This is a genomic window from Photorhabdus machadonis, from assembly GCF_052657765.1.
Window position 1 is genome coordinate 57,672 of sequence record NZ_CP199761.1, and the last position, 57,671, is coordinate 115,342.

Here is a 57,671-nt window from a genome sequence, read left to right on the forward strand (position 1 = left end):
TTGGAATTATCCATCAAGAATTAAATCTTATTCCCCAACTGACTATTTCAGAAAATATTTTCTTGGGGGCGTGAATTCGTTAATAAATTTGGTGCCATTGACTGGAAAAAATGTATCAGGAAGCCGATCGCCTTTTGAGAAAGTTGAATTTAAGTTACAGCAGTCACTGGTGGGTAGCTGAACTTTCTATCGGTGATCAGCAAATGATTGAGATTGCTAAAGTGCTGAGTTTTGAATCCAAAGTTATCGTTATGGATGAACCAACTGATGCACTGACTGAGACAGAAACGGCATCATTGTTTAACGTAATACGTGAACTGACATTGCAGGGGTGCGGTATTGTTTATGTCTCTTATCGCTTTACATTATTTCAGTAATAAATCAGGTATCCTGAATCATAAAAAAGAGCAACAGGCAGTCAATGACTTTATCAAGTTATTTAATATCAAAACACCTTCAATGGAACAGACGATAAGTTTGCTTTCTTGAGGTAATCAGCAAAAAGTGGCAATTGCGCGTGGATTAATGACCAGACCAAAAATGCTTATCTTGGATGAGCTGACTCGGGGGGAGATGTCGGTGCAAAAGTAATAGAAATTTATCAACTCATTAATCAGTTCAAAAAAGAGGGTTTGAGTATCATCAGAGGGGATCAAAGCTGTTCAAGGTGGGAAATCAGGCGCGACAATAGTTCAGTGTCCTGACCAAATTGGTATCATTGGTATTCAGACAGCAGATAAGGTGCTGAAAGGCGAAAAAGTTGATGCTGTTATTCCTGTAGAACTGGAGCTGGTTATTAAAAAATAAATCGGTATTACTGTGCTGTTACTAATTGATGGTAGCGGCATAATGGAAAAGGAATAGATTTAATGGGTACAGCAAAACTTGCAGTGCTTGGCAGCATTAATGCTGACCATATTTTGAATCTTGAATTGTTCCCTCGTCCGGGTGAAACGGTGATCGGGAAACAATACCAGATTGCTTTTGGTGGTAAAGGTGCTAATCAGGCGGTAGCAGCAGGTCGCAGTGGTGCTGATATTGCATTTATTGCTTGTGTCGGTGAGGACGATATTGGTCTCCGTATCTGCCAGCAGTTAGCGATGGATAATATTAAAACTTCTGGTATTGAAGTTATTGAAGGGGAAACAACCGGTGTAGCGCTGATTTTCGTTAATCAGCAAGGTGAAAATGTTATTGGTATCAATACGGGGGCTAATGCTGCACTGACACCGGAATATTTCTATCGCTACCAAAATATTATTGAAGAGGCGGATGCATTATTAATGCAACTTGAGTCTCCATTGGAAACTGTACAACTTGCCGCAGAGATAGCTAAACAAAATGATACGAAAGTAATACTTAATCCAGCACCGGCACAAAAATTATCTGATCAATTGCTCTCGCTGGTGGATATCATTACTCCGAATGAAACTGAAGCTGAATACCTGACTGGAATTACAGTAAAAGATGATTCAGGTGCGGAAAAAGCAGCTCAGATATTGCATGATAAAGGTATTGAAACAGTCATTATCACATTGGGTAGCCGTGGCGTATGGTTGAGTGAGAAAGGCCAGAAAGGAGAAATTGTTCCGGGATTTAACGTTAAAGTTGTAGATACTATTGCGGCGGGAGATACTTTTAATGGCGCGTTCGTGACAGCTCTGCTGGAAGGAAAAGCAATGTTATCTGCGGTCCGGTTTGCCCACTCTGCTGCTGCAATAGCGGTAACCCGTCAGGGAGCTCAGCTTTCTGTCCCGTGGCGAAATGAAATTGATGCATTTTTAACTGAACAGGACTGACTGTGGCTACAATGAAAGATGTTGCTCGTTTTGCAGGCGTCTCCACATCAACTGTGTCTCATGTTATTAACAATAACCGTTATGTCAGTGATGGTGTAAAAAAGAAAGTTAATGATGCTATTGAGCAACTAAATTATGCTCCATCGGCGCTTGCACGAAGTCTTAAAATCAAGCAGACCAAAACTATTGGTATGTTGGTAACAACCAGTAATAACCCTTTTTATGCTGAAATTGTAAGAGGGGTTGAAAGAAGCTGTTATGAATGTGGTTACAGCCTTATCTTGTGTAATACAGAAGGTGATGCTAAACGGATGGATTATAGCATGGAAACGTTGTTGCAAAAGCGAGTCGATGGGCTGCTGATCATGTGTACTGAAACCCAGCACAATTGTTGTCATGTTTTACGCCGTTATCCCCCTGTACCGATGGTCATGATGGATTGGTCTCCAATTGATATTGTTAGCGATGTTATTCAGGACAACTCCTTATTGGGAGGAAAGATGGCCACTAATTACCTCATCAGCTGTGGTTTTAAGAAAATAGCCTGTATTGCAGGTCTGCAAGATAAAACGCCTGCTAGCCATCGGTTGGATGGATATAAAAAAGCAATGGAAGATGCTGGCCTTGTTATTCCTGAAGGATATGAAATTTATAGTGATTTTGAATTTTCTGGTGGTTTTGAATCAATGCAAAAATTGCTGCAACATCCAGAACCACCAGACGCTGTTTTTGCTGGCAATGATGCAATGGCTGTTGGCGCTTATCAGGCTCTTTATCAAGCAGGGCTTTCCGTGCCGGATGATATATCTATCATTGGTTATGATGATATCGACCTGGCCCCTTATATGATCCCACCTTTAACAACCATTCATCAGCCAAAAGATGAATTGGGAAAACTGGCTGTTGATACTTTGCTTTATCGGATGGATAACCCCGAGAGTGATCCTAAGTTATTAGTATTAACTCCAACATTGATTGAGCGTAACTCAGTTTCCCGTTCTTAAGTATTCTGTTTCTTATTCTCGATCATATTTTCTCCATCTTCCTTATGTAATAAAAGGAAGGTAGAAGACGAGAGTAAAGTGATTATTCCCACTGTAATAAAAGTGTTGTGGAAGTTATCGACGGTTGTTCCATAAGGTACGGACTCATAGAAACGGAGGATAGCAGCACTCGCTGCAACACCGAAACTAATAGACAACTGCTGAGTTACCGCCAATAAACTATTTCCTGAGCTGGCATTATTATCAGTCAGATCAGCCAGAGTAATGGTATTCATCGAAGTAAATTGAATGGACACTGCCATACCTAGTAAAAATAGTGGGATAACTAAAAGAACAACGGACATTTCTGGTGATTGCAGTGAAAATTGAGAAATCATTAATCCGATGATGAGGGTTATGCTAACCAGAGTTTTACGATAACCGAAACGTGTTAATACATTAGTAACAAAAGATTTAGCTATAACAGAACCGATAGCTGTTGGTGCCATCGCCATCCCGGCAAGGATTGCTGAATAACCAAAACCAACTTGTAGCATCAGAGGCATCAGAAAAGGAATGCACCCAGTTCCCAGGCGCGTAGCAATATTACCGATAATACCGATAGAAAATGTGCGAGTACGGAATAACTTCAGACTGATAAGTGGTTGAGAGTGTTTTCTGGCATGCATCAGATAGCCAAATAATATCATAAAACCGCCGACCATAACTGTGAGAGGTATATAGCCTGGTAACGAACTCTCCCCCAGTAAATCCAAACTAACGGAAACCATGATTAAACTCAGCCCAAAAAGTATGAAACCGAAAAAGTCGAATGAACGCTTTGGCATTGTGAAATTAGGCATATGCTTTTTAGCATAAATAATCCCCAATAAACCAATTGGAATATTGATAATAAATATCCAATGCCAGGTAGCATAAGTGACTAATAATCCACCGAGCATAGGACCAAGAATTGGTCCTACTAATCCTGGCATGGTGACAAAATTCATAACGGGTAAAAGTTCACTGCGTGGGTATGCGCGTAATAAAGCAAGGCGGGCAACTGGCATCATCATTGCCCCACCAATTCCCTGGATTACACGGGAAATAACTAGAAAGGCCAAATTACCTGACAAAGCACAGGCTAGGGAACCTAAAGAAAATAAGGATACGGCAAAAATAAATACCCGGCGGGTACCAAAACGATCTGCTAGCCAGCCACTAACAGGAATGAGCAAAGCAACAGTCAGAGTATAGCTGACAACAGCGGATTGCATTGCCAGAGGCGAGTGTTCGAGGCTTTCAGCAATAGCGGGCAATGCTGTGTTGAGAATTGTTGCATCTAAAGCTTGCATAAAAAAAGCTATTGCAGCAATCCAGGGTAGCCCCGCCATATTACGAGCGGTTTTTACCATTAATCGTCCTGCTGTATTTATCTAACTAATGTTTGATTAGATATTAATCTAACACATTACTATATAAGATCATTCATGCTCTGTTAATAACTTTTGGCAAGTGAAAAGTGCTCTGCGACAGTCACCTTTGATGATTGAATCAACAATTGTTTTATGAGCTTCCAGTTGCACAACTTTGTCGGAAATAATAGTTTCGAAATAGTTCTGATAAACTGGACGAAATAAGTTGACAAAAGAACCTAAAAATGGGTTTCCACAGGATTTATAAATGGTGTGGTGAAACTGGTAATCAATATCTATCCATTTTTCCCGGTTGAAATTGTCTTTTAACAGATACATTTCATCTATTAGTTGTAAAAGCTGCTTCTTTTGTTCTTGTGTGGCATTTTTTGCAGCAAGAAAGCAAGCTTGTGGTTCTATTGCCAATCTCACTATATGGAAGTGTTCAATTACTTGGTTAAGATTATCATGATTCATCCACCACTTTAATAAATCCTGATCAAGGAAATTCCAGTGAATGGTTTGCATGATTCGGGTACCAATACGTGGGCGAGGTAATAGCATACCTTTGGCTGCAAGTATTTTTATCGCCTCGCGAACAGAGGTCCTGCTGACGTCGAACTGTTCAGCGAGTTCTATTTCACCCGGGAGGATGGTTTCAGTTTTATATTCACCAGATAAAATCTGTTGTCCGATTTTTTCAGCTAAAAGATAAGAAAGGTTTTTCTGGGAAGCTTTTCTTTGTTCTTTAAATTGCATAGTAGATTTAAACCTTTTCCCGCATTTATCCATTTATACTACTTTAGTTTGGGAATAATTACTGTCGATGACATCCGTTTTTGTGTAAAAAAAAACCAAAAATACACATTTTGTTGAAAAAAACTGCGATCAAAAGTTTTTTTAAAATAAACGCTTGCCAGCGCCGAAGAACTCCCTATAATGCGCCACCACTGACCGACACAACGCTGACAAAACGTGTGAGGCCAGGCAGAGTAAAGTGAATAAGCGCTTGACTCTGCGGGCGAAAAGCGTAATATACGCAGCCCGGCTGAACGAGAATATCAATTTTTATTTCAGCCTGCTCTTTAACAATTAATCAGACAATCTGTGTGGGCACTCACAAGACCGTATCACAAAAAAATACGTTTTAAAGTCTTGAAGAGTGAACAACAGTGAATTCATTACGAATGAACAGTCAGTTTCTTTGAGCATCAAGCTTTTAATAGAAGAGTTTGATCATGGCTCAGATTGAACGCTGGCGGCAGGCCTAACACATGCAAGTCGGGCGGTAACAGGAAAGTGCGTGCACTTTCGCTGACGAGCGGCGGACGGGTGAGTAATGTCTGGGGATCTGCCCGAGGGCGGGGGATAACCACTGGAAACGGTGGCTAATACCGCATAATGTCGCGAGACCAAAGTGGGGGACCTGAAAAGGCCTCACGCCCACGGATGAACCCAGATGGGATTAGCTAGTCGGTAGGGTAATGGCCTACCGAGGCGACGATCCCTAGCTGGTCTGAGAGGATGACCAGCCACACTGGGACTGAGACACGGCCCAGACTCCTACGGGAGGCAGCAGTGGGGAATATTGCACAATGGGCGCAAGCCTGATGCAGCCATGCCGCGTGTATGAAGAAGGCCTTCGGGTTGTAAAGTACTTTCAGCGGGGAGGAAGGGTATAACCTGAACAGGGTTGTATTTTGACGTTACCCGCAGAAGAAGCACCGGCTAACTCCGTGCCAGCAGCCGCGGTAATACGGAGGGTGCAAGCGTTAATCGGAATGACTGGGCGTAAAGCGCACGCAGGCGGTCAATTAAGTTAGATGTGAAATCCCCGGGCTTAACCTGGGAACGGCATCTAAGACTGGTTGACTGGAGTCTCGTAGAGGGGGGTAGAATTCCATGTGTAGCGGTGAAATGCGTAGAGATGTGGAGGAATACCGGTGGCGAAGGCGGCCCCCTGGACGAAGACTGACGCTCAGGTGCGAAAGCGTGGGGAGCAAACAGGATTAGATACCCTGGTAGTCCACGCTGTAAACGATGTCGATTTGGAGGTTGTTCCCTAGAGGAGTGGCTTCCGGAGCTAACGCGTTAAATCGACCGCCTGGGGAGTACGGCCGCAAGGTTAAAACTCAAATGAATTGACGGGGGCCCGCACAAGCGGTGGAGCATGTGGTTTAATTCGATGCAACGCGAAGAACCTTACCTACTCTTGACATCCTCAGAATTTGCTGGAGACAGCGAAGTGCCTTAGGGAACTGAGAGACAGGTGCTGCATGGCTGTCGTCAGCTCGTGTTGTGAAATGTTGGGTTAAGTCCCGCAACGAGCGCAACCCTTATCCTTTGTTGCCAGCGCGTGATGGCGGGAACTCAAAGGAGACTGCCGGTGATAAACCGGAGGAAGGTGGGGATGACGTCAAGTCATCATGGCCCTTACGAGTAGGGCTACACACGTGCTACAATGGCGGATACAAAGTGAAGCGAGCTTGCGAGAGTGAGCGGAACACATAAAGTCTGTCGTAGTCCGGATTGGAGTCTGCAACTCGACTCCATGAAGTCGGAATCGCTAGTAATCGTAGATCAGAATGCTACGGTGAATACGTTCCCGGGCCTTGTACACACCGCCCGTCACACCATGGGAGTGGGTTGCAAAAGAAGTCGGTAGCTTAACCTAAGGGAGGGCGCTGACCACTTTGTGATTCATGACTGGGGTGAAGTCGTAACAAGGTAACCGTAGGGGAACCTGCGGTTGGATCACCTCCTTACCTGAGATGCAGTTGAGTGCAGTGCTCACACAGATTGTCTGATAAAAGTAGAGCAAGACGCGTCTGCGAAGCCGGCCATTGTGTCCCCTTCGTCTAGAGGCCTAGGACACCGCCCTTTCACGGCGGTAACAGGGGTTCGAATCCCCTAGGGGACGCCACTTGCGGTGATGACGGGTGAAAGCCGTTGTCGTGTTATCGTTAAGCGGATTTGTGATGAAGTCGGCTTACCGATAAAAGCTCTTTAACAATCTGGAACAAGCTGAAAATTGAATACAGTCAATAACCTCCCCGAGGGGTTATTGATGAGTCTCTCAACAATCCGCAAGCCGAGACAGTTTCGGGTTGTGAGGTTAAGCGACTAAGCGTACACGGTGGATGCCTAGGCAGTCAGAGGCGATGAAGGACGTGCTAATCTGCGAAAAGCGTCGGTAAGCTGATATGAAGCGTAATAACCGGCGATGTCCGAATGGGGAAACCCAGTGCAATCCGTTGCACTATCGCTTGATGAATTCATAGTCAAGCGAGGCGAACCGGGGGAACTGAAACATCTCAGTACCCCGAGGAAAAGAAATCAACCGAGATTCCCCCAGTAGCGGCGAGCGAACGGGGAGCAGCCCAGAGTCTGCATCAGTGAAGGGGTGAGTGGAAGCGTCTGGAAAGTCGCACAGTAAAGGGTGAAAGTCCCGTACACTAAACCCTCTTCACTGTGAGCTCAACGAGTAGGGCGGGACACGTGGTATCCTGTCTGAATATGGGGGGACCATCCTCCAAGGCTAAATACTCCTGACTGACCGATAGTGAACCAGTACCGTGAGGGAAAGGCGAAAAGAACCCCGGCGAGGGGAGTGAAACAGAACCTGAAACCGTGTACGTACAAGCAGTGGGAGCCTTCATTTATGGGGGTGACTGCGTACCTTTTGTATAATGGGTCAGCGACTTATATTCTGTAGCAAGGTTAACCGTTTAGGGGAGCCGCAGGGAAACCGAGTCTTAACTGGGCGCATGAGTTGCAGGGTATAGACCCGAAACCCGGTGATCTAGCCATGGGCAGGTTGAAGGTTGGGTAACACTAACTGGAGGACCGAACCGACTAATGTTGAAAAATTAGCGGATGACTTGTGGCTGGGGGTGAAAGGCCAATCAAACCGGGAGATAGCTGGTTCTCCCCGAAAGCTATTTAGGTAGCGCCTCGTGAATTCATCTTCGGGGGTAGAGCACTGTTTCGGCTAGGGGGCCATCCCGGCTTACCAACCCGATGCAAACTGCGAATACCGAAGAATGGTATCACGGGAGACACACGGCGGGTGCTAACGTCCGTCGTGAAGAGGGAAACAACCCAGACCGCCAGCTAAGGTCCCAAAGTCATGGTTAAGTGGGAAACGAGGTGGGAAGGCTCAGACAGCCAGGATGTTGGCTTAGAAGCAGCCATCATTTAAAGAAAGCGTAATAGCTCACTGGTCGAGTCGGCCTGCGCGGAAGATGTAACGGGGCTAAACCATGCACCGAAGCTGCGGCAGCGACACTAAGGTGTCGTTGGGTAGGGGAGCGTTCTGTAAGCCGTCGAAGGTGTGCTGTGAAGCGCGCTGGAGGTATCAGAAGTGCGAATGCTGACATAAGTAACGATAAAGCGGGTGAAAAACCCGCTCGCCGGAAGACCAAGGGTTCCTGTCCAACGTTAATCGGGGCAGGGTGAGTCGACCCCTAAGGCGAGGCTGAAAAGCGTAGTCGATGGGAAACAGGTTAATATTCCTGTACTGAATGTGACTGCGAAGGGGGGACGGAGAAGGCTAGGCCATCCGGGCGACGGTTGTCCCGGTTTAAGCGTGCAGGTGGGCAGGACAGGCAAATCCGTTCTGCTGTAACACTGAGGCGTGATGACGAACCGCTACGGCGGTGAAGTGGTTGATGCCCGGCTTCCAGGAAAAGCCTCTAAGCATCAGGTGACATTGAATCGTACCCCAAACCGACACAGGTGGTCAGGTAGAGAATACTCAGGCGCTTGAGAGAACTCGGGTGAAGGAACTAGGCAAAATGGTGCCGTAACTTCGGGAGAAGGCACGCTGGCAGCAGGTGAAGGAAGAAACATCCGGAGCCGAAGCCAGTCGCAGAGACCAGCTGGCTGCAACTGTTTATTAAAAACACAGCACTGTGCAAACACGAAAGTGGACGTATACGGTGTGACGCCTGCCCGGTGCTGGAAGGTTAATTGATGGGGTTAGCGCGTAAGCACGACGCTCTTGATAGAAGCCCCAGTAAACGGCGGCCGTAACTATAACGGTCCTAAGGTAGCGAAATTCCTTGTCGGGTAAGTTCCGACCTGCACGAATGGCGTAATGATGGCCAGGCTGTCTCCACCCGAGACTCAGTGAAATTGAACTCGCTGTGAAGATGCAGTGTACCCGCGGCAAGACGGAAAGACCCCGTGAACCTTTACTATAGCTTGACACTGAACATGGAGCCTTGATGTGTAGGATAGGTGGGAGGCCAGGAAGTGTGGACGCCAGTCTGCATGGAGCCATCCTTGAAATACCACCCTTGAATGTTCGATGTTCTCACCCAGTTCCGTGATCCGGAACGGGGACAGTGTCTGGTGGGTAGTTTGACTGGGGCGGTCTCCTCCCAAAGCGTAACGGAGGAGCACGAAGGTTGGCTAATCACGGTCGGACATCGTGAGGTTAGTGCAAAGGCATAAGCCAGCTTGACTGCGAGAGTGACAGCTCGAGCAGGTACGAAAGTAGGTCTTAGTGATCCGGTGGTTCTGAATGGAAGGGCCATCGCTCAACGGATAAAAGGTACTCCGGGGATAACAGGCTGATACCGCCCAAGAGTTCATATCGACGGCGGTGTTTGGCACCTCGATGTCGGCTCATCACATCCTGGGGCTGAAGTCGGTCCCAAGGGTATGGCTGTTCGCCATTTAAAGTGGTACGCGAGCTGGGTTTAGAACGTCGTGAGACAGTTCGGTCCCTATCTGCCGTGGGCGTTGGAAGATTGAAAGGGGCTGCTCCTAGTACGAGAGGACCGGAGTGGACGCACCGCTGGTGTACGGGTTGTCATGCCAATGGCATAGCCCGGTAGCTAAGTGCGGCAGAGATAACCGCTGAAAGCATCTAAGCGGGAAACTTGCCTTGAGATGAGTCTTCCCTTGACTTTAAGGTCACGGAAGGAACGTTTAAGACGAAGACGTGGATAGGCTGGGTGTGTAAGTGCAGCGATGCATTGAGCTGACCAGTACTAATGAACCGAGCGGCTTAACCTTACAACACCGAAGGTGTTTTGGTGAGAGAGACGAAAAGAATTTTAGCTTGTTGACCGGATTGGTTCTGATGGTGGTGCGAGCTGTTAAAGGCGGGTATCACGGTTGGAATGGAATGAATTTGCCTGGCGGCGATAGCGCGGTGGTCCCACCTGACCCCATGCCGAACTCAGCAGTGAAACGCCGTAGCGCCGATGGTAGTGTGGGGTCTCCCCATGTGAGAGTAGGGAACTGCCAGGCTTTGCATTAAGCGAACCCCCTCAGCGTAAGCTGGGGGTTTTTGCGTTTTGGGGCGTTTTTCTTATTACACAGTGAAATTTGAGCTTAGAAATTATTTTCTGATAACTAATTTCAATGCGGTTTCCCAAATAAAAAGCATATATTAATCTGAGCACTGTTTAATAATCAACTGGAGCCTTCCCGTTCTTCCGAGTTGCGCGAGCAAATGTTGCGGCAGGTTTACCCATATAATCCCGATATTTCATTGTCATTTAAAGTGAGCATAAGGAGATGGGTTGCAAGTATGACGGTTTTCGAGTTCAAGCAGTTACAACTATCCTGCTGACTGATAATTTCCAAATTTTAAAGCCTGCATCTTCAAGTTAATTGCATATATATTGAAAATAACAGCATGATGATCCTGAATTACGGCGAAATGTACCGATATGGTGAGCCGATTTCTTCTTCATCCTTCATTCCGCACCTAATTCAGGAATAAACCGCTTTATATTGTGCGCCTAATAAACTCAAAAGCTCATGGTGGTAAGATTGCATTCCTGTCACCATTTTATGTTCTTGAAATTCAAAGGTGCTGATCCCTTCAAAGGCCAGAAACACCCAACGCGCGGTGGGGGATTGTGTCGGTTTGTTCTTCATATCGGGGAAAAACGGCACACTTTGTTTCAATTCATGGCGAATTTTATGTTCCAGCGCCGCATAAACCATGAGACAACATGTCATCACCATTAACAGCGCTTCTATCCGCTCTGGTTTTTTCAGGAAAATAGCAGACGTCAGGAATTCCGGACTTTTCAGGAAGCGAAAACCCCGTTCCACCTTTTGTTGTGCCTTATAATTAGCCAGTAACGCCGCCATATCAAGCCGTCCTTCATCCCGTTCATTGGTCGCTAAAATAAACCTCCCGACCCGCAATCTGGCCTGCTTCACCTTGTCTAACCGGGTATAAACCTGACCGGCTAATTGATAATGAACCGATTTGGGGTGTTGATGCTTGCCGGGTTTCCCGCGCCCCGCATAGACGGTAATCGCCTGAATTTCCGGCGAGGCGATGCCGATAAACTGGCATTGAGACTCAAAATCATGCAGTGCCTGTAAGGCATCTTCCCGGCAGGCAAAGGATTTTTTGCCCAGTTTGTCGAACTGTTTAGACTCGTTTTCTGTTTCCCTGAGTGTGTTTTTCCGGAAAGTCTGGTTTTCACGTTTTTCTGCCGCCGTACTGTTCACCAGTAACCAACGCTGAGGAACGCCGCCATACGATGACGTCACCCAGCAGCCTGAATAGCCCTCACTGATGGGGCTGAATTGCTCCGCTGTCACGTTCAGGAGAGACTGTTTAGCTTCCTTGATCGTCAGGGGAACACGCGTAATAAATCGTTGTTTTTGCTGATGAAGCGAAGCGATCGCGGCTTCAGTATAAAGGGCAGCATCGGCCACAAAGTAGCGGCTGTTTTGTGCCGCTTTCAGACATTGAATATGGGTTTTGATCGTCTGGGCAAAGGCTTTGGCATCATTCGTATTCCCGCTCATAGCCTGCATATAGACAGGGATGCCTGCCTGATTTTCGCAAATCAGTTCAAGGACAACCTGGTTCAGTTCAGGCCGGTGATCCCGGCTATAACCCGGCACCAGTGCAATGCGTTTTGTGTCATCTCCCAACGCGCTGTCATAGTCACCATCGACATGAAAACTCGTGATATCCAAATGAACGGAATCGGGCTTCAGCCCCAATTTATCAACCACTTGCTCAGCAAGCACCTGATAAACTTCCGACACCCCCGCTTCATATAAGGCATCCAGTGTACGGCCGAGCACATCATCATTAAGGTGTTCAGCTTCAATATCAGCGCCAATTAAACGCGCAATCGGCTTATGTTGAAAAAAGCCGGAAAACATGTGCAATGTCCGGCTGTGAAACCCCAGCCCGTTAAGGATCATCGCCAGAAAAGCGTCGCCGTGAGAGACGGTATGCGATGAATATTTTGGGATAATGGCATCAATCATGCGGGGTAAACCGGCTTCATGACAAAAAGCGGCGATAAGGCCAGGATGATCGAGACGTTTAATGGCAGGTATGGGGGTGGACATATTCGCTTTCCGGCAAATAAAAGTAATAGATCAAAATTAGCGATTACCGTCAACCCCACCGATGTCATCAATACAAAAAACCTGTGTAAGATCACATTATTTTTAAATCAGAAATACGGTGCGGAATGACGGCTTCATTTGTTGAATCGACGATCAATGAAGTCATCGCTAAACGCATGGTGAAAAAGCAGCAGATGCAATGGAGCCAACAAGGTGTGCATTACTAACTCTAGGCAGGCGCAGCGGTACTCAATGATAATTTAAAAGCCCGATTCGAGCATTGGTATCCGGGCATAAAATTATGTGAAGAAACGGATCATAATTTGACAGAGGTGGTTGCCGCATAAGTGTCCCTGACTTTTTTATGCTCTCCTTAACAATAGCCAATTGCCATAATTTTTTGGTAGCGTTCCGCCAGTAATGTTTCAATATCGAGCATTTTCAATGCTGACAAATCGGCGAGTAGCTGTTGTTTTAAATTTTCACCCGCGATCAAATAACCACGATGAGCACCACCAAGTGGCTCTGGGATAATAGTATCGATAATACCAAGCTCTTTGAGTCATTTCGCCGTCATTCCCATCGCTTCAGCAGCAACCTGAGCTTTTTGTGCATCTTTCCAAAGGATAGATGCGCAACCTTCTGGTGAAATTGCTGCATAGGTACTGTATTCCAACATATTAATGCGATCGCCGACCCTTATCGCTAACGCACCACCAGAGCAACCTTCTCCTGTGATCACACAGACGATTGGCGTTTTTAAGCAAGACATTTCCATAATGTTTCGCGCAATCGCTTCGGCTTGTCCCCGCTCCTCAGCACCAATACCTGGATAAGCGCCCGCAGAATCAATAAGAGTCACTACTGGTATATGGAAACGCTCGGCCATTTTCATTAAGCGTTAATGCCTTGCGATAACCCTCAGGGGAAGGCATGCCAAAGTTGCGCATCACAGCCTGTGTGGTGGGCAGAAGATCCGCTTTTTCACCACAACGCTACCTGATATAGCGGACTCGCTGATGTCTAGAATTAACGACCATTTTCAGGTGCTAAAAACTGCATCTTGAAATTTCTTGGGTATAGATCTTGAATTTAGATCATTTACCAAAATCGTTCATATCTTTCTCATCAGGAAGTTCGCTATATTTCATCAGGTTTTTATTACCATCTATCACGATTAATTCTTTCGGTGGTTTAAAGCAGTTACTCAATGGGGAACGGCAGTGTTTTTGAGATTTATGATAAATACCCAACCAGTTACTAATAAGATAATAATTATCTGAAGTTGAAAAAGGCGTATTTACTACACCAGTGTGGTGATATTGTGCATTAACATTATCGTTATACCAGATAAATAAGGGGATATTATAAGTATCTTTTCGTGGGTTACTGACACCATGATGATAACGGATGTCACCATTCTTATCTAAGCGTTGTAATCCGTGATCTGAGAAATAGAGGATGGAGGCTTTTTTTTCTTTGATTTTATTGATGATTTTTTTCATTAGTTGGTCTGTATAAGCTATTGAGCTGTCATAGCAGTTATCATCTTCATTTGATGAAAAGGGGATTAGTTTATTTTCTGGGAAGCGGTTACAGGATGGTTCATGACTTCCGTAGATATGCATGATAATAAGTTTCTTGCCTTTTTGTTCTAGAGCATCATCTAAATAAGGTAACAACTCTTCATCATATCCAATATATTTATTCCATTGCTGATTATCAGCCATATTGGCGATAACGGTAATTAAGCTGTTACTTTTGCCAGATCTGCCTTGATTACTTATCCAAGTTGTCTTAAATCCTGCATCTTTAGCCAAGGATACAATGTTGTCAGCATAATGAGCCTTATCTCTGAGCTGATATAAAGTGATATTAGACAGTGAAATAGGTACAGATAATATAGTAACTGGTGCTGGAGAAATAGCTTGATTGAATATCAGCATATTTTTCTGCATTATGTCTAATGTTGGTGTTGTGACTTTATTATAACCGTATAGAGACATATGGTCTCTTCTTGCTGATTCTCCTATTAATAATATATAAGTATCAATATCTTTATCTCTTTTTATATAATCGAAATTTACTTTAACAGATGAAATTCTCCTGATCTGTTGATTTTCATATATTGCTCTTACCATTGCTGATGAGTTATAGAATGGTGTTCCCATTAAAAAATGCTCCGGCAAAATGATCTTGCCTGAATATTTTTTTCCTGAAATATAATAATCAACTGGTACTAATAAGCAGACAAATAATAAAGCCCATATATTGGCTTTTAGAAATCGGGGATCTGCATTTTTTGATAACCATCTTATAGACAGTAAATAAGTTAACATTATGAAAATAAAGAAGAATACATAGTGTTTGTTGTAAGACAACATACCTACAGCTTCACTGCTATTTGTATTGATAAAAGTATTGGCAATAGTTGAAGCCTTCATTCCGCACCTAATTCAGGAATAAACCGCTTTATATTGTGCGCCTAATAAACTCAAAAGCTCATGGTGGTAAGATTGCATTCCTGTCACCATTTTATGTTCTTGAAATTCAAAGGTGCTGATCCCTTCAAAGGCCAGAAACACCCAACGCGCGGTGGGGGATTGTGTCGGTTTGTTCTTCATATCGGGGAAAAACGGCACACTTTGTTTCAATTCATGGCGAATTTTATGTTCCAGCGCCGCATAAACCATGAGACAACATGTCATCACCATTAACAGCGCTTCTATCCGCTCTGGTTTTTTCAGGAAAATAGCAGACGTCAGGAATTCCGGACTTTTCAGGAAGCGAAAACCCCGTTCCACCTTTTGTTGTGCCTTATAATTAGCCAGTAACGCCGCCATATCAAGCCGTCCTTCATCCCGTTCATTGGTCGCTAAAATAAACCTCCCGACCCGCAATCTGGCCTGCTTCACCTTGTCTAACCGGGTATAAACCTGACCAGCTAATTGATAATGAACCGATTTGGGGTGTTGATGCTTGCCGGGTTTCCCGCGCCCCGCATAGACGGTAATCGCCTGAATTTCCGGCGAGGCGATGCCGATAAGCTGGCATTGAGACTCAAAATCATGCAGTGCCTGTAAGGCATCTTCCCGGCAGGCAAAGGATTTTTTGCCCAGTTTGTCGAACTGTTTAGACTCGTTTTCTGTTTCCCTGAGTGTGTTTTTCCGGAAAGTCTGGTTTTCACGTTTTTCAGCCGCCGTACTGTTCACCAGTAACCAACGCTGAGGAACGCCGCCATACGATGACGTCACCCAGCAGCCTGAATAGCCCTCACTGATGGGGCTGAATTGCTCCGCTGTCACGTTCAGGAGAGACTGTTTAGCTTCCTTGATCGTCAGGGGAACACGCGTAATAAATCGTTGTTTTTGCTGATGAAGCGAAGCGATCGCGGCTTCAGTATAAAGGGCAGCATCGGCCACAAAGTAGCGGCTGTTTTGTGCCGCTTTCAGACATTGAATATGGGTTTTGATCGTCTGGGCAAAGGCTTTGGCATCATTCGTATTCCCGCTCATAGCCTGCATATAGACAGGGATGCCTGCCTGATTTTCGCAAATCAGTTCAAGGACAACCTGGTTCAGTTCAGGCCGGTGATCCCGGCTATAACCCGGCACCAGTGCAATGCGTTTTGTGTCATCTCCCAACGCGCTGTCATAGTCACCATCGACATGAAAACTCGTGATATCCAAATGAACGGAATCGGGCTTCAGCCCCAATTTATCAACCACTTGCTCAGCAAGCACCTGATAAACTTCCGACACCCCCGCTTCATATAAGGCATCCAGTGTACGGCCGAGCACATCATCATTAAGGTGTTCAGCTTCAATGTCAGCGCCAATTAAACGCGCAATCGGCTTATGTTGAAAAAAGCCAGAAAACATGTGCAATGTCCGGCTGTGAAACCCCAGCCCGTTAAGGATCATCGCCAGAAAAGCGTCGCCGTGAGAGACGGTATGCGATGAATATTTTGGGATAATGGCATCAATCATGCGGGGTAAACCGGCTTCATGACAAAAAGCGGCGATAAGGCCAAGATGATCGAGACGTTTAATGGCAGGTATGGGTGTGGACATATTCGTTTTCCGGCAAATAAAAATAATAGATCAAAATTAGCGATTACCGTCAACCCCACCGATGTCATCAATACAAAAAACCTGTGTAAGATCACATTATTTTTAAATCAGAAATACGGTGCGGAATGACGGTTGAAGAGAAGCTTATCTGGTGTTTGCTAGAGAAGAAAAATGATGTAGATATATTAAGTGACCATAATAAAGAGATAAGTAAAATTAAAGGCTTGAAATATTTAAAACGATAGAGAAATGCGTTAGTACTTGTCAGAAAAAAACTCAGTATTACTATCTTTAACTTATACTCATTAGCCACATTTCCAATGAAAATTATTGGCAGTAAAGCCAAAATCAAGATAATAAGAATGGGTAATTTATTTCGCATATAGGCTAATAATGTTAAGTAGCGAATTGAAATAATAAAGTTAATCATTAACCTAAGAATAAAACAAGAGCTTAATTTGCGAAATAGCTCTGAGTTCAGATGGTTTCCTAATAAAAATACCTCTCCCGAAGGAGAGGTTGAATATAAAATCGTAACTAATGTGATTTTCCTTGTGAGATACCAAGCCCTGTTTGTGATCGAATAAATTGGGTTCTGAATAGTTCTCTTTCTCGCATACCTTGTAGTGAATTATCGGTAAGAGAAAATAGCCATGAACCGGTAAAAGCGACAATCATTGAGAATAATGCTGGATATTCATAAGGATAGATTGATTTTTCATGGCCGAGAATGCTGACCCAAATTGTTGGGCCTAGAATCATCAAAACAACAGCTGTAATTAACCCTAGCCAACCTCCGGTTAATGCGCCACGGGTAGTGAGTTTGCGCCAGTACATAGACAAAAGAATGATTGGGAAGTTACAGCTTGCAGCAATAGAGAATGCTAATCCAACCATAAAGGCTATGTTCTGATTCTCAAATAAAATACCTAATCCAATTGCGACAAACCCAAGTATCACAACCGTTATTTTTGATATTTTCAATTCATCGCGCTCGTTGGCTTTGCCGTGCTTAATGACGTTTGCGTACAGGTCGTGTGATACTGCTGATGCTCCAGCCAGTGTCAGTCCTGCTACAACTGCCAGAATGGTGGCAAAAGCTACAGCGGAGATAAAACCAAGGAACAAATCCCCCCCAACGGCACTTGCAAGATGAACGGCTGCCATGTTAGTACCACCGATTAGCGCACCTGTAGCATCTTTAAATGACGGGTTTGGGCTGACCAGTAAAATAGCGCCAAAACCGATGATGAACGTCAGAATGTAAAAATAGCCGATGAAACCAGTAGCATAGAAAACGCTTTTCCGTGCTTCTTTCGCATCACTTACAGTAAAGAAACGCATAATGATATGAGGTAAACCAGCAGTACCAAACATCAACGCGAGACCAAGAGAAAGAGCGGAAATCGGATCAGATACCAACCCTCCTGGACTCATGATGGCTTCACCTCTTGAGTGAACAGCAATCGCTTCTTTAAACAGCGTGTTGAAATTGAAGCTTACCGATTTCATAACCATAAGAGCCATAAAGGTAGCGCCAGCCAGCAATAGAATGGCTTTGATAATTTGTACCCAGGTCGTTGCCAGCATGCCGCCAAACAGGACATAAAGTACCATCAGCATACCAACTAATACGACCGCAATATGGTAATTCAGGCCAAAAAGTAATTCGATAAGCTTACCTGCTCCAACCATCTGTGCAATAAGATAGAGGGCAACAACAACCAGTGAGCCAATTGCAGATAAAATACGGATTGGACGTTGCTGTAACCGGTAAGAAGCAACATCTGCAAAAGTGTAGCGCCCAAGATTTCTTAATCGTTCGGCAATCAGAAACAGGATAATGGGCCAGCCAATTAGAAAGCCGATAGAATAGATCAGCCCGTCGTAACCGGACGTATAGACCAGAGCGGAAATGCCAAGGAATGATGCTGCGGACATAAAATCCCCCGCAATCGCCATGCCATTTTGGAAACCAGTAATCCGCCCACCCGCAGTATAGTAGTCAGTACGGGAGCGAGTTTTTTTTGAGGCCCAGTAAGTGATATAGAGTGTGAAACCAACAAACAGGACAAACATAATAATGGCCTGAATATTGACGGGTTGCTTTTCTACGGAACCAGAGATTGTGTTGGCCCATATGAGATTAGGAAATAGCAGTATTATTGTCAGCAAAAATTTCTTCATTTTTTTACCTCGTCAAGAATTTGTGAGGTAAGACGATCGAATTCGCCATTAGCTCTAATTACATACAGGCCAGTTAAGATGAATGAGATAACAATTAAGCCAATGCCAACAGGTATCCCACGGGTAATATATGAACCAGCATAAAGAGGGGTACCCAGCCATTCGGGTGCAAATGCAATGAGGAAAATAAAGCTGACATACAAAACTAATGTGATTATTGTTAGTTGCCATGCAAAACGGCTTCGTTTTTCAACTAATTCTTTGAAACGAGGGTTATTATCGATCCCTTGGTAAATGGCGTCGTTCATCAGAATATCCTCTTATATTTTTATTATATTCATTGATTAAGCCGCCTTGCGGCGGCATGGTATGTCACGAAATACTCATTGTTTGTTTTTCTTCCAATAGTTTTTCCACTACCCCTGGATCTGCCAGTGTTGAGGTATCTCCCAGATTACTGGTATCACCGGAAGCAATTTTACGCAGGATGCGGCGCATAATTTTTCCTGAGCGGGTTTTTGGTAAAGAATCTGTCCAGTGCAGGATATCTGGTGTCGCGATCGGGCCGATTTCTTTACGCACCCAATTACGGACTTCGGTATATAATTCTGGGGAAGGTTCCTCGCCGTGATTCAAAGTGACATAGGCATAAATTGCCTGCCCTTTGATATTATGAGGAACACCGACGACAGCGGCTTCAGCAATTTTGGGGTGGGAAACCAAAGCGGATTCAATTTCAGCCGTGCCCAGACGATGACCGGAGATATTCAGTACATCATCAACACGGCCAGTTATCCAATAATAGCCATCTTCATCACGGCGTGCGCCATCACCACTAAAATACATTCCCTTAAAGGTAGAAAAGTAGGTTTGTTCAAAACGGTCATGATCGCCAAATAGTGAGCGTGCTTGTCCTGGCCAGGAATCAGTAATAACTAGGTTTCCTTCACAAGCACCTTCTAATTGCTCACCAAGGTTATCAACTAGGGCTGGCTGAACACCGAAGAAAGGCAGAGTTGCAGAACCTGCTTTCAGTTCAGTTGCTCCTGGCAGTGGCGTTATCATGAAGCCGCCGGTTTCTGTTTGCCACCAGGTATCAACAATCGGACATTGACTGTTACCAATTTTCTGGTAATACCATTCCCATGCTTCCGGGTTAATGGGCTCACCTACAGATCCCAGAATACGCAGAGAAGTACGTTTTGTCCCTTCAATAGCTTTGTCACCTTCAGCCATTAGGGCACGAATTGCTGTTGGTGCCGTGTACAGGATATTTACCTGATGTTTATCAACAACCTGACTTAGGCGGTTAACCGCAGGATAGTTTGGCACGCCTTCGAACATCAGAGTGATAGCACCGCAGGAAAGCGGCCCGTAGAGCAGATAGCTATGTCCAGTTACCCAGCCCACATCTGCTGTACACCAATAGATTTCGCCCGGATGATAGTCGAATACATATTTAAATGATAAGGATGCATATACCAAGTAGCCACCGGTAGTGTGCAGCACGCCTTTAGGTTTACCGGTAGAGCCGGAAGTATAGAGAATAAACAGCGGATCTTCTGCGTTCATCTCTTCAACTGGGCAATCAGCACTTACGTCTGCTGTCAACTCATGCCACCAATGGTCGCGACCAGAGTACCAATTACCAATATTTCCAGTACGTTTAAAAACAATCACATTGGATACATTGACAACCGCTGGATTACTTAATGCGTCATCAACATTCTTTTTCAGGGGAATTGTACGTCCGGCTCTCAAACCCTCATCGGCAGTGATAACCAATTTAGTGTTCGAATCGATAATGCGACCGGATACGGCATCAGGAGAAAAACCAGCGAAAATAACTGAATGGATAGCACCAATGCGGGCACATGCTAACATGGCAACTGCCGCTTCCGGTACCATTGGCATGTAAATAGCAACAACATCGCCTTTTTTAATACCCAGATTTTTCAATGCATTAGCAAACTGGCATACATCATGATGCAGTTCACGATAGGTGACTGTTTTGGACTCTGTTGGATCGTCGCCTTCCCAGATAATAGCAGTTTGATCACCCCGTTCTTTTAAATGGCGATCGAGACAGTTTGCGCTTAGATTCAGTGTTCCATCTTCAAACCAACGGATATTGACATGTCCAGGATCAAAAGAGGTATTCTTTACCTTGGTGTAAGGTTTAATCCAGTCAACAATTTTACCTTTCTCACCCCAAAATCTTTCGGGATCTTGTAGCGATAATTGATAGTCTTGTTGATATTGTTGTTTATTCATCAGGGCATGTTCTGCAATGACAGCAGGAATAGAGTGCTTCATTATTTGAGTCATATTAATATTCTCCTTGCGAATGTTAATAATATGTCAAAACAAGGTTAACTAAAGTGTAAGCAGAATTTTTGTTTTTTTTTTGCGCGGAAGATCACGCAATAAAAAGAATATTTTTCACGTAATTGTCATTTGGTGTAACGGGGATAATTAGGTTTAATGGCTAACCAAAAATAGTAATTTAAAATCCTAATCCAATAATAATCTCAAATATAGATAAATTGACTGATAAGCTACTGAAACACAGTTGTATGATAAAACCATAGTGATAATATGGTATTGATAATCATTTCCAATAATATTTAATTAACTATAATGATAATCGATCAGCCTCCAGGAAACCTTGTGCTTCAGGACGGGGAGGAAAGGAGGTGGTTTTCCCGCTTTAGCATTTTCACATTTTCTTATGTAGTGTGTGACCCTATGAAATGCGCATATAAAGCGCGAAATATCAAAGCTGTCAGGCTGACAGTGTTAGCCCACGGAGAGAAGGTAAGCTCGGGTTCGCGTCCCAGCGGATCAGGCACGTCTCTGTGAAGTGGGAATCCTCTTCCTTTATAGGAGAGGAGTAGTCAAATTGTTCACAAGGTGTGGACTTTGAATCATTTTATATGACTGGAGTACATGATATGAGCTATTCATTACCTTCTCTTCTTTACTCTTATGACGCTCTGGAACCTCATTTTGATGAGCAGACGATGGAAATCCACCATACCAAGCATCATCAGACTTACATTAATAATGCCAATGGCGCTCTGGAAGCCTTCCCTGAGCTGGCAAAACTGGATGTTGATGATCTGATTCAGCAATTAGATATGATACCTGCTGATAAACGTACTTTTGTACGTAACAATGCGGGTGGACACGCTAACCATAGCTTGTTCTGGAAGGGCTTGAAATTAGGGACAACTCTGCAAGGCCCATTAAAAGAAGCTATTGAACGTGATTTCGGTAGTGTGGATTCTTTTAAAGAGAAATTTGAGCAAGCGGCGGCGACTCGTTTTGGTTCTGGTTGGGCGTGGCTGGTACTGAAAGATGATGGCAAACTGGCGGTTGTATCTACTGCTAACCAGGACAGCCCATTAATGGGTGAAGCTATTTCCGGTGCTTCTGGCTATCCAATTGTTGGTCTGGATGTTTGGGAACATGCCTATTACTTGCAGTATCAAAACCGTCGTCCTGACTACATTAAAGCGTTCTGGAGCGTTGTGAACTGGGATGAAGCTGCAAAACGTTATCAGGAAAAAGTGGAATAATTTTCTAATTCATTTTCTCTTTTCTGCTATGCCGGCTGATATTACTGCCGGCATTTTTATTGATTGGGTATTGGTTTATGATGATATCGTCGGACTGATTTCAATAAGGAAAGTGAATTATGTATTATTCGCAGGTATATACAGGCAAAATTGAAATGTCAGAAAAACTGTTTGCCAGTGCAATTAGCAAACGGATGGTTGATGGCAGCCTGCGTCTGACTTCTCTTGGATTGGAAGGTGATGAACAGGCCGAAACCCGTTTTCATGGTGGCCCCGATCGTGCTCTTTGTCATTATCCTCGTGAACACTACGATTTCTGGAAACACCAATTTCCTGAGCAGGAAGATTTCTTTATTGCTCCAGCGTTTGGCGAAAATATTTCCACAACTGGCCTGACTGAAGAGAATGTTTGTATCGGTGATATTTTTACTTGGGGAGAGGCCATGCTTCAAGTAACTCAGCCTCGTTCACCTTGTTACAAACTCAATGCTCATTCCGGTATCAGCAATTTTTCTGCCATTATGCAGGGGAGTGGTCGTTGTGGCTGGCTTTACCGAATTATTGCCGCGGGAAATGTTAGCCCGGATGAGCCTTTTGTTCTTATTTCCCGTAATAGTGATGTTTTGGTTAAAGAAGCGATAGCGATTGCTTTTAATATGCCATTTGATGAAGAGCAGTATCGGCGATTGATGAGTACAGCTGGGTTATCCGCCAGTTGGAACCTGACGATGCAAAAGCGGGTTATGTTTGGAAAGATTGAAGATTTTAACCGTAGGTTGTTTGGGAAATAATAAAATGTGCACGTGGTGAACGTGCACATTAGCACTGACATTATTTCTTGCTGCTTTAGCTCGTGCAATACCAGAATGAGTGCGCTCTATCAGTAAGTCTTGTTTAAACTCTGCCATTGCAGCTATTATCTGCATGGTCATTCTCTCGGCAGAACTGGTCAGATTTACTCCTCTATGACGCGATGAGGTTGAACGAAAAATAGGTGGTGCTGAGGAAAAGATACTTCCCCTGCTGTACAAAAAACAGATTTAATTTAGAATGACCTCCGTTCCCCAAACGGTCCCTAAGTCATGTGAGTGAATTTAAGCGATTCCGCCAAAATGGTGTTTCATAATACCCGGTTATCCCGAACAATCCTGTTAAGATAGAAACCACAATGTCCGATATCAATAATCTGCTGCGGGATCCGCAGTTTTTTTCCATGCTGCATAAACAGATGTTGCAGTTTGCCCGCTTGCAGTTGAATGATTTTCATCAGGCGGAAGATGTTGTTCAAGAGGCTCTGGAAGGCGCGATGAAGAATGCCTCTTCCTTTGCCGGACGAGCCGCTTGGAAGAGCTGGGTGTTTACGATCCTGCGTAACAAAATCTCGGACGCCTTGCGTATGCGTTATCGGCACAGCAGCCTGAAATTGACTGATGATGTTGATGAGCAAAATTTCGAAGCGCTGTTTGATGAGTCTGGTCATTGGCCGCGAAACGAGCATCCTCAGTGCTGGCATTTACCGGATAAGGCGGCCGAACAGGAGCAATTCTGGACGGTTTTTGAGCTTTGTCTGACACAGTTGCCAACGCAAAACGCGCGGGCATTTATGATGCGCGAATTTATTGGTCTTGAGACTCAGGAGATCTGCCAGGAGATGGCACTCTCCGTCAGTAACTTGAATGTGATGCTCTGGCGTGCGCGTATGCGTTTACGCGAATGTTTGTCACAACGCTGGTTTTCCCAGGAGGATAAATATGCTTAGTTGTTCCCAAGCTACGCGCCTGATGTCTCAGGCGCAGGATGAAAAAATCATGCTTTCTCAACGTGTTCAGCTTATGCTGCATTTGCGAATGTGCGACGGATGCCGAAACTTCAGACAACAACTTGCCGACCTGCGCACTATCACTTCCGCATTCGCTCGTGGCGAAAACGAGAATCAAAATAAAGAATAACGCAGGGTGAGGGAATCAGGTGCGATGGCGGTAAATCAGGCGATCAAGCGAGAACCTCCCGCCGCCATACATCATCAAATACAGCTGAGCCGTCAGCCAGGTAGCGTGGACAGGCCAGGCATCTGGATAAACAAATATCTGAATCACCAGCGTCATTACCATTAATGCCAGCGCGGAGAAGCGTGTTGCCAATCCGACAATCAGCAGCAGCGGAAACACGTGTTCTGCGGTCGCGGCCATGATGGCAGCAACATCGGGTGGCAGTAGCGGAAGCTGGTACTCGCTGGCAAAGAGCGACACGGCGCTGTCTGTAACGTGCGGGATCCCCAGTTGCCAGGGTGTGCCCCCCAGAATATCGATGCTTAATCCCACCACTTTGCTTTGGCCCGACAGCCAGAATATTGCGGCAAGGCCAATGCGCGCCAGAAGGGCGAGAACACTTTCCTGCGTAATGCGTTGCCCTTTTAACGCTAACATTTTGAGTAATGCCATCTTAGTGCTCCGTGTTGCTGTATAGAGAAAGGATCAGCCCATAGTGCTGCATGCGTTGTAAAATCGGCTGAGGCTCAAAAGTTGCCTCCTCCCCAGCGGCGATCTCTAGGGCTTCGGTAAGACATCGACCAGACTGGATCATGGCAACAAACTGCATTTCCGCACGGCTGAGCAACATTATTCGCACGTCGTCGTCAACGCGGCACAGCAGCATATGTTCCGGCTGGAATGGGTCCAGCGCCATCTCGTTTTCACCTTGTTGGTGTGAGGCCCACAGACTGAAAACAGCATAATCTGAATTGAAAAGCCGTACTGAGGGATGGAGTGCCATCAGAAACTGTGCGGGATCGCCACTCGGGGCTGCTTCTGTCGTCTGTATGGCAGGGTCTGCCGCGTGCAGTGATTCGATAAACAACATTTCCAGCCGGGTGAGATCGCTCAACCAGGGCCAGTCTGCCAACGGCTGAAACGTTGCAATCCAGTCCGGCAATTGCGCGCCATAGCCCGCCAAAACAGGAGAAGAAGGCGGTTGTTGCCGTATAAACTCCACCGCCATCGCACGGAAAAAGCACTCTCCGAGCTGGGCGAGAAGCACGGGGCAGTTTTCGGCCAGTGCGTCAATCAGCGACGCTATGACATTATTACGATAAATCGCAAAACGTACCGCCGGATCACTACCGTTCCAGGCTGTCAGTCCCTTTGGTACCGTGAGGTCGGGGTCAAGAAGTGCTTGATACAATTGTTGTTGCATTTTTCGTGCTCTCTGTAATGTAACGCTGGGCATGGCTGGCTTCGTTCAGCAACACGTCTAATGGTGGAATATTGCTGTCCCATTCGATCAGGGTGGCGATCGGCCCTGTTTCACGTAGGGTCTTGTTATAGAGATCCCAGACAGGCCCAGTCACATGGCTATCGTGTGAATCAATCAGCAGCAGGTCGCCCGCCCCATCGCGGTTTTCCGTATAGCCCGCCAGATGAATTTCACCGACACGGTGAAGTGGTAGCTCGAATAGCATCTGCCGTGGGCAGCGATTATGGTTGACGCCACTGATATAGAGGTTGTTCACATCCAGCAGTAGTCCGCATCCGGTGCGGCGTATCACCTCGGAGATAAAGTCAGTCTCGCTCATGGTTGAGGCACTGAACTCGATGTAGGTGGACGGGTTTTCCAACAGAATGGGGCGACGCAGTGCATTCTGTACCTGATCGATGTGTTCGCAGACCCGTATCAGCGTGACGTCGGTGTAAGGCAGCGGCAGCAAGTCATTGAGAAATAGATCGTTGTGCGTTGACCAGGCAAGGTGTTCAGAAAAAATGGCCGGCTGGTAGCGTTCAACCAGCGCGGCAACACGTTGTAAATGGGTCTGATTCAGAGGATTTTCTCCTCCGATGGACAGGCCTACACCATGAATAGAGAGAGGATAATCTTGGCGAATGGCGGTCAGTGTCTGATGAAACGGCCCTCCCGCAACCAGATAGTTTTCCGCATGAATTTCAAAAAAACCGATGTTGGGTTTATCGCGCAGGATAGCGCGAAAATGCTCCGGTTTTAATCCGATCCCTGCTCTGGCCGGGAGCATATTTAGCATGATGCGGTCAGGAGCATCACAAGAGACGCTATGTGGGGGCAGAGAAATTGTCATCGTATGAGCTCCTGTCTGATGCTGGAATTACACTTCTTTAAACGCGTCTAGTTGACCAAAACCGATCGGGGAGGTTGGAGACTTCATTTTTACGCAGGAACCCGCCGGTACCATTTTCCAGGCATTGCCCTGATAATCCATTTTTGAGGTACCAGCACAGGTGGTGCCTGCACCTGCTTTACAGTCGTTTTTCCCTTTCAGAGAAACGCCATAGCATTTCTCCATTTTGCTGCCGGAATCCGCCATTGCTGAAGTGCCTGCTGTAATCAATACGCTACCTAAGGCCATAGCCAGTAATGCTTTTGTCGTTTGTTTAGTCATAGAATGTTCCTTTTATATTTGTGTAGAAGGTGAATTACTGCTTCGCTGAAACAAGCATTTGCTTCACTCAATTAGTCGCACCGCACATCAATTTCTTACAGGTGGGTATGAAAAAAAATGATTTTTTTTATAGTTAACTGATTTTTAATGATTTATTTTTTGAATCAAATATCGGCCTGTACAAGAAATAGGCTTGTTTCAGAATGTCTTCCGTATGTTCATCGTAATAGGTATGAAAGTTGGATTGTGATCGCCATAATACATCCGTATCAGGATGCCAAAGAACTTCCGATTAAACCGAATAAAAATTAGGCACTTGAAAGTGATAAAAGCAATTTGCTTACTGCCTTAAATGGAAGAAGCCGTCACTGAAAGTTTTCTACTCAGAAGAAGATTTTTCAATGACGGCTTAAACAGAATTCGGGTTATATTAGCTCAGTAGAACTCAACAAGACGGATTTTGCGGCAGTGGCTTCAGACACCTTTATTACAGAAAACAAAAAGATAGCGAAAGAGATTATTTTAAGATTAAAAAATACGGGAGATAAAAATGGATGTCTTTAAATTAAAAATTGGGAATGATTTTTTTGATATATCATCGAATGAAACAATTTTGAAATGTGCTTATAAGAATGGAGTTAAATTAAAATATCATTGCGCTTCTGGATATATATTGACTTGCTGCTCATACCCAAAAAGCAATATTGAAATATAGGAAAAAAATGAAGTGTATTTATTTGTTTTTATCTTTTTTTTGTCATTCAGAAGGAAATGAATTGTTTAGAAAGAAAGTACAAAAAGAAATTGACGATAAAATATTATTATGCCTAGGTGAGACTGAATGGCCAGTATCAATTAATGAGGATTCTATATGGGCTAATGCGAACATGGAATCTCTTGTTGATACTGGATTAGTAAAGTTGGATTTTAAAAGAGGAAAAAATAAATTATGGAATTTAACCAATTTAGGGAAAAAAGAATTTAATAAAAATGGTGATTTTTGTTACGGTAGAATGATTTTAAAAGACATTCTAAATATAAATTACATAAATAAAAAAAGAGGATTTATAGTTTTTAACTACTATGTACACTTATTACCTGAATGGGCTAAAAACAAATCAATAAGATTCGCATATTCTTATTTAGATAATATTATTACAGGCATTGACAATGAAAAATATCAAATTGAATTTGAAAAATCTGACATTGGGGTTATTAAAATAATAAGTGATCCTGTTCAACTTGAAATTCTTTACTAATTTTAAGCAATAATAGGGTTCAGAAACAACGGAATAGTACACGCCGTTAAGTAACTATTTAATAGCGGATTCGACTAATAAGCGAAATGTACACCGTTCCTAGAATTGGGTTGAGTCTTATCACCAGTTACTCAGCCGTTGCCAGAGTGGGTAGAAAGAAGGAAATTTCAGCAACGAGCAAAAATGCTCAATTAAGTTGGAACACCCAACATGACTGACCATCACTCCTTTGGGCTCTCCTGTCGAGCCTGATGTATAGATACGGTAGGCCTCTTTAGATGGACGCGCCATCGTTTCTCCATCAAATTGCGAGTCGGCATTCAGGATCTCAGTGACACAATATGTTTTCTGACATGCACTCTTCTGCACATTACTGATGTACAAATAACGAGATTGAGAGAGGATGTGGTCTATTTTCTCTTTGGCCGTTCTGGGATCAACGGGGATATAAGGTATACCAAGATAATGACACGCCAAAATTGTTGTTATGAGCGACTCATTTCTCTGCAAACAGAGCACTATACCCTCCACATCGTCACTCATTGCAGTGTGAATACCCACAGCAATACGTTTTGCCATTTGATGCAGCTGAGAATAGGTCATTGAATGGTTTGCTGTAATGAGTGCAATGTTGTTAGGCAACATTTCCGCAATGGACTCAAATTTTTGAATAAATGTAGAATTCATCATCCCTCCGTTCAGTTTTGGCTTTCTGGATTTAGTAAATAATTGTTTATATTGGACAGAAACATCGACATAAAACTCTCCACAATCTCCTTGGGATAATTCGTCTGGTTGAACATCATTTCGATGGCTAACCCCTCCTGTTCTGGCACAAGGTTGACCGTCAAATTGCAATAAACTGGTTGATATCGAGTGGCATACTCAGGAATAGAGAATTTTCGGTATTTTAAGAGGTTCCCTCTATTTTGGTTTTGATACATAAAGAGAATGTCATACAGTCCTTGACCTTGACTTGCAGCTAATGACGAAATCACATCTAGCGGCACATGAGCATGAGGCATACAGGTTTTTAATGCTCGGTCAGTCTCACTTAGGATCGCGCGAATCTGTCCCGCTCCACAATTCACTACAACAGGAATATTATTAATTCGACAGTCAATGGTTTCTCTATCTGATTCTGTTCTATTGGCGAGTGTCGTGCCCGTACATACAACAGAGGTATCTAGGAAGTTTGCCAGCGTAGAATTGAATAAAGCGTAATAGACGACGAACGGCGTGACTCTATGACTACGCGCCACATTCTGAACTCTAACAACCAGATCAGAAGAAAGTTGGGAGATAAGAAGACTAGGCGCCAATCCCTTTGAAACTGCTTGATTTTCCGCAAAATGAGGATCATGGTATCAGTCATGAAAATATTCATTACCGATGAATAAAAACCCGAACGTGAACGCCTCCATTCCACGCAGGGGACGAAACTCGCTTATGGCTGGATGTGCAAAGGCCAGAAAACCGCGGTGAAAACAACGGGAAACCGTACCCGTCTGAACCTGATGGTCGCCCTGAATCTGGCCGATATCAGTAAAACGGGGGGACGCGAGTATGACCGTATCGATAGTTAATTACATCTCGGAATCCTTCATTGCCATCCGTGAAACCTATCCGGTCAGTCATAAGGTTCATATTATCCTTGACGGAGTCAGTTACTATCGGAGTGAGTTGGTGAAAGACTGGGCTTATGTGATGAATGAAAAGGTCAGAAATAAATAACTTCACTCTGTATACCTATACGAGAGCATAAAATCTATGGTCACCAAGATAAAACAACGCGATGGTTATAGACTTATAATCACGAACTTCCTAACATGGGATTAGCGGGGAATAACCCCTATTCAAAAATTGACGCTGTCACAAAACAAAAATTCTACCGCTAATAACCCCCATTAAAAATGGAATGTTTACCATGTTAAGGATTCTATGTCTACTCATTTTCTCGCATTTGAAAAACCAATCGTCGAATTGAATGAAAAAATCGACGCTTTAGTGACCTTTAAAGAAAATAGCCATCTGTCGGATATTAAGATCGACGAGGAAATCAAATTACTTGAGAAGAAATGTCTTTCATTAACGAAAACTATTTTTTCTCAACTTGGCGCTTGGGAAATCGTCCAACTTGCCAGACACCCCATGAGACCTTACACCCTCGACTATGTTTCTTTGATCTTTACTGAGTTTCAAGAGCTAGCGGGTGACCGAGCATTTGCAGATGATAAAGCCCTTGTTGGCGGTTTAGCTCGTCTTGATGGCCAACCGGTGATGGTAATAGGGCAGCAAAAAGGCCGTACCACGAAAGAAAAAGTGATGCGCAACTTTGGCATGCCTTCCCCTGAGGGTTATCGCAAAGCATTACGCTTAATGAAAATGGCCGAGCGTTTCCATATACCAGTGGTGACTCTTATTGATTCTGCGGGCGCTTATCCAGGTATTGGTGCTGAGGAGCGGGGACAAGCCGAAGCGATTGCGCGAAACATTATGGAAATGTCTTGCTTAAAAACGCCAATCGTCTGTGTGATCACAGGAGAAGGTTGCTCTGGTGGTGCGTTAGCGATAGGGGTTGGCGATCGCATTAATATGTTGGAATACAGTACTTATGCGGCAATTTCACCGGAAGGTTGCGCATCTATCCTTTGGAAAGATGCACAAAAAGCTCAGGTTGCTGCTGAAGCGATGGGAATGACGGCGAAACGACTCAAAGAGCTTGGTATTATCGATACTATTATCCCAGAGCCACTTGGTGGTGCTCATCGTGATTATTTGATCGCGGGTGAAAATTTAAAACAACAGCTACTCGCCGATTTGTCAGCATTGAAAATGCTCGATATTGAAACATTACTGGCGGAACGCTACCAAAAAATTATGGCAATTGGCTATTGTTAAGGAGAGCATAAAAAAGTCAGGGACACTTATGCGGCAACCACCTCTGTCAAATTATGATCCGTTTCTTCACATAATTTTATGCCCGGATACCAATGCTCGAATCGGGCTTTTAAATTATCATTGAGTACCGCTGCGCCTGTCTGGAGTTAGTAATGCACACCTTGTTGGCTCCATTGCATCTGCTGCTTTTTCACCATGCGTTTAGCGATGACTTCATTGATCGTCGATTCAACAAATGAAGAAGAAATCGGCTCACTATATCGGTACATTTCGCTGTAATTCAGGCGGTGTGATTGTTTACTGCCTAAAATGGAAGAAACCATCACTGAAAGTTTTCTACTCAGAAGAAGATTTTCCAATGACGGCTTAAACAGAATTCGAGTTAATTATTAAGGATGAGCAATAAAGCCAATAGCTTCGTACACTTTATCCAGCGTAATCTGAGCGCGGGCTTTTGCTTTCGCTGCACCTTCTGCCATGATCTTGTTCAGCAGGGCTTCATCATTACGGAAATAATGGAAACGCTCTTGTAACTCAGTCAGCATACCGGAAACTGCATCAGCCACAGCACCTTTTAAATGACCGTACATCTGACCTGCAAATTCTGTTTCCAGTTCAGGAATAGTTTTGCCGGTAACGCCAGCGAGGATATCCAATAAGTTAGAAACCCCTGGTTTTTGCTCGAGATCGTAACGAACGCGGGGGGGTTCTTCTGAGTCTGTGACTGCACGTTTAATCTTTTTAGCTGCTGATTTTGGGTCTTCTAACAGAGCGATAATGTTGTTGCGGTTATCGTCTGATTTAGACATTTTCTTTTCTGGGTCCTGAAGGGCCATAACACGGGCACCACCAGTTGGGATGAACGGTTCTGGCACAGCGAAAATATCGCCGTAGATAGCATTGAATCGTTGAGCGATATCGCGGCTCAGTTCAAGGTGCTGTTTCTGATCGATCCCTACCGGAACTTGGTTTGTTTGATATACCAAAATATCCGCAGCCATCAGTACCGGATAATCAAACAGACCTGCGTTGATATTTTCGGAATGGCGGGAGGATTTGTCTTTGAACTGAGTCATACGACTGAGTTCGCCGAAATAGGTATAGCAGTTTAGAACCCAGCTTAATTGAGCATGTTGTGGTACATGGGACTGAACGAAAATGGTGCTTTTCTCTGGATCAATACCACAAGCCAGGTAGAGCGCCAGTGTATTCAGAGTGCGCTTTCTCAATTCTTTTGGGTCCTGGCGGACAGTGATTGCATGTTGGTCAACGATACAATAGATGCAGTCATAATCATCCTGCATTTTAACCCACTGACGTAACGCCCCCATGTAGTTACCGATGGTTAATTCACCGGAAGGCTGCGCGCCGCTGAATACAATAGGTTTTTGGGCGTTTGTTTTTTCAGATACAGTGGGTTCATTCATTTTATTATGCTTCCTGAAGTTTCAAAGATGGGAGTCCAATTGTGGATAGCAGATCCGAGAAATTCGTTAATATGCAGTCTGGATTGCTTAATGCAATAGATTCACCGTAGTTATATCCATAGGTTAAACCAACACAAGGGCAACCCGCCGCTTGTGCTGCTAAAATATCATTACGGGAATCACCGACAAAGAGCAGTTCTTCCTTATGCAGTCCGAATGTGCCCATTGTGAGATAAACAGGTGCCGGGTGTGGCTTTTTCTTTTTAACATCATCACCGCCTAACACCAATGAAAAGTATTCACTGATACCTAAAGAATCCAGCAAAGGAGCAATAAAAGGTGTTGGTTTATTGGTGATGATACCCATTGGCAGGTTGTGTTTTGCCAGTTCGGCCAATGTGATTTTGACTTCCGGGAACAACTGACTGCCTGTTGTTACCGTTGTTTCATAGAAATGGTCAAACAGTTTACGGGTTTCTTGATGCAGTTGTGTGGTCAATTCGACTCTGGCCCATGCCAATGCACGTTCGACCATAATATCGGCACCGTTACCTATCCAGACAGCAACTCGTTCTTTTCCCGGAGCTGGGAAACCTTTGGCTAATAGTGCCTGATCCAGTGCGTCCGCTAAACCACCGGCGCTGTCTACCAGCGTGCCGTCAAGATCAAAGGCAATAGCACGAATACCTTTTAATACTTTATTTGCCATGAGATACCTTTGACAATTCACTACGCATATTATCAATAACGGCTTTGTAATCTGGCTGACTGAAAATGGCTGAACCAGCAACGAACATATCTGCACCAGCGGCCGCTGCTTCTGCGATATTGCTGGCTTTAATACCACCGTCTACCTCAAGACGAATATCATAACCGCTTTCATCAATGATTTTACGAACCTGGCGCAGCTTCTCCAGTGTTCCAGGGATGAAAGATTGGCCCCCGAACCCAGGATTGACCGACATCAACAGAATAATATCCAGTTTATCCAAAACATAATCAAGATAACTCAGTGGAGTTGCAGGATTGAATACCAAGCCGGCTTTACAACCCTGCTCTTTGATGAGTTGCAGGCTACGGTCAATATGTTCACTGGTTTCTGGATGGAAGGTAATGTAAGTCGCTCCTGCTTTGGCAAAATCCGGGATAATGCGGTCAACCGGTTTTACCATCAGATGAACATCAATTGGCGCAGTAATGCCATAATCCCGCAGAGCCTGGCAGACCATAGGGCCGATAGTCAGGTTAGGAACATAATGGTTGTCCATCACATCAAAGTGAACAACGTCAGCACCTGCTGCCAGTACTTTTGCTGTGTCTTCCCCCAACCGCGCAAAATTTGCAGATAAAATGGATGGGGCAATCAGAAAATCTTTCATTATCTTCTCCAAATCGTTTCTATCATCCCTTAATTGCGAGGCAAAAAAAGGAGGGGGGGATAAGCTAGCAATATAATGCCAAAAGTTCGTCTACCTTACTGCGGGCAAGGATATTCCTGCTGATAGTACGGCGTGCTTTGACAATATGAAGAGAAGCCTGATAGTACCATTTTCGTGTCATTTGCGTATCGTGATTGGATATCAAAACAGGAATTGCACGCTCTGATGATAACTCAAATGCAATACGTGCCAGATTTTCCTGATCTGCAATGTTAAAGCTGTTGGTGTGATACGCCGTAAAGTTTGCTGTTGCTGACAAAGGAGCATAAGGTGGGTCGCAATAGATAACCGAGCCTTCCCGTGCTTTGTTCAAAGTGTGTTGGTAGTGCTCACAGATAAAAGTGGCATTTTGGGATTTTTCAGCAAACCAGTGTAATTCATCTTCAGGAAAATAGGGTTTTTTATAACGACCGAAAGGTACGTTAAATTTACCATGAGAATTATAACGACAGAGGCCGTTGTAACAATGGCGATTGAGATAAAGGAATAACACGCTACGCTGGAACGGATCGGTACTTTGGTTAAACTGTTCCCGTAACTGATAAAAGTGTTCGGCGGTGTTGTATTCCTGGGTAAATAAGGGGCGTGTATGAGTAATAAACTCATTGGCCTTGAATTTTACTGTGTTGTACAGGTTAATTAGGTCACTGTTGATATCAGCGAGGATGTAAGAATCATAGTCTGTGTTCAAAAAAACAGAACCTGCGCCAACAAATGGCTCTATCAGACAATTACCGGCTGGCAGATGACGTTTGATATCATCTACCAACGGGTATTTTCCACCGGCCCATTTTAAGAAAGCGCGTTTTTTTTTCATGCTGTCAGTTAATTACTCAATCATTCCAGAACCGCAGATTGTACTCTGTTTAGGACAGCATATCAGCGCCTAATAAATATTGTTTTATTTTCTCAGATCTTGTTGCACTTGTTGCATCGTTCTGACCCAAGGTTTTTTTGCCTGAATCTCGGCTGGTAGAGATGAGATGGCCTGTTTGGCTTCAGAAACAGAATTGTAATCACCATGAATCAAAATAAACCAAGTTTTTCCATTACGTTTAGTTTCATAAACTTTGTAATGAGTGAGGTTATTCTTTTTCGCAAAAGCAGTCAGAGTATCTGAGCGGCTGGCACTACTTAATTGCAAAGTGTAGTGGTTTGCCGGGGCTTTCAGCGGATTACTGACGGCCACATTGTTTTTACTGTTGTTGGTATGACTGGTAGGTGGTTTTGATTTAGCGGGTGTTTCTGGTTTCAGTGGACGGATATTTTCCGGTTTCTGTTGTACCGTTGGTGGCGGTGTCACTGTCTGTGGTTGCTGATTCAGATTCTGCACCGCATGATTTATATTACTTTGTTGCTGAGTCAGTGCATCCGGAGTATGTCCAGGTAATTCAATGCGTTGGCTTTCACTATTGTTAGTTTGGGGCTGCTGAGGTTGCGTTGGCGTGCCACTGACAGGAGGAATATTGATTTCCTGTGGTCCGTTAATTGTATTTGCAGTGGTATTCTCCGATGTGACAGATCGATTGTTATCGTTTTTGGATGGTGAACCTGATAAATCAATATTTTTTTCTGCAACATTGGGCGATTGTTGTTTCTCATGTTCAGTTGGCGCTTTTAAAGCAGAACTGATAGCCATAATCAGCAGTAACAGCACTAAAATTCCAATCCCGATCATCATTTGCTGGCGTGAGACCGCAAACTTGGGTTTGTTTAATGGTTGGCGTGATCGTGAAGGACGGCGGTCTGAGGTATCTGGCCTAAACTCGTTATCTGCCCTTTGTTCATTTTCTGATTTGAATTCGTCCATATGCCCTCCAAACAGAGCTAATTCTGCCAATTGCAATTAAAGTCAGGCCGACAGGCTGATCTAACTAGAATGAATGAAAATTTGTCTGATCTGAAAGTAGCTATTTTATGACACAACAACCAGATGTATGCAAAAAAACATTTGATTTATTGATAATTACACCTTTTCAGGCGGTAAACACTGGCGGACAGCTTCAAGGACACAATCATGTCCAATGTCTGAACGGAGATTAGCTTGACCAATTGTTGCCGGAAGAATCAGATGTAATTTACCTGCTATGACTTTCTTATCTCGCATCATATGCGGGAGATAAGTTTCCGGGGGCATGTTTTTTGGGCCGTGTATAGGCAGATTTGCCCGCTCCAGTAATCGGATAATACGTTGAGTGTCCTGTTCAGCGAAATTATCAGCCAGTTGGGCTGTTCTTGCTGCCATAACCATGCCTGCGGCAACAGCTTCTCCGTGTAGCCAGACGCCATATCCCATTTCTGTTTCAATTGCGTGACCAAATGTATGACCAAGATTCAGCAAGGCACGCAGGCCGCTCAATTCTTTTTCATCCGCTGCGACAACGTCTGCTTTCAATTCGCAGCAGCGACGGATGCAATAAGCCATTGCCTGGTTATCAAGACTGAGCAGTTTATCCATATTATTTTCAAGCCAGCTGAAAAATTCGCTGTCGAGAATGATACCGTACTTAATCACCTCAGCCAGACCTGAAGAAAGCTCACGGGCTGGAAGTGTTTGCAGACAATTGAGATCGATCATCACAGAGGCAGGCTGATAGAATGCACCTATCATATTTTTGCCAAGAGGATGGTTTACTGCGGTTTTTCCTCCTACAGAGGAATCAACCTGAGCAAGAAGGGTGGTAGGAACCTGAATAAAACGGACACCACGTTGATAACAGGCAGCGGCAAAACCAGTTAAATCACCGATTACGCCGCCACCGAGAGCGATAAGGGTTGTGCCCCGGCTATGGTTATTTTCCAGCAAAGCAGAAAATACGTCATTTAATACAGAAAGAGATTTGTACTGTTCACCATCAGGCAGAATAACTTCATCTACTTGAATCCCGGCTTGCTGCAAGGTGGCTTTTACTTTTGCCAGATACAGCGGTGCCAGGGTTTGATTCGTCACCAGCATAACCTGCTGATCTGCTTTTAGTGGTGCAAAAGCAGAAGGATCATCAAATAACCCTTTTGCGATAGTAATTGGGTAGCTACGCTCCCCCAAAGTGACAGTAATCTTTTCCATAGCAGCCTTCGCCTTCATTATTTATCGCTGTACAGACTTGCTTGAATCAGTTCTTTTCCAGTAACTCAATGATTTGGTTAGCGACAACTTTAGCGCTTTGTTCATCGGTACGGATAGTGACATCAGCAATTTCCTCATACAGAGGATTACGTTCGTTTGCTAAATTTTCTAAAACTTCGCGTGCTGGTGCATCAACTTGAAGTAAAGGACGTTTTTTATCGCGCTGGGTACGTGCTAACTGTTTTTCAATGGTGGTTTCCAAGTAGACCACGACACCACGGGCAGACAGGCGATTACGGGTTTCTCTGGATTTAACCGAACCCCCGCCAGTTGCCAGTACAATGCCTTGTTTTTCAGTGAGTTCGTTAATCACTTTTTCTTCGCGTTCGCGGAAGCCTTCTTCACCTTCCACATCGAATACCCAGCCCACGTCAGCTCCGGTACGTCGCTCAATTTCTTGATCGGAGTCATAAAACTCCATATTGAGTTGCTGAGCTAACTGACGACCAATAGTGCTTTTGCCGGCACCCATAGGCCCAACCAGAAAGATATTACGTTTCTCTGCCATGTTTTTGGTATTACTAAGACTATTCGTTAATGATAACCCGCCCCGCCAATCAAATTAGCAGCGGGACCTAAACTGAAACTTCTTGACTGCTCCTCTTTTTTTAGGAAGAGGATTCCCACTTCACAGAGACGTGCCTGACTCGCAGTGACGCGAGCCCGGGCTTACCTTCTCTCCGTGGGCTAACACTGTCAGCCCGACAGCTTTGATATTTCGCGCTTTATATGCGTGTTTCATAGGGTCACACACTACATAGGAAAATGTAAAAATGCAAAAATTAATCGTTAGTGGGAAAACCGCTTCCTTTCTTTTACGTCCTGAAGAACGAGGTTTCCCGGAGACTAACTGATGAGAAAATTATCTCAGTACATCAGCCAGTTTTGCAACTATATATATCAACGATGAGCTTCTTGTAACAGAAGCCCTGGTTATTATTGTGATATTAACCTGACCATTCAATTAGCTCACTCTTGTATGCTAAATCGGACTCAGCGTCAAATCTATAAACAGGGTTAGATGAAGAAATCCGCGCATAATCATACCTAATTGCTGAATTTTTTATTGCCAACGTCACTGATATAGTGGTTATATTTTTTAATTCGATTAAATATCCATCAATTGAGGCGTGATAAATATCACCAGCTCACGTCGGCTGTGTTTATGACCTTTTTGGCTAAATAATGAACCGAGCAGAGGGATGTCTGATAGATAAGGCACTTTTTGGGTTTTCTCACTTTTTTTCTGTTGAAAAATTCCACCGAGAATAAGTGTTTCACCATTTTTTACAGTAACTTGAGTCACTATTTCCTGTTTGTCGATGGTTAAATTTTCACCTCCACCTTGACTGATTGAGATTCCCGGCATGTTTTGGCTGATTTTCAGTGAGAGTCTGATTTTATCTTTTCTCAGTATATGAGGTGTGACTTCCATTCCAAGTACGGCTTCTTTAAATTGCACGGTACTTTTCTCTTTTTCCTGACTGACATAGGGGATATCAGAACCTTGTTTAATGCTGGCTAACTGTTGATGTGAAGCGGTTAGTCTTGGGCTGGCGATAATATCCAGTTGGTTTTCCTGTTCTAAGGCACTGAGTTCCATTTCCAGCAAACGGGTATGGATGCGGGCAATATTGAACGAGAATCGGTGCATGTTGTCGCTGGCAGCTTGGTTGATATTCAGGCGGTTTATACCTGTTGATGTATTAAGTTGATCTCCTATCGGCATCCCCCAATAAACTCCCAGTTCATGCAATGCTTCCCTGCTGCTGGTTACGATATGTGCGGTAATCTGCACCTGCTGTTGTGGTGTATCTATTTCTTTCAGCCAGCTTTTTATCTGCGTGATGGCGATGGGGCTATCCTGCAAAATCAGGCTGTTAGTTTCAGGATCAAAATCAGCCTTACCCTCTTTGGTCATCAGTGGGGGTATATTTTGCCTGAGATTAAGGGCAATTTTTTCTGCGTCTGCATATTGTAATGCGGTTGAGAGGTGCTGAATCTCAGCTTCATTGACTGATTGATCAAATAACTCAATAGGTTGCTCTTCTGTTTCTGTTATTGGTGGAGCAAAAGGGTTTCTTATTTCTGCAATGCAGATAGCCGGCAGGAAAATGATAAACAGAATAAATATTTTAGTCATAAAATTCCTCATATGAGGTTTCTGACAAGGTCATTTTGACATTTAGAGATTCGCCTGATGGAGAAACAGAAAACTGTTTAATCAGTAGCGGCGGGTATAACGCCTGTAATGCATCAAGAAAATCCAGCATTTGTTCATAGTTTAAATAAATTGTTATTTGCCAGAGCGTTTTTTCCCCTTCATTTTTACGTTGCCATTCAATAAGTTGCCCGCCAGAATTTATCAACGGTTGTTGCAGTTGTTTTACTGCGGTAATTTTTGCGGTGTTTTGTGGTGGCTGGTTAAGTTCATTTTCTATTTGGTTTATCTGTTGCCGTATATTTTCCAACTGAGGTAACTGATTTAGCTGGTTATTGGCTGATTTTGTATTGGTTTGTTGGGCGATTATTTCTTGTGTCAGCCCAATTTCCCGTTCAGCTTTCTCTTTCCAGAAGAAAAGATAAAATAGGATCAGGACCAAGATGATGATAGTTTGCTGCCAAATAAAGAGCAGCCAGGCGGGTTTGTCAAACCACCATAAATAGTCATTTTTTATCATCGGGTATCTCCGTCTGCCAGTTCGCGTCAATAATAAACTGCCTGATTTGCTGTTCAGTGGTGGTCATTTTTTTCAATTGAATTTCAGATAATTGTCCGTTGTTTTCGAGATTATCCAGCAGCGATGTCATACTGGAATAATCCAGACTGTTAGCAACCAATTTCAATTGACCTGCATGGTCATCAAAAGCAGTCAGCCAACTTCCTTCCGGTAGTAACTCAGGTAGTTCATTGAATAATCTTAAATGTTGCTGATTCTGTTTCAGCCGTGTTTGTTGTTGTTTTAATTTATAGGCCAGTTTGTTGTGAAGATTGAACGCCTCTTCTGTCTGAGTTATCTGTTGCTGTAAGTGTAATTGTTGCTGGTTGAGTTGTTGTAATTGTCTTTGATGCTTGTTAATCGTTTCCAATTGTTTAAACGACATCCAGACGAGCGCTGCCAGCCACAACGCTAATTGCAATAGGAGAAGAATGGCCCACCAACGATAGCGGGACTTCAGCCGGGTTTGTCGCCAGGGCAGAAAATTAACCTGATACATCATTGATCATCCGGTCTGAGCGCCAAGCCACCGGCTATCACATATTCCATCAGTTGAACTGGGAGCGGTGGTTGATAGTGACGGAATGCTGCCAGCATATCCCAGGAATAAGTTCCTTCAGGCAGCACTTCCTGTTGGTAGCTGCTGTAATAAATATTCTTTTTAGTTATGGATGAGGCCGGTAATTGGCGAATAACCTGTAGTGGGGAAGCGGCGGTATTTGCTGATACCAAATCATAAGCAAAGGGCGCATTAGCAGGAGATACCCACAACCAACCGGATTGTTGCCGGTGTAACAGCCAGCTATCAGCCGGAACGCCAGCATATTGCGCTATATAGCGTAATGCACAGGGGGCAATATCAATGGCGTCCGGGAAGATTTCTGCTTGTGCAAGACATTGTAGCCAGATATCCAGATCTTTCTGACGGGCTGCGCTGATATAGGCGTTTTGCTCGATAATACGGTAATCCAGAGCCAGTTCGCGGGTGTTAAAGGGAAATTGTTTTTCGGCGCTGGCATTGATAAACCAGCCTTGTTCCGGCTCTTTAAGACTGATATCTGAAGGTAAAGTCAGATTCCGCTGCAATGTTTGCTGTACAGGTAAGGCGAGTCTGAAACTGATTTTTTTGGGTAATTTTTGGCGCCATTGATTTAATATATCGCATAATATCTCTGGCCGCTGTAAACGACCTTCTGGCATAACTGCATCAGATAAAAGATATTGCCAGCAGTGGCGAAGCTGCCAGCCATTACGGCGTTTTATGGTTGCGACGGCACGAATGGCTCCATCTTGGATGTCCAGTCCGACATACCACTTTGGTGAGTACATATGACGATCTCCGTATCAGTAATTTTAATAAAAGACCATATTCAAGGTGCTGTGTAACCTTTATACTACGCGCCGATTGTTTATAAACCACCCAACTAACGTGGCATGGGAAATTTCAGGTGAAGTTCGTAAAATATTTTTTAATCTTTGTCGTGAGTTGCATTTTTCTGGGAACAGCCTCGATTTTTGGCATGTACAAATATATCGAGCCGCAGTTACCTGATGTGGCGACATTAAAAGATGTTCGATTACAGACACCAATGCAGGTGTTCAGTGCGGATGGGGAGCTTATTGCGCAGTATGGTGAGAAGCGCCGTATGCCTCTTACTCTGTCCGAAATTCCACCTGTTATGGTGAAGGCATTCATTGCAACGGAGGACAGTCGTTTTTATGAACATCATGGCGTTGATCCTATAGGAATTATCCGGGCGGCATCGGTGGCGATGACTTCAGGTCGTGCTTCTCAAGGGGCCAGTACCATTACTCAGCAACTGGCGAGAAATTTCTTTCTCAGTCCTGAGAAGACATTGATGCGTAAAATTAAGGAAGTTTTTCTGGCCGTCAGGATTGAGCAGTTACTGAATAAAGATGAGATCCTCGAACTCTATCTCAATAAAATTTATCTCGGTTACCGGGCTTATGGTGTCGGGGCTGCGGCTCAGGTTTATTTTGGTAAGAATGTCAATGAGTTGACATTGAGTGAAATGGCCATGATTGCCGGTCTGCCAAAAGCACCTTCTACTTTTAACCCGCTTTATTCTTATGGCCGGGCGATTAACCGCCGGAATGTGGTTTTGAGCCGTATGCTTGATCAGGGATATATTACTCAGCGGCAATATAATCAAGCCAGAAATGAAAAGCTGGTGGCTAATTATCACGCGCCTCAGATTGCGTTTTCTGCGCCTTATTTGGCTGAGATGGTACGTCAGAACATGATTGAGCGTCATGGGGAGAATGCTTATACCGACGGCTATAAAGTTTACACCACGATTACCCGTAAACTTCAATTGGCTGCCACGGATGCGGTGCGTAATAACATCATTGATTACGATATGCGTCATGGCTATCGTGGGGCGCAGGAGGTGTTGTGGAAAGTGGGTGAACCTGCCTGGGGTCGGGAACAGATTGTTAAGAAGCTTAAGGTTTTGCCAAATTATGGGCCGCTAATGCCAGCGGTTGTGACCAGCACGGGTGCTGATCAGGCGACGGTGATGCTGGTGGATGGCAGCAGTGCAGAATTGCCAATGGCGGGTGTTCGTTGGGCTAGAAAATTCAAATCTGATAGTGTGCAGGGTGCGGTTCCACGTAGTGTGAATGAAGTGGTTCAGGCAGGTGAACAGGTTTGGGTCCGGAAAGTAAAAGATATCTGGTGGTTGTCACAAATGCCGGAAGTTAATGCCGCTTTGGTTTCCATTGATCCTAACGATGGCGCTGTAAAGGCACTGGTGGGTGGGTTCGATTTCAGCTTAAGTAAGTTTAACCGTGTCACTCAGTCATTACGTCAGATTGGTTCCAATATTAAACCGTTTCTCTATACCGCTGCGATGGATAAAGGGCTGACGCTGGCTTCATTGCTCAATGATTTGCCAATCAGTCGCTGGGATGCGGGCGCTGGTACTGACTGGCGCCCGAAAAATTCCCCGCCAACGTATGCGGGGCCAATTCGTTTGCGTCAGGGATTAGGGCAATCGAAGAACGCCGTAATGGTTCGGGCAATGCGTGCAATGGGGGTTGATTATGCCGCTGATTACCTGCAACGGTTTGGTTTCCCGGCACAAAATATCGTTCGTACAGAATCCCTGGCTTTGGGCTCCCCATCATTTACACCAATGCAAATGGTGCGTGGGTATTCGGTTATGTCCAATGGTGGCTATTTGATAGATCCTTATTTCATTACCAGAATTGAAAATGAAGATGGGGATATTCTGTTTGAGGCAAAGCCGAAGATTGCGTGTCCGCAATGCGATATTCCCGTGATTTATGGTGATACTGTGCGTTCAATCGAACTTTCTGAAAACTCGATTGAAAATGTAGCTCAATCTCAGGTCGGGCAGCAGGAAATATTACCGCTGCCTGAATTAGAGAAAGTTCCGGTAATTGGGGGTAGCGAAGATGGACAAAAATATGCTCCTCACGTTATCAGTACCCCTTTGGCATTTCTGATCCATGATGCTTTGAATACCAATATTTTTGGTGAGCCAGGTTGGAGCGGTACGGGGTGGCGTGCCTCGCGCGATCTGAAGCGTCGCGATATTGGTGGTAAAACCGGGACAACCAACAGTTCAAAGGATGCCTGGTTTTCAGGTTATGGGCCGGATATTGTGACGACTGTCTGGATTGGTTTTGACGATCACCGTAGAAGCCTTGGTCGTACAGCAGCCAGTGGCGGTGAGGCGGGTGCTAAGAGTGCGCAGCCCATTTGGGATGACTTTATGAAAATTGCACTGGAGGATGTTCCTGAAAAAGAAGTGACGCCCCCTCCGGGTATTGTTTCCGTCGTGATAGATCGTAAAACAGGTAAACTTGCTGGCGGCGGCGCAGATACTCGCAGTGAATACTTCATTGACGGAACTCAGCCTACAGAGAGTGCGGTGCAGGAAGTTGGCACAACGTTGATCGAGAATGGTGAAAGTCAGGAGCTATTCTGATAATAAATCAGGCACAACGGGAAATCCGTTGTGCCTCTGTTAACTTCAACGATGGTGTAAGTGTTTTTGCGCCAAAAACAGGGCACAGACATTTCGCGCTTCGTTGAAGTCAGCGTGATCCAGTAATGACATCATATCGGCTATTGGCCAACGTATTTGTGATAGTGGTTCAGGCTCATCCCCTTCCAGGCTTTCCGGATAGAGATTTTCTGCAATAACAATGTTCATTTTGCTGGAAAAATAGGAAGGCGCCATAGTGAGTTTGGCTAATTGTTCTATTTTTCTGGCGCCAAAACCGATTTCTTCTTTCAATTCACGGTTAGCCGCTTCAAGGATACTTTCACCAGAGTCGATAGCGCCTTTGGGAAAGCCTAATTCGTATTGCTCAATACCTACTGCGTATTCACGGATGAGTATTAATTCATCTCCAATGACCGGGACGATTAGAACCGCTTCCCGGGCTGCTGGACGCATCCGTTCATAAACGCGTTTTACACCGTTACTGAATTCGAGATTTACTGACTGAATATGAAATAAACGTGAATGGGCTATGTTCTCTATGTTCAGGATTTTAGGATTTTTCTGGTCATTCATAGTTGCCCCTGATGGCAGTAATATTGGGTTAATTTGAGTGTCTGTGCATTATTACGTCATAAATTATTTCATTAACCTTAGGTTTTATGATGAAATTAGGTACACTCTATAGCTTGACTAAATATGGCCGATTATTTTGATAAATGATAGTGATTATCGCTTGTCATTGTTGTTACTGTTATCTTTATCCTCTTTGGAAAGAGATCTGTGTTATAGATAGTTCAGGGAGTGATTATATAACTTGTTGTAAAATAAATTAAAAAAAACAGATAGAAATAACCTGATTCAGAACTGAACGTGTGGTTGCTATTTTGCCAGCAGCAATAGCAATATTGTCATGGATATGGGGAAAAAATGAACTCAACAGCCGTTATATTGGCTATCTTGATAATTAGCCTGATGATAATGGCTTCTTTTCTGATTTTCAGATGGAAGCCGCATGATAACGCCCGTTATCTGCTTTCTGTTGCTGACCCGACCCATCGTAAACTTCATGCTGATGAATATCAGGCCATTGAATGTTATCTGAAGCAGGTGTTGCCATTGGTTTTAACCGACCGTATCAATAAAACCCGCGGGTTAATTCTGACGGATAAAAATGACACGGTTTATACTATCTGTAATTCCATTACCCGGTTTTCTGTTGCCTCAGATGAACCACATAGTTGGCGTTATTACATTGATATGGCAGAAGTGCATTTGCCATTTTTCCTTGAGCCTTTTATTAAACAACAGAATATTATTGATGTTGTTCACACTGCGGGAATACCCCTTGTTATTTCGATTAATGGTCACTTCCTGAAAGATTTTCAACGGGATTTTCCTTCCGCTCCGGTAGTTTCAGATGTGCTCCATCAGCAGGCATCAATCCAAAAAAATGGCGATACCAGCGTAAAATTACAAAATATCCGTAAAGAGACAGCGGAAGAATACCGGTTGAATCACTCATCGGGTATTTGGGCGGGAGGATTTTTGTGTCTCGGATCTTTTATTTGGTTCCTTGCGTTACTCTCACCGATACTGTTTTTGCCGTGGCTGATGTTGATTGCGGGTACTTTAATAGCAATCAGTTTTTGGCTGTTGTCCTGTCCGTCTTCAAGACGCAAGTGTCAAGATATCCATTGTTTTACTGGTGTGCCAAAACGGTGGGGGTTATTTGGAGAATTTGAACAAGGGCAAATGAGTAATATTTCTCTTGGTGGGATTGATTTAATATACCCACTTCATTGGGAATCTTATGTTACCTACGATCTTGATCAGAAAACCAATATTGATATTTACACTAACGGCCAGGTAGTCAGGCAAGGGCATTATCTCTCTTTGCACGATGAGGAGAAAAATTACCCTTATCACCGTTATGGGAAAAATCTAATGATGATTGGTGGCAGCTTGCTTATTATGCTGCTGCTCTATTTTTATCAGCCGGTTAGTGTACCAATGAAACTCAGTTTTGCTTGGTTGCGTGGTAGCAGCACGAAGGTTGTCACTGATGCTAATACGATGAAAGAGATGGCGTTGCGGGTTGGGGATGTCCTGAAAGCAAAAGGGGTTGGTATGTGTTATATGCCACCAAATAATATGAACGGTAAAGGAGACACTTATTTTTCTCCATTCGATTGTTCAGGGATATATTGGAATAGTACTTATTCACTGCCAATCCAAGAATCAGAAGTTATAGAAAATGCGGCTAAATTGATTGCAACTGTGAATAAGCAATTACGTCTACAGGAAAATAGCGATGTAATTAATCCAGGTCTTGCTCAAGAGATTGCCAAATCTGGTATGATTTTATTAGATGATTTTCCTGATATCATATTGAAAACTCAAAAATTATGTGGAAAAGAAGCAGACTGTTTTCGATTGAAGAATGCTTTAGTTAACCTGGGTAGTACCAATGATTGGACAACTTTGTTAAAGAATACAGAAGATGGCAAGTTTGATGACATCCATGTTCTATTGCGTCCAGCGGGGGCTGAAGCGCTGGGAAAGCTGGTTGATGCGACTACATCGTCATTTATCTACCGGGAAATAGATAAAATAGCAATTCTGCTTAATAGCCCTTCTCCGGGCGGTGTTTTGCTGATCAGTGATGAAGGTAAACAGTTGGTTGAATATATCACGCCGGCAATTGTTTCTTATGACCATAGTGCGTTAGAACAATGGCGTGAGTTACAGCGGTTATCGGATACGGTGTTGCAAACACCCTTTGAGACAGTGGGAATTATTACAGAATTGTCCGTAGATACTCATGGAACCCGCCGGATTGTGTTACATAGTACACTGGATTCCATGACGCTGATCCGTTGTATTGGCACAACGCTTTTACTCTTGGTGCTTCTGGCGATTTTGGTCATTAATTCGGTGTTAGCTGTTAAGAGAAATCGGCAAAACAAACAACGTCTAAGCAAAATCAGGCAGTATTACGATAGCTGTTTTGATACGGCTTTCCCACCTACACGTTGGCGATAATCAGCAATGGTGTGTTAGGCTTGGCTTTTTCGCCGGAGCTGATATTGGGAGAAAAAATGAAAGATAACTCAGACTCCGATCAAGCTGTCCGTCTGGATAAATGGCTGTGGGCTGCCCGCTTTTATAAAACACGGGCGATGGCACGGGAAATGATAGATGGCGGTAAAGTTCACTATAATGGTCAACGAGGTAAACCGAGTAAAATGGTTGAACTCGGGGCTGAAATTAAACTGCGTCAGGGTAATGATGAACGTACTGTTGATGTTCTTGCGTTAAGCAGCCATCGGCGCGGTGCACCGGAAGCTCAACAACTTTACCGGGAAACAGAAGCGAGTATTGCTAACCGTGAAAAACTAGCAATAGCCCGTAAAATGAATGCATTAACTATGCCTCATCCTGATCGCCGGCCGGATAAAAAAGAAAGACGCACGCTGATTAAGTTTAAAAACACCAAATTAAGTGAGTAGGAATAACCTGCTCCAGTGAGAGATATTTATGTTTAAACAAGACCAATTACACCGCTTTTTGTTTGAGAACTATTCTGTACGTGGTGAGCTGGTTTTAGCCAGTGAAACTTACCAGCATATTCTGGAACATCATGATTACCCGCAGCCGGTACGGCAATTATTGGGAGAACTGTTGGTAGCAACCAGTTTATTAACGGCGACACTGAAATTTGATGGTGATATTACGGTTCAAATTCAGGGAGAAGGTCCGGTAAAACTGGCAGTTATTAACGGTAATCATCAGCAACAAATGCGCGGTGTCGCCCGTATTGACGGATTAGTTGCTGAGAATAGCAGCCTGAAACAGATGGTTGGCACAGGCTATATGGTCATTACCATTACACCAACTCATGGTGAGCGTTATCAGGGTGTCGTTGCATTGGAAGGTGAAACGCTGGCGGAATGTCTGGATGATTATTTCAGGCAGTCTGAACAGTTACCAACTCGCCTATTTATCCGTACCGGTATTCAGGATGGAAGTATCGCTGCTGGCGGTATGTTGCTACAGATTTTGCCAGTGGCGGAGCAAGGGAGTGCAGATGTATTTGATCATCTGGTACAGCTTACTGCAACCATTAAAGGTGAAGAGCTATTTTCACTGGAAATTAAAGAGATCTTGCATCGTCTTTATCATGAAGAGGATGTTGTATTATATGAGCCGCAACCCGTTGAATTCCGCTGTACTTGTTCTCGTCAACGTTGTGCTGACACGCTAGTCACACTTTCCGATGAGGATGTTAATCATATTTTGCAGAAAGATGGCAATATTAATATGGAGTGTGAATACTGTGGTACGCACTATATTTTTGATGCTGATGATATCGTTGAAATCAGGTCAGAAAAAAAGAGCCGGTTACACTAATATCCATCTGTTTTAGGGCGCGGATCCGCGCCTTTCTATCAATATTCATAATATTCAAAGGCTTCTTTCGTGTTTTTCGTTTCAGATTACCCCTAAAAAAATGATAGGTTTTCAATTTTTTGATAACAATCGCTGTTAATTAATCATAACTATTTATTATTGCTCACAGAAAAAGTGTGACTATCCAGGACCCAGGAGCAATAACATGAGTGTTAAAGGCATTACCCCACAGGAACTCGCGGACTATGGAATCCATGATGTTAGTGAGATTGTTTATAACCCAAGCTATGAGCTGTTATTTTTAGAAGAAACCAAACCTTCACTGGAAGGTTATGAGAGTGGCACTTTGACCAACCTGGGCGCTGTGGCTGTCGATACGGGGATCTTCACTGGACGTTCCCCCAAGGATAAGTATATTGTCCGTGATGATATTACCCGTGACACCGTATGGTGGGCTGACCAGGGAAAAGGCAAGAATGATAACAAGCCATTACAACAGGAAACATGGACACATCTGAGAGGTCTGGTTACTCAACAGCTTTCAGGCAAACGTTTGTTTATTGTCGATGCTTTCTGTGGTGCGAATGCAGATACACGCCTAAAAGTCCGCTTTATTACAGAAGTTGCATGGCAGGCTCATTTCGTTAAGAACATGTTTATCCGTCCCTCAGATGAAGAATTGGCCGGATTCAAACCAGACTTTATTGTGATGAACGGTGCAAAATGCACTAACCCACAATGGCAAGAGCAGGGTTTGAATTCTGAAAACTTTGTTGCGTTCAACCTGACAGAGCGTATGCAGCTTATTGGTGGTACTTGGTACGGCGGTGAAATGAAGAAAGGGATGTTCTCAATGATGAACTACCTGCTGCCATTGAAAGGTATTGCTTCAATGCATTGTTCTGCCAACGTTGGTGAGAAGGGCGATGTTGCTGTTTTCTTCGGCTTATCAGGGACAGGTAAAACCACGCTTTCTACTGATCCAAAACGTAAGCTGATTGGTGACGATGAACATGGTTGGGATGATGACGGCGTATTCAACTTTGAAGGTGGTTGTTACGCGAAAACCATCAATCTATCCAAAGAAGCGGAACCTGATATCTACAATGCGATTAAACGTGATGCATTGCTGGAAAACGTGACTGTACTGGCAGATGGCACAGTTGATTTCAATGATGGTTCAAAAACTGAAAACACCCGTGTTTCTTATCCTATCTACCATATTGAAAACATTGTTAAACCGGTTTCCAAAGCAGGTCACGCGACCAAGGTGATTTTCCTGACGGCGGATGCGTTTGGCGTGCTGCCTCCGGTATCCCGTCTGACACCGGAGCAGACTCAATATCATTTCTTGTCTGGCTTCACAGCGAAACTGGCTGGTACAGAACGCGGTGTGACTGAACCCACACCAACGTTCTCTGCCTGTTTCGGAGCTGCCTTCCTCAGTCTGCATCCAACTCAATACGCGGAAGTCCTGGTGAAACGTATGCAGGCCGCAGGTGCCAAGGCTTATCTGGTGAACACGGGCTGGAATGGCACCGGTAAACGTATTTCTATTAAGGATACCCGCGGAATCATTGACGCCATCTTAAGTGGTGATATTGAGGAAGCTGACACCATTACATTACCTATCTTCGATCTGGCGGTTCCGACTGTGTTGCCTGGTGTTGATACCGATATTCTTGATCCACGTGATACTTACGCAGATAAATCTCAGTGGGAAGAGAAGGCGAAAGATTTAGCACATCGTTTTGTCGACAACTTTGATAAATACACGGATACCCTAGCAGGGGAAGCGTTAGTAAAAGCGGGCCCTAAACTGTAATTGTACGTTTCTTCTTGTATAAATAAACCTCATCCGTATGGGTGAGGTTTATTGGGGATTTATGCCGCAGGAAGGTCAAACAGCAGTATTTCACTATCATCACTGGCGTTAAGTTGCAGATGGGTCTCATCCCGGATCGCCAGACCATCGCTGGTGGTTGCTTGCACACCATTAACAGTTACTTTGCCACGTACCACTTGTATCCAGATATAACGGCCGTTTTCTGTAAGATATTCGGAAGTTTCATGATTTTTCAGTACCCAACGCCACAAGGTCATATCTTGGAAGACTTTTAGTGAGCTTTCCCGAGCATCGGGAGAGAGCACTAATTGGCGGCCTTGCACATCATCAAAACGGCGCTGTTCATAGCGTGGTGTCAAGCCGGATTTATCTGGAGCAATCCAGATTTGATACAGATGTAATTGGCGATCACTGTTCGGATTGAATTCTGAATGACGAATACCGGTACCTGCGCTCATAATTTGGAATTCACCGGCGGGTACTTGCTCTTTATTTCCCATACTGTCCTGATGTTCAACAGCCCCAGAAAGCACATAGGTGAGAATTTCCATGTCCTTATGTGGATGGGTACCAAAGCCTTGACCTGCTTCGATGAAATCTTCATTAATCACTTTCAGCGCTGAAAAATTCAAAAGATTGGCATCGTAATAGTTGGCAAATGAGAAAGTATGCCAGCTATCTAGCCAGCCATGATTAGCATGGCCGCGATCTGATGCTTTGCGTAAATAGATCATATTCAAATCTCCTCAATGGTTTTTACAGTCTAGTTGAGAAGAGATAACATAAAAGTCTAAAATCCTAACTTAATTGTTCAAATATTTTGAAATTATAGCAGCTGGATTGATCAATAAAAAAAAGCCAGCACCCGGCTGGCTAAAGTAAACACTGGAAGCAATGTGAGCAATGTCGTGCTTTCATCTTTACCCTGAAGGCGGTTCATCTGAAAGCGATACGAATGATAATAATTATCACTATCGATTGTAAAGAGTTTTTTCTGATAAAATGGGAATAAATGTAGAGTATTTCATCAACTATATGATAAATATTGATATTTTTATAGATGCGGAATAATGATTAAGAGAATGAGAACCATTTCACTTAGTCGATTGATTGAATGATTACCTAAATTATTCAGGAAATTTGACATGATGTTAAGCGTCTTAGCAAAAGCCACCATAATCCCTTGCTCAGTACCAGTTTGCTGAAAATTATTTTATTAGGGACTGAATGTGACCAAAAAACAAACAGGATTAAACTGGTATTGAAATTTAACATTAACGATGAGGGAGATGGAAGATATTGGCTTAATAGTACAAACAACAGTATCCGGTTATTGATTGATCTCAATATCCTTATGAAGAAATTATCATTATTGTCACAATTTCGATCGGTATAACTGGATTGGAATAACCGTCCATTGATTACACATGGGCCGGAGAAAGAGCAGCATTTTTGGAACTGAGAGAAAAAGCTGACCAGCCGTTTTCAGCCTTTTGTGCTTAAAGCCAGTAACAATCAACAATGGTTGCAACTGCCGTGGGATTATATAGCTTGTCTCAGTTTCTTGTGGGCGGTGATTATCTGTTTCGTTATATACCCGTTATCTTTCAAGTTGCCTCTTTATTGGCTGCACTCACTCACCCCGGTTACATCGTTATCTATGCTCCCGGGGATTCGCTCCCTTGCCGCCGCGATGCATCTTGAAATCCATAGGGTATATTGATATAGAAAATATAGAATTTAGGTTTAATACCTTCCATAATCGTATCTCTGAACAAAGACAATAATTAACATTAAATTATTGTCTCTAATTGGTTTTATTCATGGTTAATTTTTTGTATTTGGCTGAATTTATATTTGGAAATAACGATTTCATAAGTACATGTTTTCTAATCGAAAGTGTGGATGATTAATTCGGTTAGCTCTATAGATATATCTTTTGGTGATTGTTTTATAGTGTAAAAATAGAGTTATTTCTACGACTTATATCCTGTCACATAAGTCTTTTAATAATATTTCAGACTGTGCGAAATTAGACATTAAGTAAATATAATCAAATAGTGTCACGGTCTACGATAAGTACGGTAATAGTGGTATTATTAGTTTTTCTTAAGAAAGTGATGGAAATATAATGAAAATCTAAAACGGATCTGTATTGAGTTAGATGATAAGATTATTAATTGAATTTTTGTTCAGCCAGACTGATGTTGCGAGCTAATATAACACCAGCCTAGCCTTTTTTTGATTACGGAGTCATGACTCCATAATTGGAATGTAAGTATAAATGGATGTCAAAGGGCAGATTTACATGAAATGTCATTTTTTAATGAAGGGCGGATTCGACTAATAAGTGCTTTTTTGCAGAAACAATAAAGTCTGTGAAGATATATGAAATGACAATCGATATGCCCGATGTTATTTTGGATCTATAGTGGATGGAATAATACAAATAAACTCACGTGCTTTATGTAATAAAAAATTATTACATCATTAATCGTGCGCTATATCACGAAAAAGCATCTCCTCCTGATTCCTCCTCCCTATCAGTATCAAAATTAGGAGGATGCTGCTTTATCTGAGACGTTATTTAATATTTCCAATTTAATTCATTCGCAATAATATCGTCGATAACTTCTTACTATTAAAAGGTCTGATTATGGTAGTTCACTTATTGAAAAAGGCTTACTCGGCCATATTAAGCGGTTCATTCGTTTTGCTGGCAGGCTGTGATAACAGTGGTTCTTTACCTAATCCGCCTAAAGAGCCGATAGCACATCTCCCTATCAAAATACCGGATGAAGCCGCCCGTGCCGGCGATCTTCAGGCCGTTATCCACTTGGTGGACATTGATAAATTAAGTCAACGCGATCCGACAACAAACCGTGATTACAGTACCAATACCCTCTACCTATGGAACGATGAAAGCTGTGATGCCCTGGCTTCTCCCTCATTGAGCTGGAATGATTTCAGTGCAATTCCTACAGGCAGCGATAGTTATGGCCCTTATTGGGTTGTGCCGTTAAACAAAAACGAGGGCTGTATTAATTTTATCGTGCGTGATGGCAACAACACTAAATTGATCGACCGTGACCTGAAAATTTCTTTCTCTGATTTCAGTAATCGTACTATCTCGATAGTACCGGGGAGTCATCAAATCTATGGCAGTCGTGAGGAAGCCTTTGAATCTGTATTCGGCGTCTCTCAGGCTTCGGCACACTGGGTTGATAACCAGACGCTATTGTGGGCAGGCGGTGCGGATAAGCCCTATGTCCGCTTATATCATAGCCGGAGCAAAGTCGTAGCCAATGACCAAGGAAACTTCACCGATAGCTATTTGGCATTAACACCGACCACCCTGAGCCAGAAAACGGCTGAGCGATTCCCTCATCTGGCGAAGTTAACAGCGTTCCGCCTGCCAGCAGACACGGATATCGAGATATTACTCGCCGGTGATCTGGTCGCGTTGGCGACCAATAAAGAAGGTTTGTTATTATCGGCGACTCAAGTACAAACTGCCGGCGTGCTGGATGACCGTTTTGCCGATACAGCTGATACGCTGGAATATGGTGCGCTGATCAACGATGCCGGTGTGACCTTCCGTTTGTGGGCGCCTACTGCTCAGAATGTCGGGTTGGTTATCTATAATGCAGATAAACAGGTTATCGGCAATCATGCAATGAACCGAGATCCTGCTAGTGGCGCTTGGTCATGGCAAGGAGATAAAGAACGGGTTGGTGCTTACTATCGCTATGCTCTAACGGTGTACCATCCTCATTCCCGCAATGTGGAGCACTATGAGGTCACCGATCCCTATTCTCACAGCCTGTCCACCAATTCGGAATACAGCCAGGTAATCAACCTGAATGATGAGGCACTGAAACCACAAAACTGGGATAGCTTGATCATGCCGCGTTCGCAAAGTACACTGGCAGACATTGCGCGCATGGCTATATATGAAGCTCATGTCCGTGATCTCTCCGTTGCAGATAGCACGGTGCCAGAAGCTTGGCGTGGTAAATATCTGGCTCTGACCGCTAGCAACAGCGATATGTTCAAGCATCTTAAGGCATTGAGTCAGGCTGGAGTCACTCATATGGAGCTGTTGCCGGTATTTGATTTGGCTTCCGTTAATGAATTCAGTGGCCAAGTAGCTGATCTTAATCACCCATTCAGTCGCTTATGTCAGGTCAACCCTATGGTGAGAAAGAGTCGCTTTGCTGATTACTGTCATAGTTCACAAACCGTAGGTGAAGTGTTACAGGAATTGCTGAGTGGTGACAATGCCGATAACCCACAGGTACAAGAGTTGAATGCAATGATTGCCGAAACTGACTCCTACAACTGGGGCTATGATCCGTTCCATTATTCAGTACCGGAAGGTTCTTATGCAACCGATGCGGAAGGTTCGGTGCGTATAAAAGAGTTTCGCGCCATGATTCAGGCCATCAAGCAGCAATTAGGCATGAATGTGGTCATGGATGTAGCATACAACCACACCAATGCGGCGGGTCCAACAGACAGATCTTCCGTGTTGGATAAGATAGTCCCTTGGTACTATCATCGCCTGAATGAAATCAGTGGTAACGTTGAATCCAACACCTGTTGTCACGATACGGCACCAGAGCACCGCATGTTTGCTAAGCTAATCGAAGACTCATTGGTTACTTGGGTTAAGGATTATAAGATCGACGCGTTCCGATTTGACTTAATGGGCTTTCATCCCAAGGCACAGATGTTATCGGCGCTGGCAAAAGTGCGCGCGATTAACCCATCGGTCTACTTCTTTGGTGAAGGCTGGAATTCCGGGCAGGGCGACCGTTTCGAAATCGCTTCACAGATTAATCTTAAGGGTACTGGGATTGGTACTTTCTCTGATCGACTGCGTGATGCGGTACAGGGTGGTGGGCCGTTCGATTCCGCTGACAGCATTCGTATTAACCAGGGCGTGGGTAATGGTGCCGGAACGTTACCTAACGAACAGACTTGGTTAAATGCTAACGAAGTGCGTCATCTGGCGGATCTGGTACGTTTGGGTATGGCGGGCAATCTGGCTGATTTCGTGTTGATCGATAAAGATGGGGCGGTGAAAACCGGCAGAGAAATTGATTACAAAGGGGCGATAGCCGGTTATGCTGCTGATCCAATTGAGGTAATCAATTATGTATCTAAACACGATAACCAAACGTTATGGGACATAATCAGCTACAAAGCTGCACATGAGGCGGATCTGGCAACCAGGGTTCGCATGCAGGCAATATCCCTCTCTACTACATTCCTTGGGCAGGGACTGGCTTTCGCTCAACATGGATCGGAACTATTACGTTCTAAGTCTTTTACCCGTGATTCCTATAATGCCGGCGATTGGTTTAACCGTGTCAGTTACACTTACCAAGACAACAATTATGATGTTGGCATGCCGGGCCTGCGTGATGATGGTGAAAATTACGCATTGATTGAACGAGTGAAAAATGTAGCGGATAAACCAGGCCAAACTGAGTTATTGCAGATGACTGCTTTTTATCAGGAACTGTTGCGCCTACGTCAATTTTCACCACTGATGACGCTCGGTGATGGTGCATCGGTTAAGCAACGTGTTGATTTCCATAACATTGGGCTGCATCAGCAGCTTGGGCTGTTCGTGATGACTATAGATGACGGTTCTGCTACCAGTGATGACCACGATTTGCGGTTCGACGGCCTTGTTGTGATGATCAATGCAGCACCACATACGGCTACAGTGAGAGAGCTTAAGGTCAGAGGATTGAAGTTGAACGATATTCAAAGCGAACTGGGCAGCACCTCGCTGGCGGCCGGTATCAGAATAGCAGAAGATGGCGCGGTCACGTTGCCGGCTTGGTCGGTAGCGGTGCTAGTTTTACCACAGGATGGCGTTCGTGGTACTGGCTTACCTGTCCGTAGGAAGTAACACGGAATTTTCTACTGTTTGCATTGGGGCGGTTTGTCCAGACTGCCCATCTTTAGCTCGAAAGGGTACTCCTACCGCTTTCTTCGCAAAATGGATGGTTTTTATCAGTTTAATTCTCCCGCTGGTCACCGCATTTAATCGTTTTAAGAGTCAATAGTAGGCGTTGACATAATAAAAAATATGATGATATGGTTTTTATTTGATTGTGAATTATACAAAATTCTTGCTGGTGGCTTTTTGGAAAGAGTGGTGACGGGCCAGTACTCATTTAATCGCTTTTTACTCATAATCACACAGAGGGAGGCAAGTTGAACTTCCAAGGATTACAGGCAAAGTACCGCCGTCTATTTCAGGAAAGTGCTGCCTGGAAATTATTAAGAGCAGATAATTCCCCTTTAATTTTGGCATTTTTGGGGGAGTTGTTTTCGGAAGATAGTGAAGTCCCTTTTAGTCGTGCCCGCGTGTCACTTGATGCGGAGCTGGTACGCTGTCGTGAACTTGGTCTTTGGGAAACGGAAACGGGTGCTGGCACTTATCTCAATAAATGGATTCGGGAAGGCTGGTTGCGTGAGATGGATGACACATTAACTAAAACGGATGCCAGTGAAATTGCGCTCCGTTTTAGTCAGGGACTTGATGAGCGCAGTTCAGGAACCACTGCGTCTCATCTTCGAATTGTTCAGGAAGCGGTCAGGGACTTTGCGGTGGCGATTAGCCCAAATGTCGATGAGCGTGTCACGCTTTTGGAAGATAGAAAATCCGAAATTCAGAGAGAGATAGATGCCCTGAAGGCAGGCATTGTAACCGAACTGACCGAGGTTGATCAGCGGGAAAGAATTCGTGAGATCTACCAGTTGGCTTCTGTTTTAACGGGTGATTTCCGCCGTGTTGAAGATGAAATTCGTCGGTTGGATCAGGAAATTCGTATTCAAATTATTGAGGGCGACTCCACCAGAGGAGATGTCCTTCTTGCTGTTTTAGAAAAAGAAGCGCTGCTGGCTAAAACGGATGCTGGTAGTGCATTTGAAAGCTTTTTTGATTTGTTATGTGATCAAAATAGAACTATGGAGCTACGGGATCAGCTTCGAAGCATTTTAAATCGCCCGGTCGCAGAACACTTAAGTCCCCCGCAGCGGCAATTCTTAAGTCAGCTTATGCGAGAATTGAGCCGTGAGAGTGACAGAGTTTTTCAAATCAGACGAAGAACGGAAGAGAGCTTGCGTGCTTACATAGAGAGTGGGACTGCTCAAGAAAATCGTGCTGTTGATAGATTGCTTGGTCAATTGGAACGACTTGCTGTTGAATTGAAGAATTCAGGCTGTGATTTGCAAACGACAACTACGTTGTCACTGCCCGTTGGGGCGGCAAGTATTAGCTCTCCCGAAAGCATGCTCCTTAAATCACCCGATGAAAAGCTGGATACCTCAGGTGTTGAAGAGCAATTTAACTCTCGAGAACCGAGTATACAGATGCTGGATTGCCTTGATGCTGTTCAAATCCGATTGATCGCTGAGAGGACGTTAGAAACGTTAAAAGAGTTTGGTCCAATGACGATTGCATCTATTGCACATTATCACCCGCTTAATTCAGGGTTGGAGGAGTTAGTTGCTTATTTGCGGGTTGCGAAATCTGTCGGGGCTGCATTATTGGAAGAGAAGGAGTCAATTGAAATTATTGACAAACAGGGCGTTAGCTTGCGGGCGTCTATCCCCACTTTTCTTTTGAGTGCCGACCTGTTTCCAGACAGTTTGGATGAATTGGTCCTGTAATGATGAATAGCGTCATGGTGAATAGAAAGTGGCTGTAGATCTCATGGTGTGAGGGTTGGA

44 protein-coding genes, 1 tRNA gene, 3 rRNA genes and 8 pseudogenes (1 of these 56 only partly in view) are annotated in these 57,671 nt (G+C 44.1%); 26 read left to right on the top strand and 30 right to left on the bottom strand.

Annotated features, from left to right (window positions below):
* From ACUN2T_RS00330 to rbsR, 5 genes and pseudogenes are all read left to right on the top strand, one after another.
* Positions 1-377: pseudogene (locus ACUN2T_RS00330) on the top strand (ATP-binding cassette domain-containing protein); it begins 145 nt to the left of the window's first position.
* A 127-nt stretch (positions 378-504) separates the two neighbouring features.
* Positions 505-591: a hypothetical protein gene (locus ACUN2T_RS00335; RefSeq protein WP_445497988.1), complete on the top strand. Its 87-nt coding sequence runs from the start codon at positions 505-507 to the stop codon at positions 589-591.
* A 48-nt stretch (positions 592-639) separates the two neighbouring features.
* Positions 640-807, top strand: a pseudogene (locus ACUN2T_RS00340) (D-ribose ABC transporter substrate-binding protein); the annotation flags it as partial.
* Between the two features lie 62 nt (positions 808-869).
* Positions 870-1,799 (top strand): ribokinase, encoded by a 930-nt coding sequence (gene rbsK / locus ACUN2T_RS00345; protein WP_445495719.1) that lies wholly within the window; start codon positions 870-872, stop codon positions 1,797-1,799.
* 2 nt (positions 1,800-1,801) lie between these two features.
* Positions 1,802-2,803, top strand: coding sequence for a ribose operon transcriptional repressor RbsR (rbsR, locus tag ACUN2T_RS00350; RefSeq protein ID WP_445495720.1), 1,002 nt, complete (start codon positions 1,802-1,804; stop codon positions 2,801-2,803).
* Here the strand turns inward: rbsR and mdtD are convergent.
* Both mdtD and ACUN2T_RS00360 read right to left on the bottom strand, forming a co-directional pair.
* Positions 2,800-4,197, bottom strand: coding sequence for a multidrug transporter subunit MdtD (gene mdtD, locus ACUN2T_RS00355; RefSeq protein WP_445495721.1), 1,398 nt, complete (start codon positions 4,195-4,197; stop codon positions 2,800-2,802). The genes rbsR and mdtD overlap by 4 nt on opposite strands.
* A gap of 69 nt (positions 4,198-4,266) precedes the next feature.
* Complete coding sequence (locus tag ACUN2T_RS00360; RefSeq protein WP_445495722.1) at positions 4,267-4,956, bottom strand: FadR/GntR family transcriptional regulator; 690 nt, start codon at positions 4,954-4,956, stop codon at positions 4,267-4,269.
* Positions 4,957-5,417: 461 nt separating this feature from the next.
* On the opposite strand from ACUN2T_RS00360, the gene ACUN2T_RS00365 reads away from it, so the two are divergent.
* From ACUN2T_RS00365 to rrf, 4 genes are all read left to right on the top strand, one after another.
* Positions 5,418-6,962: ribosomal RNA gene (locus ACUN2T_RS00365) — 16S ribosomal RNA — on the top strand.
* A gap of 82 nt (positions 6,963-7,044) precedes the next feature.
* A tRNA-Glu gene (locus tag ACUN2T_RS00370) sits at positions 7,045-7,120 on the top strand.
* 190 nt (positions 7,121-7,310) lie between these two features.
* Positions 7,311-10,221, top strand: a 23S ribosomal RNA gene (locus ACUN2T_RS00375).
* Between the two features lie 121 nt (positions 10,222-10,342).
* A 5S ribosomal RNA gene (gene rrf, locus ACUN2T_RS00380) occupies positions 10,343-10,458 on the top strand.
* The 16S, 23S and 5S rRNA genes sit together here with 1 tRNA gene alongside, the layout of an rRNA operon.
* 468 nt (positions 10,459-10,926) lie before the next feature.
* Here the strand turns inward: rrf and ACUN2T_RS00385 are convergent.
* Positions 10,927-12,543, bottom strand: coding sequence for an IS1634-like element ISPlu4 family transposase (locus tag ACUN2T_RS00385; protein ID WP_445495723.1), 1,617 nt, complete (start codon positions 12,541-12,543; stop codon positions 10,927-10,929).
* Between the two features lie 125 nt (positions 12,544-12,668).
* Here ACUN2T_RS00385 and ACUN2T_RS00390 point away from each other — a divergent pair.
* Positions 12,669-12,890, top strand: a pseudogene (locus ACUN2T_RS00390) (ISKra4 family transposase); the annotation flags it as partial.
* Positions 12,891-12,916: 26 nt separating this feature from the next.
* Here ACUN2T_RS00390 and ACUN2T_RS00395 read toward each other — a convergent pair.
* The 6 genes and pseudogenes from ACUN2T_RS00395 to acs all read right to left on the bottom strand — a co-directional run.
* A pseudogene (locus tag ACUN2T_RS00395) lies at positions 12,917-13,508 on the bottom strand (carboxyl transferase domain-containing protein); the annotation flags it as partial.
* A 132-nt stretch (positions 13,509-13,640) separates the two neighbouring features.
* On the bottom strand, positions 13,641-14,987 hold the full coding sequence (locus ACUN2T_RS00400; RefSeq protein ID WP_445495724.1) for a phosphoethanolamine transferase: 1,347 nt from the start codon (positions 14,985-14,987) through the stop codon (positions 13,641-13,643).
* A gap of 12 nt (positions 14,988-14,999) precedes the next feature.
* A complete protein-coding gene (locus tag ACUN2T_RS00405) occupies positions 15,000-16,616 on the bottom strand; it encodes an IS1634-like element ISPlu4 family transposase (RefSeq protein WP_445495725.1) in 1,617 nt (538 codons plus the stop codon).
* 537 nt (positions 16,617-17,153) lie between these two features.
* Positions 17,154-18,803, bottom strand: a complete 1,650-nt coding sequence (gene actP / locus ACUN2T_RS00410) for a cation/acetate symporter ActP (protein ID WP_445495726.1) — start codon at positions 18,801-18,803, stop codon at positions 17,154-17,156.
* Entirely contained in the window at positions 18,800-19,111 is a 312-nt protein-coding gene (locus ACUN2T_RS00415) for a DUF485 domain-containing protein (protein WP_445495727.1), read from the bottom strand. The genes actP and ACUN2T_RS00415 overlap by 4 nt, the downstream gene beginning before the upstream one ends.
* 64 nt (positions 19,112-19,175) lie before the next feature.
* Positions 19,176-21,131 carry an acetate--CoA ligase gene (gene acs, locus ACUN2T_RS00420; RefSeq protein WP_445495728.1) on the bottom strand — a complete coding sequence of 652 codons (1,956 nt, stop codon included), beginning with the start codon at positions 21,129-21,131 and terminating at the stop codon, positions 19,176-19,178.
* A 626-nt stretch (positions 21,132-21,757) separates the two neighbouring features.
* Here acs and sodA point away from each other — a divergent pair.
* Both sodA and yiiM read left to right on the top strand, forming a co-directional pair.
* Positions 21,758-22,384, top strand: a complete 627-nt coding sequence (gene sodA / locus ACUN2T_RS00425; RefSeq protein WP_445495729.1) for a superoxide dismutase [Mn] — start codon at positions 21,758-21,760, stop codon at positions 22,382-22,384.
* A 119-nt stretch (positions 22,385-22,503) separates the two neighbouring features.
* Positions 22,504-23,175: a 6-hydroxyaminopurine reductase gene (gene yiiM, locus ACUN2T_RS00430; RefSeq protein WP_445495730.1), complete on the top strand. Its 672-nt coding sequence runs from the start codon at positions 22,504-22,506 to the stop codon at positions 23,173-23,175.
* A 48-nt stretch (positions 23,176-23,223) separates the two neighbouring features.
* On the opposite strand, the pseudogene ACUN2T_RS00435 reads toward yiiM, so the two are convergent.
* Positions 23,224-23,346: pseudogene (locus tag ACUN2T_RS00435) on the bottom strand (recombinase family protein); the annotation flags it as partial.
* Between the two features lie 206 nt (positions 23,347-23,552).
* Here ACUN2T_RS00435 and ACUN2T_RS00440 point away from each other — a divergent pair.
* Together ACUN2T_RS00440 and ACUN2T_RS00445 are read left to right on the top strand one after the other, a co-directional pair.
* Positions 23,553-24,143 carry an RNA polymerase factor sigma-70 gene (locus ACUN2T_RS00440; protein WP_445495731.1) on the top strand — a complete coding sequence of 197 codons (591 nt, stop codon included), beginning with the start codon at positions 23,553-23,555 and terminating at the stop codon, positions 24,141-24,143.
* Positions 24,136-24,333, top strand: coding sequence for a zf-HC2 domain-containing protein (locus ACUN2T_RS00445; protein WP_445495732.1), 198 nt, complete (start codon positions 24,136-24,138; stop codon positions 24,331-24,333). Before ACUN2T_RS00440 ends, ACUN2T_RS00445 begins: the two co-directional genes overlap by 8 nt.
* Positions 24,334-24,348: 15 nt before the next feature.
* Here the strand turns inward: ACUN2T_RS00445 and ACUN2T_RS00450 are convergent, their stop codons facing one another.
* Genes ACUN2T_RS00450 through ACUN2T_RS00465 form a run of 4 tightly spaced genes read right to left on the bottom strand, consistent with a single transcriptional unit; the run spans position 24,349 to position 26,789 of the window.
* Positions 24,349-24,825 carry a DoxX family protein gene (locus ACUN2T_RS00450; RefSeq protein WP_445495733.1) on the bottom strand — a complete coding sequence of 159 codons (477 nt, stop codon included), beginning with the start codon at positions 24,823-24,825 and terminating at the stop codon, positions 24,349-24,351.
* A gap of 1 nt (position 24,826) precedes the next feature.
* On the bottom strand, positions 24,827-25,576 hold the full coding sequence (locus ACUN2T_RS00455; RefSeq protein WP_445495734.1) for an HvfC/BufC N-terminal domain-containing protein: 750 nt from the start codon (positions 25,574-25,576) through the stop codon (positions 24,827-24,829).
* On the bottom strand, positions 25,545-26,468 hold the full coding sequence (gene bufB, locus ACUN2T_RS00460) for an MNIO family bufferin maturase (RefSeq protein ID WP_445495736.1): 924 nt from the start codon (positions 26,466-26,468) through the stop codon (positions 25,545-25,547). The genes ACUN2T_RS00455 and bufB overlap by 32 nt, the downstream gene beginning before the upstream one ends.
* 27 nt (positions 26,469-26,495) lie before the next feature.
* The gene (locus tag ACUN2T_RS00465) at positions 26,496-26,789 is read right to left on the bottom strand and encodes a BufA1 family periplasmic bufferin-type metallophore (RefSeq protein ID WP_445495737.1); all 294 of its coding nucleotides are present in this window, start codon (positions 26,787-26,789) and stop codon (positions 26,496-26,498) included.
* A 722-nt stretch (positions 26,790-27,511) separates the two neighbouring features.
* On the opposite strand from ACUN2T_RS00465, the gene ACUN2T_RS00470 reads away from it, so the two are divergent.
* Complete coding sequence (locus ACUN2T_RS00470) at positions 27,512-28,048, top strand: carbapenem biosynthesis protein CpmH (RefSeq protein WP_445495738.1); 537 nt, start codon at positions 27,512-27,514, stop codon at positions 28,046-28,048.
* Positions 28,049-28,168: 120 nt separating this feature from the next.
* On the opposite strand, the gene ACUN2T_RS00475 is transcribed toward ACUN2T_RS00470, so the two are convergent.
* Positions 28,169-28,651: an AMP-binding protein gene (locus tag ACUN2T_RS00475; RefSeq protein WP_445495739.1), complete on the bottom strand. Its 483-nt coding sequence runs from the start codon at positions 28,649-28,651 to the stop codon at positions 28,169-28,171.
* Positions 28,652-28,746: 95 nt separating this feature from the next.
* A complete protein-coding gene (locus ACUN2T_RS00480) occupies positions 28,747-29,310 on the bottom strand; it encodes a condensation domain-containing protein (protein WP_445495740.1) in 564 nt (187 codons plus the stop codon).
* 156 nt (positions 29,311-29,466) lie between these two features.
* On the opposite strand from ACUN2T_RS00480, the pseudogene ACUN2T_RS00485 reads away from it, so the two are divergent.
* Both ACUN2T_RS00485 and accA read left to right on the top strand, forming a co-directional pair.
* Positions 29,467-29,761: pseudogene (locus ACUN2T_RS00485) on the top strand (transposase); the annotation flags it as partial.
* A gap of 228 nt (positions 29,762-29,989) precedes the next feature.
* A complete protein-coding gene (gene accA, locus ACUN2T_RS00490) occupies positions 29,990-30,949 on the top strand; it encodes an acetyl-CoA carboxylase carboxyl transferase subunit alpha (RefSeq protein ID WP_445495741.1) in 960 nt (319 codons plus the stop codon).
* A gap of 26 nt (positions 30,950-30,975) precedes the next feature.
* On the opposite strand, the pseudogene ACUN2T_RS00495 reads toward accA, so the two are convergent.
* Positions 30,976-31,230: pseudogene (locus tag ACUN2T_RS00495) on the bottom strand (ISKra4 family transposase); the annotation flags it as partial.
* Between ACUN2T_RS00495 and ACUN2T_RS00500 the strand changes: the two are divergent.
* A pseudogene (locus ACUN2T_RS00500) lies at positions 31,224-31,319 on the top strand (IS982 family transposase); the annotation flags it as partial. The pseudogenes ACUN2T_RS00495 and ACUN2T_RS00500 sit on opposite strands and share 7 nt — an antisense overlap.
* 19 nt (positions 31,320-31,338) lie before the next feature.
* Here ACUN2T_RS00500 and trpS read toward each other — a convergent pair.
* From trpS to pilM, 11 genes are all read right to left on the bottom strand, one after another.
* Entirely contained in the window at positions 31,339-32,376 is a 1,038-nt protein-coding gene (gene trpS / locus ACUN2T_RS00505) for a tryptophan--tRNA ligase (protein WP_445495742.1), read from the bottom strand.
* A gap of 4 nt (positions 32,377-32,380) precedes the next feature.
* A complete protein-coding gene (locus ACUN2T_RS00510; protein ID WP_445495743.1) occupies positions 32,381-33,085 on the bottom strand; it encodes a phosphoglycolate phosphatase in 705 nt (234 codons plus the stop codon).
* Positions 33,075-33,755 carry a ribulose-phosphate 3-epimerase gene (gene rpe / locus ACUN2T_RS00515; RefSeq protein ID WP_445495744.1) on the bottom strand — a complete coding sequence of 227 codons (681 nt, stop codon included), beginning with the start codon at positions 33,753-33,755 and terminating at the stop codon, positions 33,075-33,077. Before rpe ends, ACUN2T_RS00510 begins: the two co-directional genes overlap by 11 nt.
* 64 nt (positions 33,756-33,819) lie before the next feature.
* Positions 33,820-34,632 carry an adenine-specific DNA-methyltransferase gene (gene dam, locus ACUN2T_RS00520; protein ID WP_445495745.1) on the bottom strand — a complete coding sequence of 271 codons (813 nt, stop codon included), beginning with the start codon at positions 34,630-34,632 and terminating at the stop codon, positions 33,820-33,822.
* Positions 34,633-34,716: 84 nt separating this feature from the next.
* Positions 34,717-35,625: an SPOR domain-containing protein gene (locus ACUN2T_RS00525; RefSeq protein WP_445495746.1), complete on the bottom strand. Its 909-nt coding sequence runs from the start codon at positions 35,623-35,625 to the stop codon at positions 34,717-34,719.
* A 156-nt stretch (positions 35,626-35,781) separates the two neighbouring features.
* Positions 35,782-36,882 (bottom strand): 3-dehydroquinate synthase, encoded by a 1,101-nt coding sequence (gene aroB / locus ACUN2T_RS00530; protein ID WP_445495747.1) that lies wholly within the window; start codon positions 36,880-36,882, stop codon positions 35,782-35,784.
* 46 nt (positions 36,883-36,928) lie between these two features.
* On the bottom strand, positions 36,929-37,450 hold the full coding sequence (gene aroK / locus ACUN2T_RS00535; protein WP_011144496.1) for a shikimate kinase AroK: 522 nt from the start codon (positions 37,448-37,450) through the stop codon (positions 36,929-36,931).
* Between the two features lie 600 nt (positions 37,451-38,050).
* On the bottom strand, positions 38,051-39,085 hold the full coding sequence (gene pilQ / locus ACUN2T_RS00540) for a type IV pilus secretin PilQ (RefSeq protein ID WP_445495748.1): 1,035 nt from the start codon (positions 39,083-39,085) through the stop codon (positions 38,051-38,053).
* Entirely contained in the window at positions 39,078-39,623 is a 546-nt protein-coding gene (locus ACUN2T_RS00545) for a hypothetical protein (RefSeq protein ID WP_445495749.1), read from the bottom strand. The genes pilQ and ACUN2T_RS00545 overlap by 8 nt, the downstream gene beginning before the upstream one ends.
* Entirely contained in the window at positions 39,610-40,164 is a 555-nt protein-coding gene (locus ACUN2T_RS00550) for a PilN domain-containing protein (RefSeq protein ID WP_445495750.1), read from the bottom strand. The genes ACUN2T_RS00545 and ACUN2T_RS00550 overlap by 14 nt, the downstream gene beginning before the upstream one ends.
* Positions 40,161-40,991, bottom strand: a complete 831-nt coding sequence (gene pilM, locus ACUN2T_RS00555; protein WP_445495751.1) for a type IV pilus biogenesis protein PilM — start codon at positions 40,989-40,991, stop codon at positions 40,161-40,163. The genes ACUN2T_RS00550 and pilM overlap by 4 nt, the downstream gene beginning before the upstream one ends.
* A gap of 119 nt (positions 40,992-41,110) precedes the next feature.
* Between pilM and mrcA the strand changes: the two genes are divergently transcribed.
* Positions 41,111-43,639, top strand: a complete 2,529-nt coding sequence (mrcA, locus tag ACUN2T_RS00560) for a peptidoglycan glycosyltransferase/peptidoglycan DD-transpeptidase MrcA (protein WP_445495752.1) — start codon at positions 41,111-41,113, stop codon at positions 43,637-43,639.
* A 45-nt stretch (positions 43,640-43,684) separates the two neighbouring features.
* Here the strand turns inward: mrcA and nudE are convergent, their stop codons facing one another.
* Positions 43,685-44,233, bottom strand: a complete 549-nt coding sequence (gene nudE, locus ACUN2T_RS00565) for an ADP compounds hydrolase NudE (protein WP_445495753.1) — start codon at positions 44,231-44,233, stop codon at positions 43,685-43,687.
* A gap of 354 nt (positions 44,234-44,587) precedes the next feature.
* On the opposite strand from nudE, the gene ACUN2T_RS00570 reads away from it, so the two are divergent.
* The 4 genes from ACUN2T_RS00570 to pckA all read left to right on the top strand — a co-directional run bounded on the left by ACUN2T_RS00570 (position 44,588) and on the right by pckA (position 49,895).
* Positions 44,588-46,702 carry an IgaA/UmoB family intracellular growth attenuator gene (locus ACUN2T_RS00570; RefSeq protein WP_445495754.1) on the top strand — a complete coding sequence of 705 codons (2,115 nt, stop codon included), beginning with the start codon at positions 44,588-44,590 and terminating at the stop codon, positions 46,700-46,702.
* Positions 46,703-46,758: 56 nt separating this feature from the next.
* Positions 46,759-47,169 (top strand): ribosome-associated heat shock protein Hsp15, encoded by a 411-nt coding sequence (hslR, locus tag ACUN2T_RS00575; RefSeq protein ID WP_445495755.1) that lies wholly within the window; start codon positions 46,759-46,761, stop codon positions 47,167-47,169.
* 28 nt (positions 47,170-47,197) lie between these two features.
* A complete protein-coding gene (hslO, locus tag ACUN2T_RS00580; protein WP_445495756.1) occupies positions 47,198-48,070 on the top strand; it encodes an Hsp33 family molecular chaperone HslO in 873 nt (290 codons plus the stop codon).
* A gap of 205 nt (positions 48,071-48,275) precedes the next feature.
* Entirely contained in the window at positions 48,276-49,895 is a 1,620-nt protein-coding gene (gene pckA / locus ACUN2T_RS00585) for a phosphoenolpyruvate carboxykinase (ATP) (protein WP_445495757.1), read from the top strand.
* A 59-nt stretch (positions 49,896-49,954) separates the two neighbouring features.
* On the opposite strand, the gene ACUN2T_RS00590 is transcribed toward pckA, so the two are convergent.
* Positions 49,955-50,650 carry a pirin family protein gene (locus tag ACUN2T_RS00590; RefSeq protein WP_445495758.1) on the bottom strand — a complete coding sequence of 232 codons (696 nt, stop codon included), beginning with the start codon at positions 50,648-50,650 and terminating at the stop codon, positions 49,955-49,957.
* Between the two features lie 817 nt (positions 50,651-51,467).
* Between ACUN2T_RS00590 and ACUN2T_RS00595 the strand changes: the two genes are divergently transcribed.
* The 3 genes from ACUN2T_RS00595 to ACUN2T_RS00605 all read left to right on the top strand — a co-directional run bounded on the left by ACUN2T_RS00595 (position 51,468) and on the right by ACUN2T_RS00605 (position 57,611).
* Positions 51,468-51,620 carry a hypothetical protein gene (locus tag ACUN2T_RS00595; protein WP_445495759.1) on the top strand — a complete coding sequence of 51 codons (153 nt, stop codon included), beginning with the start codon at positions 51,468-51,470 and terminating at the stop codon, positions 51,618-51,620.
* Between the two features lie 952 nt (positions 51,621-52,572).
* Positions 52,573-55,842, top strand: a complete 3,270-nt coding sequence (pulA, locus tag ACUN2T_RS00600; protein WP_445495760.1) for a pullulanase-type alpha-1,6-glucosidase — start codon at positions 52,573-52,575, stop codon at positions 55,840-55,842.
* A gap of 308 nt (positions 55,843-56,150) precedes the next feature.
* Positions 56,151-57,611 (top strand): DUF3375 domain-containing protein, encoded by a 1,461-nt coding sequence (locus tag ACUN2T_RS00605; RefSeq protein WP_445495761.1) that lies wholly within the window; start codon positions 56,151-56,153, stop codon positions 57,609-57,611.
* Positions 57,612-57,671: the final 60 nt, after the last annotated feature.

Excerpts from the sequence above, each read along its gene's own strand:
- ACUN2T_RS00405 (WP_445495725.1), bottom strand. The coding sequence starts at position 16,616 with ATGTCCACACCCATACCTGCCATTAAACGTCTCGATCATCTTGGCCTT.
- ACUN2T_RS00465 (WP_445495737.1), bottom strand. The coding sequence starts at position 26,789 with ATGACTAAACAAACGACAAAAGCATTACTGGCTATGGCCTTAGGTAGC.
- hslO (WP_445495756.1), top strand. The coding sequence starts at position 47,198 with ATGTTTAAACAAGACCAATTACACCGCTTTTTGTTTGAGAACTATTCT.
- ACUN2T_RS00510 (WP_445495743.1), bottom strand. The coding sequence starts at position 33,085 with ATGGCAAATAAAGTATTAAAAGGTATTCGTGCTATTGCCTTTGATCTT.
- yiiM (WP_445495730.1), top strand. The coding sequence starts at position 22,504 with ATGTATTATTCGCAGGTATATACAGGCAAAATTGAAATGTCAGAAAAA.
- actP (WP_445495726.1), bottom strand. The coding sequence starts at position 18,803 with ATGAAGAAATTTTTGCTGACAATAATACTGCTATTTCCTAATCTCATA.
- ACUN2T_RS00440 (WP_445495731.1), top strand. The coding sequence starts at position 23,553 with ATGTCCGATATCAATAATCTGCTGCGGGATCCGCAGTTTTTTTCCATG.
- ACUN2T_RS00525 (WP_445495746.1), bottom strand. The coding sequence starts at position 35,625 with ATGGACGAATTCAAATCAGAAAATGAACAAAGGGCAGATAACGAGTTT.
- trpS (WP_445495742.1), bottom strand. The coding sequence starts at position 32,376 with ATGAATGAACCCACTGTATCTGAAAAAACAAACGCCCAAAAACCTATT.
- bufB (WP_445495736.1), bottom strand. The coding sequence starts at position 26,468 with ATGACAATTTCTCTGCCCCCACATAGCGTCTCTTGTGATGCTCCTGAC.
- ACUN2T_RS00415 (WP_445495727.1), bottom strand. The coding sequence starts at position 19,111 with ATGAACGACGCCATTTACCAAGGGATCGATAATAACCCTCGTTTCAAA.
- ACUN2T_RS00360 (WP_445495722.1), bottom strand. The coding sequence starts at position 4,956 with ATGCAATTTAAAGAACAAAGAAAAGCTTCCCAGAAAAACCTTTCTTAT.
- ACUN2T_RS00590 (WP_445495758.1), bottom strand. The coding sequence starts at position 50,650 with ATGATCTATTTACGCAAAGCATCAGATCGCGGCCATGCTAATCATGGC.
- ACUN2T_RS00455 (WP_445495734.1), bottom strand. The coding sequence starts at position 25,576 with ATGCAACAACAATTGTATCAAGCACTTCTTGACCCCGACCTCACGGTA.
- ACUN2T_RS00450 (WP_445495733.1), bottom strand. The coding sequence starts at position 24,825 with ATGGCATTACTCAAAATGTTAGCGTTAAAAGGGCAACGCATTACGCAG.
- acs (WP_445495728.1), bottom strand. The coding sequence starts at position 21,131 with ATGACTCAAATAATGAAGCACTCTATTCCTGCTGTCATTGCAGAACAT.
- pilM (WP_445495751.1), bottom strand. The coding sequence starts at position 40,991 with ATGTACTCACCAAAGTGGTATGTCGGACTGGACATCCAAGATGGAGCC.
- ACUN2T_RS00550 (WP_445495750.1), bottom strand. The coding sequence starts at position 40,164 with ATGATGTATCAGGTTAATTTTCTGCCCTGGCGACAAACCCGGCTGAAG.
- sodA (WP_445495729.1), top strand. The coding sequence starts at position 21,758 with ATGAGCTATTCATTACCTTCTCTTCTTTACTCTTATGACGCTCTGGAA.
- nudE (WP_445495753.1), bottom strand. The coding sequence starts at position 44,233 with ATGAATGACCAGAAAAATCCTAAAATCCTGAACATAGAGAACATAGCC.
- dam (WP_445495745.1), bottom strand. The coding sequence starts at position 34,632 with ATGAAAAAAAAACGCGCTTTCTTAAAATGGGCCGGTGGAAAATACCCG.
- ACUN2T_RS00470 (WP_445495738.1), top strand. The coding sequence starts at position 27,512 with ATGAAGTGTATTTATTTGTTTTTATCTTTTTTTTGTCATTCAGAAGGA.
- ACUN2T_RS00385 (WP_445495723.1), bottom strand. The coding sequence starts at position 12,543 with ATGTCCACCCCCATACCTGCCATTAAACGTCTCGATCATCCTGGCCTT.
- ACUN2T_RS00445 (WP_445495732.1), top strand. The coding sequence starts at position 24,136 with ATGCTTAGTTGTTCCCAAGCTACGCGCCTGATGTCTCAGGCGCAGGAT.
- mdtD (WP_445495721.1), bottom strand. The coding sequence starts at position 4,197 with ATGGTAAAAACCGCTCGTAATATGGCGGGGCTACCCTGGATTGCTGCA.
- aroK (WP_011144496.1), bottom strand. The coding sequence starts at position 37,450 with ATGGCAGAGAAACGTAATATCTTTCTGGTTGGGCCTATGGGTGCCGGC.
- rbsK (WP_445495719.1), top strand. The coding sequence starts at position 870 with ATGGGTACAGCAAAACTTGCAGTGCTTGGCAGCATTAATGCTGACCAT.
- pckA (WP_445495757.1), top strand. The coding sequence starts at position 48,276 with ATGAGTGTTAAAGGCATTACCCCACAGGAACTCGCGGACTATGGAATC.
- ACUN2T_RS00475 (WP_445495739.1), bottom strand. The coding sequence starts at position 28,651 with ATGACCTATTCTCAGCTGCATCAAATGGCAAAACGTATTGCTGTGGGT.
- ACUN2T_RS00570 (WP_445495754.1), top strand. The coding sequence starts at position 44,588 with ATGAACTCAACAGCCGTTATATTGGCTATCTTGATAATTAGCCTGATG.
- pulA (WP_445495760.1), top strand. The coding sequence starts at position 52,573 with ATGGTAGTTCACTTATTGAAAAAGGCTTACTCGGCCATATTAAGCGGT.
- accA (WP_445495741.1), top strand. The coding sequence starts at position 29,990 with ATGTCTACTCATTTTCTCGCATTTGAAAAACCAATCGTCGAATTGAAT.
- rpe (WP_445495744.1), bottom strand. The coding sequence starts at position 33,755 with ATGAAAGATTTTCTGATTGCCCCATCCATTTTATCTGCAAATTTTGCG.
- ACUN2T_RS00545 (WP_445495749.1), bottom strand. The coding sequence starts at position 39,623 with ATGATAAAAAATGACTATTTATGGTGGTTTGACAAACCCGCCTGGCTG.
- ACUN2T_RS00400 (WP_445495724.1), bottom strand. The coding sequence starts at position 14,987 with ATGAAGGCTTCAACTATTGCCAATACTTTTATCAATACAAATAGCAGT.
- pilQ (WP_445495748.1), bottom strand. The coding sequence starts at position 39,085 with ATGACTAAAATATTTATTCTGTTTATCATTTTCCTGCCGGCTATCTGC.
- hslR (WP_445495755.1), top strand. The coding sequence starts at position 46,759 with ATGAAAGATAACTCAGACTCCGATCAAGCTGTCCGTCTGGATAAATGG.
- aroB (WP_445495747.1), bottom strand. The coding sequence starts at position 36,882 with ATGGAAAAGATTACTGTCACTTTGGGGGAGCGTAGCTACCCAATTACT.